At 41.4% G+C, this 57,671-nt stretch carries 50 protein-coding genes (1 of these 50 running past the window's edge); 32 read left to right on the top strand and 18 right to left on the bottom strand.

The features are described 5' to 3' along the window. The 8 genes from dndD to V7K35_RS22070 form a co-directional block, all read left to right on the top strand. A protein-coding gene (gene dndD / locus V7K35_RS22105) for a DNA sulfur modification protein DndD (protein WP_335081639.1) crosses the window boundary here: on the top strand, nt 1-1,009 show its 3' portion. Its footprint begins 977 nt before the window's first position; 1,009 of the gene's 1,986 nt are visible here — the last part of the coding sequence; its start codon lies off the left edge, out of view; the stop codon is at nt 1,007-1,009. A 46-nt stretch (nt 1,010-1,055) separates the two neighbouring features. Next, nucleotides 1,056-1,442 (top strand): DNA sulfur modification protein DndE, encoded by a 387-nt coding sequence (gene dndE, locus V7K35_RS22100; RefSeq protein WP_335081637.1) that lies wholly within the window; start codon nt 1,056-1,058, stop codon nt 1,440-1,442. 94 nt (nt 1,443-1,536) lie between these two features. Further along, on the top strand, nt 1,537-2,994 hold the full coding sequence (locus tag V7K35_RS22095; protein ID WP_335081635.1) for a DNA phosphorothioation-associated putative methyltransferase: 1,458 nt from the start codon (nt 1,537-1,539) through the stop codon (nt 2,992-2,994). 143 nt (nt 2,995-3,137) lie between these two features. Then, nucleotides 3,138-4,415, top strand: coding sequence for an AmpG family muropeptide MFS transporter (locus tag V7K35_RS22090; RefSeq protein ID WP_335081632.1), 1,278 nt, complete (start codon nt 3,138-3,140; stop codon nt 4,413-4,415). Between the two features lie 4 nt (nt 4,416-4,419). Next, nucleotides 4,420-4,827: an ABC transporter permease gene (locus V7K35_RS22085; RefSeq protein ID WP_335081630.1), complete on the top strand. Its 408-nt coding sequence runs from the start codon at nt 4,420-4,422 to the stop codon at nt 4,825-4,827. Nucleotides 4,828-4,932: 105 nt separating this feature from the next. Next, nucleotides 4,933-5,124: a hypothetical protein gene (locus tag V7K35_RS22080; protein ID WP_334795562.1), complete on the top strand. Its 192-nt coding sequence runs from the start codon at nt 4,933-4,935 to the stop codon at nt 5,122-5,124. 131 nt (nt 5,125-5,255) lie between these two features. Beyond that, entirely contained in the window at nt 5,256-5,783 is a 528-nt protein-coding gene (locus V7K35_RS22075; RefSeq protein ID WP_335081629.1) for a GNAT family N-acetyltransferase, read from the top strand. Nucleotides 5,784-5,957: 174 nt separating this feature from the next. After that, nucleotides 5,958-6,716, top strand: a complete 759-nt coding sequence (locus V7K35_RS22070) for a HEAT repeat domain-containing protein (RefSeq protein WP_335081627.1) — start codon at nt 5,958-5,960, stop codon at nt 6,714-6,716. Between the two features lie 116 nt (nt 6,717-6,832). On the opposite strand, the gene V7K35_RS22065 is transcribed toward V7K35_RS22070, so the two are convergent. The 5 genes from V7K35_RS22065 to V7K35_RS22045 form a co-directional block, all read right to left on the bottom strand. Next, the gene (locus tag V7K35_RS22065; RefSeq protein WP_334795559.1) at nt 6,833-7,240 is read right to left on the bottom strand and encodes a phosphomannose isomerase type II C-terminal cupin domain; all 408 of its coding nucleotides are present in this window, start codon (nt 7,238-7,240) and stop codon (nt 6,833-6,835) included. A 170-nt stretch (nt 7,241-7,410) separates the two neighbouring features. Then, nucleotides 7,411-8,754 (bottom strand): PQQ-dependent sugar dehydrogenase, encoded by a 1,344-nt coding sequence (locus V7K35_RS22060; protein ID WP_335081625.1) that lies wholly within the window; start codon nt 8,752-8,754, stop codon nt 7,411-7,413. A 453-nt stretch (nt 8,755-9,207) separates the two neighbouring features. Then, nucleotides 9,208-12,000, bottom strand: coding sequence for a glycoside hydrolase family 10 protein (locus tag V7K35_RS22055; RefSeq protein ID WP_335081623.1), 2,793 nt, complete (start codon nt 11,998-12,000; stop codon nt 9,208-9,210). 97 nt (nt 12,001-12,097) lie between these two features. Then, nucleotides 12,098-13,438 carry a TIGR03279 family radical SAM protein gene (locus V7K35_RS22050; protein ID WP_335081621.1) on the bottom strand — a complete coding sequence of 447 codons (1,341 nt, stop codon included), beginning with the start codon at nt 13,436-13,438 and terminating at the stop codon, nt 12,098-12,100. Between the two features lie 83 nt (nt 13,439-13,521). Further along, nucleotides 13,522-14,439 carry an undecaprenyl-diphosphate phosphatase gene (locus tag V7K35_RS22045; protein ID WP_335081618.1) on the bottom strand — a complete coding sequence of 306 codons (918 nt, stop codon included), beginning with the start codon at nt 14,437-14,439 and terminating at the stop codon, nt 13,522-13,524. A 183-nt stretch (nt 14,440-14,622) separates the two neighbouring features. On the opposite strand from V7K35_RS22045, the gene V7K35_RS22040 reads away from it, so the two are divergent. From V7K35_RS22040 to nadB, 3 genes are all read left to right on the top strand, one after another. Further along, nucleotides 14,623-15,399, top strand: a complete 777-nt coding sequence (locus tag V7K35_RS22040) for a DUF3120 domain-containing protein (protein WP_335081617.1) — start codon at nt 14,623-14,625, stop codon at nt 15,397-15,399. 498 nt (nt 15,400-15,897) lie between these two features. Beyond that, nucleotides 15,898-16,326 carry a photosystem II complex extrinsic protein PsbU gene (gene psbU, locus V7K35_RS22035; RefSeq protein WP_334725336.1) on the top strand — a complete coding sequence of 143 codons (429 nt, stop codon included), beginning with the start codon at nt 15,898-15,900 and terminating at the stop codon, nt 16,324-16,326. Nucleotides 16,327-16,495: 169 nt separating this feature from the next. After that, on the top strand, nt 16,496-18,172 hold the full coding sequence (gene nadB / locus V7K35_RS22030; RefSeq protein ID WP_335081615.1) for an L-aspartate oxidase: 1,677 nt from the start codon (nt 16,496-16,498) through the stop codon (nt 18,170-18,172). A gap of 1,146 nt (nt 18,173-19,318) precedes the next feature. Here the strand turns inward: nadB and V7K35_RS22025 are convergent. The 3 genes from V7K35_RS22025 to btpA all read right to left on the bottom strand — a co-directional run bounded on the left by V7K35_RS22025 (nt 19,319) and on the right by btpA (nt 23,934). Continuing rightward, entirely contained in the window at nt 19,319-21,514 is a 2,196-nt protein-coding gene (locus V7K35_RS22025) for a CHASE2 domain-containing protein (protein WP_335081613.1), read from the bottom strand. Nucleotides 21,515-21,955: 441 nt separating this feature from the next. Then, a complete protein-coding gene (locus V7K35_RS22020; protein WP_335081611.1) occupies nt 21,956-22,945 on the bottom strand; it encodes a vitamin K epoxide reductase family protein in 990 nt (329 codons plus the stop codon). A gap of 140 nt (nt 22,946-23,085) precedes the next feature. Beyond that, nucleotides 23,086-23,934, bottom strand: a complete 849-nt coding sequence (btpA, locus tag V7K35_RS22015) for a photosystem I biogenesis protein BtpA (protein WP_334797729.1) — start codon at nt 23,932-23,934, stop codon at nt 23,086-23,088. Nucleotides 23,935-24,603: 669 nt separating this feature from the next. On the opposite strand from btpA, the gene rimO reads away from it, so the two are divergent. From rimO to V7K35_RS22000, 3 genes are all read left to right on the top strand, one after another. Then, nucleotides 24,604-25,923, top strand: coding sequence for a 30S ribosomal protein S12 methylthiotransferase RimO (rimO, locus tag V7K35_RS22010; RefSeq protein WP_334797727.1), 1,320 nt, complete (start codon nt 24,604-24,606; stop codon nt 25,921-25,923). Between the two features lie 148 nt (nt 25,924-26,071). Beyond that, the gene (locus V7K35_RS22005) at nt 26,072-27,601 is read left to right on the top strand and encodes a DEAD/DEAH box helicase (protein WP_335081609.1); all 1,530 of its coding nucleotides are present in this window, start codon (nt 26,072-26,074) and stop codon (nt 27,599-27,601) included. Nucleotides 27,602-27,790: 189 nt separating this feature from the next. Then, nucleotides 27,791-28,369, top strand: coding sequence for a Uma2 family endonuclease (locus V7K35_RS22000; protein WP_335081607.1), 579 nt, complete (start codon nt 27,791-27,793; stop codon nt 28,367-28,369). Between the two features lie 10 nt (nt 28,370-28,379). Here V7K35_RS22000 and V7K35_RS21995 read toward each other — a convergent pair whose 3' ends face one another. The 4 genes from V7K35_RS21995 to V7K35_RS21980 form a co-directional block, all read right to left on the bottom strand. Then, the gene (locus V7K35_RS21995; RefSeq protein ID WP_335081605.1) at nt 28,380-29,327 is read right to left on the bottom strand and encodes an aldo/keto reductase; all 948 of its coding nucleotides are present in this window, start codon (nt 29,325-29,327) and stop codon (nt 28,380-28,382) included. A 269-nt stretch (nt 29,328-29,596) separates the two neighbouring features. After that, nucleotides 29,597-29,821: a hypothetical protein gene (locus V7K35_RS21990; protein ID WP_322690574.1), complete on the bottom strand. Its 225-nt coding sequence runs from the start codon at nt 29,819-29,821 to the stop codon at nt 29,597-29,599. A 298-nt stretch (nt 29,822-30,119) separates the two neighbouring features. Continuing rightward, complete coding sequence (locus V7K35_RS21985) at nt 30,120-32,273, bottom strand: hypothetical protein (RefSeq protein ID WP_335081603.1); 2,154 nt, start codon at nt 32,271-32,273, stop codon at nt 30,120-30,122. Beyond that, entirely contained in the window at nt 32,270-35,716 is a 3,447-nt protein-coding gene (locus tag V7K35_RS21980) for a hypothetical protein (protein WP_335081601.1), read from the bottom strand. The genes V7K35_RS21985 and V7K35_RS21980 overlap by 4 nt, the downstream gene beginning before the upstream one ends. Before the next feature lie 328 nt (nt 35,717-36,044). Here V7K35_RS21980 and V7K35_RS21975 point away from each other — a divergent pair, with 328 nt between their 5' ends. From V7K35_RS21975 to V7K35_RS21960, 4 genes are all read left to right on the top strand, one after another. Further along, nucleotides 36,045-37,478, top strand: a complete 1,434-nt coding sequence (locus V7K35_RS21975) for a BCD family MFS transporter (protein ID WP_335081599.1) — start codon at nt 36,045-36,047, stop codon at nt 37,476-37,478. A gap of 61 nt (nt 37,479-37,539) precedes the next feature. Continuing rightward, the gene (locus V7K35_RS21970) at nt 37,540-38,346 is read left to right on the top strand and encodes an inositol monophosphatase family protein (protein ID WP_335081597.1); all 807 of its coding nucleotides are present in this window, start codon (nt 37,540-37,542) and stop codon (nt 38,344-38,346) included. A gap of 223 nt (nt 38,347-38,569) precedes the next feature. After that, nucleotides 38,570-39,121: a hypothetical protein gene (locus tag V7K35_RS21965; protein ID WP_335081595.1), complete on the top strand. Its 552-nt coding sequence runs from the start codon at nt 38,570-38,572 to the stop codon at nt 39,119-39,121. 63 nt (nt 39,122-39,184) lie between these two features. Beyond that, a complete protein-coding gene (locus tag V7K35_RS21960) occupies nt 39,185-40,141 on the top strand; it encodes an MDR/zinc-dependent alcohol dehydrogenase-like family protein (protein ID WP_335081593.1) in 957 nt (318 codons plus the stop codon). Between the two features lie 66 nt (nt 40,142-40,207). Here the strand turns inward: V7K35_RS21960 and V7K35_RS21955 are convergent, their stop codons facing one another. The 4 genes from V7K35_RS21955 to petP all read right to left on the bottom strand — a co-directional run bounded on the left by V7K35_RS21955 (nt 40,208) and on the right by petP (nt 43,181). After that, complete coding sequence (locus V7K35_RS21955; protein WP_335081592.1) at nt 40,208-40,495, bottom strand: hypothetical protein; 288 nt, start codon at nt 40,493-40,495, stop codon at nt 40,208-40,210. A 108-nt stretch (nt 40,496-40,603) separates the two neighbouring features. Next, nucleotides 40,604-41,650 carry a chlorophyll synthase ChlG gene (gene chlG / locus V7K35_RS21950; RefSeq protein WP_335081590.1) on the bottom strand — a complete coding sequence of 349 codons (1,047 nt, stop codon included), beginning with the start codon at nt 41,648-41,650 and terminating at the stop codon, nt 40,604-40,606. Between the two features lie 122 nt (nt 41,651-41,772). Further along, a complete protein-coding gene (locus V7K35_RS21945; RefSeq protein WP_335081588.1) occupies nt 41,773-42,873 on the bottom strand; it encodes a Get3/ArsA fold putative tail anchor-mediating ATPase NosAFP in 1,101 nt (366 codons plus the stop codon). A 119-nt stretch (nt 42,874-42,992) separates the two neighbouring features. Beyond that, complete coding sequence (gene petP / locus V7K35_RS21940; protein ID WP_334797705.1) at nt 42,993-43,181, bottom strand: cytochrome b6f subunit PetP; 189 nt, start codon at nt 43,179-43,181, stop codon at nt 42,993-42,995. 184 nt (nt 43,182-43,365) lie between these two features. Between petP and V7K35_RS21935 the strand changes: the two genes are divergently transcribed. The 12 genes from V7K35_RS21935 (at nt 43,366) to rfbD (ending at nt 54,757) form a co-directional block, all read left to right on the top strand. Continuing rightward, nucleotides 43,366-43,524 carry a hypothetical protein gene (locus tag V7K35_RS21935; protein ID WP_335081586.1) on the top strand — a complete coding sequence of 53 codons (159 nt, stop codon included), beginning with the start codon at nt 43,366-43,368 and terminating at the stop codon, nt 43,522-43,524. 52 nt (nt 43,525-43,576) lie between these two features. Further along, entirely contained in the window at nt 43,577-43,783 is a 207-nt protein-coding gene (locus tag V7K35_RS21930) for a hypothetical protein (protein WP_335081584.1), read from the top strand. A gap of 380 nt (nt 43,784-44,163) precedes the next feature. Then, on the top strand, nt 44,164-45,237 hold the full coding sequence (locus tag V7K35_RS21925) for an acyltransferase family protein (RefSeq protein WP_335081582.1): 1,074 nt from the start codon (nt 44,164-44,166) through the stop codon (nt 45,235-45,237). A gap of 426 nt (nt 45,238-45,663) precedes the next feature. Continuing rightward, nucleotides 45,664-46,470: an ABC transporter permease gene (locus V7K35_RS21915; protein ID WP_335081579.1), complete on the top strand. Its 807-nt coding sequence runs from the start codon at nt 45,664-45,666 to the stop codon at nt 46,468-46,470. Further along, nucleotides 46,471-47,196, top strand: coding sequence for an ABC transporter ATP-binding protein (locus tag V7K35_RS21910; RefSeq protein ID WP_334797699.1), 726 nt, complete (start codon nt 46,471-46,473; stop codon nt 47,194-47,196). Nucleotides 47,197-47,330: 134 nt separating this feature from the next. After that, nucleotides 47,331-48,506: a glycosyltransferase gene (locus V7K35_RS21905; RefSeq protein WP_335081577.1), complete on the top strand. Its 1,176-nt coding sequence runs from the start codon at nt 47,331-47,333 to the stop codon at nt 48,504-48,506. A gap of 255 nt (nt 48,507-48,761) precedes the next feature. Further along, nucleotides 48,762-49,733, top strand: a complete 972-nt coding sequence (locus tag V7K35_RS21900; protein WP_335081574.1) for a GDP-mannose 4,6-dehydratase — start codon at nt 48,762-48,764, stop codon at nt 49,731-49,733. Nucleotides 49,734-49,741: 8 nt separating this feature from the next. Further along, complete coding sequence (locus tag V7K35_RS21895; RefSeq protein ID WP_335081572.1) at nt 49,742-50,902, top strand: glycosyltransferase family 4 protein; 1,161 nt, start codon at nt 49,742-49,744, stop codon at nt 50,900-50,902. Then, on the top strand, nt 50,902-51,996 hold the full coding sequence (locus V7K35_RS21890) for a glycosyltransferase family 4 protein (RefSeq protein WP_335081570.1): 1,095 nt from the start codon (nt 50,902-50,904) through the stop codon (nt 51,994-51,996). Before V7K35_RS21895 ends, V7K35_RS21890 begins: the two co-directional genes overlap by 1 nt. Before the next feature lie 99 nt (nt 51,997-52,095). Beyond that, complete coding sequence (locus V7K35_RS21885) at nt 52,096-53,172, top strand: glucose-1-phosphate thymidylyltransferase (RefSeq protein ID WP_335081568.1); 1,077 nt, start codon at nt 52,096-52,098, stop codon at nt 53,170-53,172. Between the two features lie 73 nt (nt 53,173-53,245). Continuing rightward, entirely contained in the window at nt 53,246-53,791 is a 546-nt protein-coding gene (gene rfbC / locus V7K35_RS21880; protein WP_335081566.1) for a dTDP-4-dehydrorhamnose 3,5-epimerase, read from the top strand. Between the two features lie 36 nt (nt 53,792-53,827). Beyond that, the gene (gene rfbD, locus V7K35_RS21875; protein WP_335081564.1) at nt 53,828-54,757 is read left to right on the top strand and encodes a dTDP-4-dehydrorhamnose reductase; all 930 of its coding nucleotides are present in this window, start codon (nt 53,828-53,830) and stop codon (nt 54,755-54,757) included. Here rfbD and V7K35_RS21870 read toward each other — a convergent pair. Then, nucleotides 54,745-55,485, bottom strand: coding sequence for a 2-phosphosulfolactate phosphatase family protein (locus V7K35_RS21870; protein WP_335081562.1), 741 nt, complete (start codon nt 55,483-55,485; stop codon nt 54,745-54,747). The genes rfbD and V7K35_RS21870 overlap by 13 nt on opposite strands. A 624-nt stretch (nt 55,486-56,109) precedes the next feature. Here V7K35_RS21870 and V7K35_RS21865 point away from each other — a divergent pair. Both V7K35_RS21865 and V7K35_RS21860 read left to right on the top strand, forming a co-directional pair. After that, nucleotides 56,110-56,529: a BlaI/MecI/CopY family transcriptional regulator gene (locus tag V7K35_RS21865; protein WP_334797688.1), complete on the top strand. Its 420-nt coding sequence runs from the start codon at nt 56,110-56,112 to the stop codon at nt 56,527-56,529. After that, a complete protein-coding gene (locus tag V7K35_RS21860; protein WP_335081723.1) occupies nt 56,529-57,371 on the top strand; it encodes a M56 family metallopeptidase in 843 nt (280 codons plus the stop codon). The genes V7K35_RS21865 and V7K35_RS21860 overlap by 1 nt, the downstream gene beginning before the upstream one ends. Before the next feature lie 2 nt (nt 57,372-57,373). Here V7K35_RS21860 and V7K35_RS21855 read toward each other — a convergent pair. Then, a partial coding sequence (locus tag V7K35_RS21855; RefSeq protein ID WP_335081560.1) for a hypothetical protein occupies nt 57,374-57,671 on the bottom strand: 298 nt, incomplete at its 5' end.

The raw sequence follows: 57,671 nt of genomic DNA, 5'->3' as shown, positions 1-57,671 counted from the left end.
TAAAGATTTGTTAATTGAACGAGATCAGCGTTTACTTACTTGGCTAAATCAAGTAGAAGTTTCTCTGATACAAGTTGAAAAAATCCAATCATTTTTAATCCAAGATATAGATAATTTATATGCAAAGACTATCCAGATAAAAGTACCTTGGCTATTAGCCGATGATGAGACTTTAACTCAGCTAGATAATCTTATATATCATTTACAAAATTCTAAACTTTCTGCAAAAGAAAAATTAGCTATTCTCAAAAATAAAGAAGAAGAAATTCATACTTTAGAAAGGCAAGTGCAAACAGCAGCAGCACCAGAAGATTATACGAAGCTGCGTCAAGCACTAGAAGCGGCCCAAAATCAAGTTGTTGAAGCTAAAGCAAATTACGAAACAATCCGCCGCCGTTTAGCTGAATTAGAAACTATTATTGCCAAGTCAAAAAAAGAATTAAGTGAATATACAGTAGAAAACATTAAACATAAAAATAGCGAACATATTATTACCTCTGCGGCTAAAGTTCAAAACACACTCAAGATTTTTCGTGAAAAATTAACCCTGCGAAAACTCAATAAATTAGAGGAGGAAGTTAAAAATTGTTTCCTTTATCTCTTGCATAAATCAGACTTGGTGCATCGCATCACCATTGATACTAAGACTTTCAGCCTTTTGCTTTATGATTTAAATGGTAAACCAGTGCCTAAACATCGTTTATCAGCAGGCGAAAAACAACTACTAGCGATCGCCTTCCTCTGGGGTTTAGCAAAAGTCTCTGGACACCGCCTACCAGTAGCCATCGATACACCACTAGGTAGACTAGACTCTTCTCACCGCAGTAACTTAGTTGAACGTTACTTTCCATCCGCCAGTCATCAAGTAATTTTGTTATCTACCGACACTGAGATTGCAAAGAAAGAAGTAGAAACACTGCGAGAAAACGAAGCGATCGCTCGTGAATACCTGCTCAAATACGACTCCTCCACCCGCCAAACAACTATCCAACCAGGATATTTTTGGTAATTCCCTTCTCTTCGCTATGCCTCTACGGTTCGTTAATTAAAAACTTATGGAATCACCAATAGAAAGAATTAAACTCTCCCAAACAGCCAAAGACCAACTTACCAAACTTAAGCGCAGCACAAAAATCGACCAATGGAATATCTTATGCCGTTGGGCGTTTTGTCGTTCCCTCGCAGAATCAACCGCACCCTCCCCCGTCGCAATCCCCCAAGATAGCAACGTCGAAATGAGTTGGCGCGTCTTTGGTGGCGAAATGTCCGATATTTTGCTCCTCGCACTCAAGCAACGCTGTCACAATGACGGCTATCCCACTGATAAAGAAACCCTCGCCACCCAATTCCGCTTACATTTGCATCGTGGTATTGGTTACTTAGCAGGTGATCAAAATATCAAGAAAATTGAAGATTTAATTGAACTGGCGGTTAAAAATTGAAAGAATATTAAGTAATAAGTGTCTTAAATTACGAATTACGTTAGCGTAGCGTTAGCGAGTATTCTAGCGTCATTACGAATTACGAATTATTCTTATGCCTGAAGCGCTAGAAATCGAGCGTCATAGAGCTGCGATCGCTCGCATTGATATATCTCGCCCTGTACGATTGGCTATAGAAGGGTCAATCCTCAATCAAGACACCACTTTTTTTGACTACGGTTGCGGCTACGGTGGCGATGTCCAACGAGTAGGCAACTTAGGTTACACCAGTGCAGGCTGGGATCCTTACTACTATCCCGATGTACCACGTACCGCCGCCGATGTGGTCAATTTGGGTTATGTCCTCAACGTGATTGAAGATTCAGAAGAACGCCGTCAAAGCCTTCGCCAAGCTTGGGAACTCACCGGGAAAGTTTTAATTGTCGCTGCTCAAATACTGATTAACGCTCCCAGCAAAACTCAACTTGCTTACAATGATGGCATTGTGACACGCCGCAATACTTTTCAGAAATATTACGAACAAGAAGAACTCAAAGCTTATATTGATGAAGTCCTAAATGTAGATGCAGTACCGATAGCACTAGGCGTATACTTTGTTTTTCGAGATGAAGCCCAAAAAGAAAGTTACAAAGCTATCCGCTTCTTTTCTACTACTTCTACACCGCGAGTCCGCATCCCTGTTAAGCGGTTTGAAGACTATCAAAAACAGCTGCAACCTTTAATGTCTTTTTTTACCAAGCGCGGTAGATTACCTGTGAAAGGCGAATTGGAAAATGAACAGGAATTACTGAGCGAATTTGGTAACTTCCGCCGCGCCTTTGGTGTAGTTTTGCAAGCTACTGATGAGGCTGAATGGGACGCGATCGCTTATCGTCGTTCTCTGGATATCCAAGTCTATCTCGCCCTCACTCACTTTGATCGACGTCCTGCATGGCAAAAGCTAGCGCCAGAAATGCGGCACGATATCAAAGCCTTTTTTAGTAGTTATGAAGAAGCTTGCCAAGTAGCCGACCAAAAACTTTTCAGCTTAGGCAAATCTGGGCTGATTCAAACTGCGTGCGAAAAAAGCAAAATTGGTAAACATACACGCGGTGCCCTTTACGTCCATGTTTCGACACTTGCTGCACTTGATCCGGTGCTGCGAATTTGTGAAGGTTGCGCTAGCCGCACCATTGGGCGTGTAGATGGAGCCACATTGATAAAATATCACACTGATAAGCCGCAAATATCCTATCTGTCTTACCCGGAATTCGACACCGATCCGCATCCGGCGTTAAAAGCCAGTATCGGTATTGATTTAAAAACCCTCTTCATAACTCATCGAGACTACGAAACTAGGGCAAATCCGCCGATTTTACACCGTAAGGAAACATTTGTTACCAGCAACTACCCACGCTACGAAGAATTTGCTAAACTCACGCAGCAAGAAGATGAATTAGGATTGCTCAAGGACAAAAGCGACATCGGCACTCGTGAAGGTTGGGAAAAATGCCTCGCTGCCCACAAGGTAGAAATCAGGGCACATCAGGTTTATTCAATTAAGGAAAATTAAGGAATAATCACACTGTTAGAGTATTGCTGATATGTATCTTAAATAAAGTAAATCTTAGCAAGTTTGTGTGCTTACACGAAATTAGACAGTAGTTATGGCAAGATAACTGCAATTCAATTAAATAAAAAGGAATCTTCAAGATTGTGGAAGTAAATAAATCGCTGCTACGAATTTTTGGCAGCCCAAAGATGGGAGCTTTGTTATTTCTTGGCTTTTCATCAGGGTTGCCGTTATATTTAACCAGTCAAACATTACAAGCATGGTTGACCAAAGAAGGAATCAGCTTGGCAGCGATCGCTGCTTTTAGTTTAGTAAAGCTCCCCTATTCTTTAAAATTTCTCTGGTCGCCTTTACTAGATAGATTTGTACCGCCTTTTTTGGGACGACGGCGAGGTTGGTTAGTAATTATACAAGTATTATTACTGTTAAGTATAGCTGCAATGGCTCTACAAAACCCATCCCAAGGGCTACAACCTTTAATAATTGCTGCTGTGGCCGTTGCTTTTTTTAGCGCCAGCCAAGACATTTTAGTTGATGCTTACCGCACTGATGTAGTGGAAGTACAAGAAAGAGGTGCGGGAGCATCTATTTACTTATTGGGTTATCGCATTGCGATTCTAGTAACCGGTTACGTTACCCTATTTTTAGCAGACAGAATGCCTTGGCAAGCTGTTTACTTGTTGATGTCGCTGTTGATGCTCGTAGGCGTGGTAAGTTCTATTTTTGCACCAGAACCAGTCCTACGCGATCGCCCGCCTCAGACTTTATCTGCTGCCGTCAAATTACCCTTTATTGAATTTTTTCAGCGTCATGGCTGGCTACAAGCGCTTTTAATCTTGGTATTTATTGTAATCTACAAATTGGGGGATTCTTTACTGAAGAATGTATCCACCCCATTTTTGTTAGATAAAGGCTTACATTTCACTCAAACCGACATCGCATTTCCTGGCGCATTGGGAATTTTCGCCACTATTGTTGGCACCTTGGCAGCAGGAGCAATAATGACCAAAATTGGTGTTAATCGCTCGCTCTGGATATTCGCCATCCTGCAAGCTGTCGGCAACTTGGCTTTCTTTGCGTTGGCCGTAGTAGGTAAAAACTTTTATCTAATGTTAGCTGCTGTTAATATAGAACAATTCTGTGCTGGTCTAGAAACTGCTGCTTTTGTAGCGTTTTTGATGAGTCTTTGTAACCAAAGCTTTTCAGCTACACAGTACGCCTTACTTTCCAGTTTGCAGGCTTTTAGTAGAGATATTCTCACGGCTCCAGCAGGTACATGGGCACAAGCCACCGGCTGGTCTACATTCTTTCTACTGACAGCAATAGCTGCTTTGCCGGGATTACTATTATTGCCATTCTTTGCCCCTTGGAATCAAAAGCCAGTGGTAGTATTATCCAGACCAGGATTTGAGGAAGAATAGATATATGGGGAATCAAGTAGTTATTGCTGTCGGCACATTTATCCTCTTACTCACTGGTTTATTACTTGGCTATGTTCTCTCGCAGTTAGTTTTGGGATTTCTAGCATTTAACCTCCTAACTTTTTTCGGAACACTCAGCCTAATTTTAATTTTTGGTACACTTTATTACGTTTTATTTTGGCAGTTGCGGAGAGAGCAGTCCCGGCCATCAACTATAAATGAAAGGATACCAAACCAGGTAGAGGAGGGTTCATCTGATAGCTATCTCAAAAACAGGCTAATTGCTAAGTTATCCGGTGATACCGTCGCTGCCGAAAGGTTAATTGAACAAGCAAAGGAGACTTATCCTGGGATGCCGGAGAATTGGTACTGCGAAAGAGTTCTTGATGACTTGGAGCGCAATAGCCGATAATCTGTTATTTTTCATGCCCGGAAAATCGCTAAAATAAATCAAGAATACTTCACAAATCTTCAGCTAGGTTCTCATAAAAGTTACGAGCTTGTTTGCAATCTAAATATGGCTATATTTCGTCAGTACATCGCCCCCTTGCTTGCAGTATTAGTATTTTTGTTTGCCCTGGTGGCAGTCAGTGCCCGGATCTTTTTACCTTCTGATATGGCAGCACCTGCACCAATTGAAGAAGTGGGGATAAGTTCTCAACCGACTCCTGCTAATTTGCCACCAGCAGCATATAACTCAGCTAGCTAAGGGACTTCTAATAAAAAAAACATCCTACGCTCCGCGAACGTAGGGGCGCAAGGCCTTGCGCCCCTACAAATGTACAAATAATTTTGGATAATTTATTTTTTGTCAGTCCCTAAGTACAATAAACATCAGCAGTGTCTGAACAACTACTACCGGGGTATATTATTCGCCGTGGCTCGGCTTTGGATCGGGCGTTGCTGCTTAAATTCATGCAGCGAACTTACCAGGATCTTTTTCCCAATGAGGATTTTTCTCACCTAGAACAAACAATTAGACAATACTTTTCTAGTGATACGCCCTTGTGGTGGGTCGATTTTTTGGGTGAGAGAGTGAAGAAAGATCAGGAAGCATCTACCTTGTCCCCTTCATCCCACTCCCCCACTTCCCCTATAGCCTGCCTTTGGGTTGGTAATGCCATAGATCAAGTGCAGGGTAATCGTCATGCTCATATCTTTATCCTCTATGTTGTGCCAGAACATCGGCGGCGAGGTATTGGTACAGCCTTAATGCGATATGTGGAAAATTGGGCTATTCAGAGAGGCGATCGCCAGATTGGATTGCAAGTTTTTCAATCCAACAAACCTGCATTAAATCTTTACAATCAGTTAGGTTATCAAACCCAATCCCTGTGGATGGTAAAATTCCTGAGTGCAGAAAAATAAACTAGAGGATAGCAATAACATGCTTTAGCGTCTGAGTTATAACAATTCTCGTTTGGATAAAACTCAACGAGGGAGAATGGAAAGTGGATAATGACGCAACTAATATATATAAGGCTTTAACTTATTGACACATCGCGTTATGTGTTAATCCCAAAAAGGGATTCAAATGAAATTATGGATGACGAAGACGATCTAAGCCTACTTGATATTGAGCAGGAACTAGAAAGCCCCTTAGATAAAATAGAGCCGCTAACTACCGAATCAGTTGTGGCGAAGCCTGATCCAGAAGTGATACTAGCCCTGCTGACAAATCCCCAGCCCCAGGAACGAATGTTAGCGGCGCGTGCTTTTTCTGATATTGAAGATGCGCGGGCTATCCCCCATCTGATTCGCCTGTTAACTGATACCTGTCCCTTAGTACGGGTGAGTGCAGCTTATGGACTTGGACGCAATCCTAGTTCAGAAGCAGTGAGTCCGTTAATTGCTCAACTAAACAATGATTGGAATGGCTATGTGCGTAAAGGCGTTGTTTGGGCTTTAGGAAACTGTCGCGATCGCCGTTCTTTAGCGCCTCTAGCAGACGCCTTAAGAACTGACATTTCCGCAGTACGTTTGTGGGCTGCTAGCGCCTTAGCACAGATGGCAGAAGTGGGTTATGAAGCAGTTATAGGCGCAATGCCACCATTAATTGAAGCCTTAGTCCAAGATCCCGTGGCAGCAGTGCGGAGTAACAGTGCTTGGGCAATTGGTCAACTGTGCCGCGAACTCCCTTCTAATGTAGTTTATGCCACAGCGATCGATGCCCTAATTGAAGCCTTTGCTGAAGACCAAGATTTGGGAGTCCGGGAAGACGCGAAAGCCTCACTGTTAGGAGTGGGTGATCCCCGTGGCTTGCAGCTGATTGAAACCCTGGAACAAGAAGGGTGGTTTTGATTGGGCATTGGGCAATTCAATTTTGGATAATGGAATTGACAATTTTGGATTAAATTTCAATTCTTTAATCCAAAATCGTTCGACTGAGCGTAGCCAAAGTCTAAAATCTAAAATTATTACTGACCTTCAGCTACAGGTTTGACCAAATTTAAGTCATAAGGACGCTCAGTATCATCTTCACCCAAATACTCACCATTTTGAATTTCCAGAATAACTAGCGGAATATGTCCAGGATTTTCTACTTTATGTAGTGTTGCAGCAGGGACATAAGTTGACTCATTTCGATTCAGTAATATTTCCGCATCGCCACAAGTCACCTTGGCTACACCGGAGACTACAACCCAATGTTCATTGCGGTGATAATGGATTTGTGGTTTAATGCCGTGCCTGGGCTTGATTTCAACACGACTAATTCTATAGGTTTCTCCCTCTTCGATCAGCTCCACCTCACCCCAGTATCGTGTACCTGAATGGGGAGAAAATTCGTTGATATTTGACTGAGTATTATTTTCATTCTGAGCCATAATTAATTTCTCAACTAGATGATTATGAGTATTTTTAAGTAATCTAGCGTAAAGGCAATAAACCTGCGAAGGAAATGGTCACAGCATCTCTATTGATCACAACTGCTCTAAGTTGCCCCAAGATAAGAGATTTTACTCCTGAATTTTTAAATGCGTAAATTTTGAATTGTTTAACTCCCTGTATACTGAATTCTATAAATCCGATTATTGGCTTCTTCTGTTAGTAGTAGACTGCCATCGGGCAACACGAGTAAACCTACAGGTCGTCCCCAAGTGGTTGGTACAGAAGGATTTAGCAAAAATCCTGTGAGAAAATCTTCATAGTAGCCAAGCGATCGCCCTTTAGCATCGAAGGGAACAAATACAATTTTATAACCGGTACCGCGATCGCGGTTCCAAGAACCACGAAAAGCAGCAAAAGCACCGTTGCGGTATTTTTTTGGAAACGTTTGACCATCATAAAACTGCAAACCCAATGCTGCTGAGTGCGCCTGGAACAGCACATCTGGCGTTTGGGTACGGGCTGCTAAATCGGGGCGTTTACTTTTACCATCTGTTTTTTGACGAGGATCAAGGTTGTTTGGCGTCAGGTAGGCATAGGGCCAGCCGTAAAATTTCCCCTTTTGAAGGCGTGTCAGATAGTCTGGAACCAAGTCATCACCGATTCCATCCCGTTCGTTAACAGTGGCGTAAAGCTGCTTAGTGATCGGGTGAAAGTCCAACCCCACAGGATTACGCAAGCCGGAAGCGAAAGTCTGCTGCTGGGAACCATCTAAATTCATTACCTGTATCGAAGCCCGTGGTAGGGGTTCTTCATCCACATTGGTTCCTGAACCAACTGAAACATATAATTTCTTGCCATCAGGCGAGACAACGACATTGCGCGTCCAATGGTTGTTATAACCTTTAGCAGGCAAGTTGGCGATTTTTTTTCCCTTACCTGTAATCTTGTTTTGACCTTGAGTATAGGGAAAACGCATCACAGCGTCTGTGTTTCCTAGAAAAAAGGAATTACCTACAAAAGCCATCCCAAAGGGTCTATTGAGTCCGTTGTCCCTACTAGCAAAGGTTTCTCGAACATCGGCTACGCCGTCACCATTGCTGTCACGCAACAAACGAATCCGATTTTGCTCGGTTTCAGTCACTAGAACATCACCACTGGGGGTTAAAGCTAGCCAGCGTGGGGCATCTAGACCTTCGGCAAAGACGTTAACTGTAAAGCCTGGTGGCACGCGCAGCACCGGATTTTGCGGAATGGGCACAACCTCAGGTCGCTTGGAGGCACTTTCTGTTGCGAAGGGTGCTGGTAGATTCTTCAGATTGATCCGGATGGGTGTGGGTGAAAATGCTTCAGTTCGGACAAGATTTTTTGGCTGTGTAGGATTCTGTGTCAGTCGGGCAGAAGGTACAGATGCTTGCAGCTTGGGATTATCAAAGGAGGCACGAGTCTGGTTACAGGCTACTGCAAAGGTCAGTAAAAAAACTGGCAGCAAGAAACGCCCAAAGAGTTTCATGATTGCAGATACTATATACAATTTTCCTACTCTAGACTTGATACTTAATAATTGTCGCCATTCTAAAGTCCGATTTTTCTTAGTTAGGACTTACACAAAAAACCCCTCAAACTCTCATTCCTCCCTTCGGGTTCGCAGTTGCCTACGGAGGGAAACCCTCCTACAGCGCTGTCTCACCGTGTCGCGCCAGTTGCTTCAAGTCGGGGAACCGCAAGGGCGCACTGGCTTCTCTGTGTCTGGAGTGATTCGTTCTTTCATCACCCGTGCGTAAGTCCTGTTAGTTAATCAACTTACGCAAAAATCGCCAAAAAGCTTAATTTATCGTAGACATGTAGTGGCTTGCCACAGGCTACCGCCATCTCTGCGAGAGGCTTTTGCCAACGCGCAGCGTCTCGTTAGAGAAGAGCGCGAAGAATCGTAGAGGGTGCGTAAGTCCTAAACTTGCCTCTTCTACTAAGGACGCAACTGCACCCGCCGTTCCCCATAGCGCAATAGCCTTTCTATAGTTACAAGCCGATTTTCCCAAACTTTGACTTGATAGGAGTTCGACTTAAGCTCTTGACTCATCACTACCCGAAATTGAGACTGGAACCGAGTTAAAGAGGCTCTCGCCACTATTAACTTATTAGCAGAAGGGGAAACGGCAAGCTGATTTAAAGCACTGCCTAAAACTTCTGCTTGGTTGTTAAAATCTGATATTGTCTGAGCAGTTCTTTGTAATTGGTGATTTTGAAAAACAAATTTCCATTCCCGTTGCAGCGCGGTGTAACGAATGGCGGCAGTTTGAAAAGGCTGGCGGTGAGGAATCGGTTCACTTGTTGTGGATTGAACCTTACCTTGGGTGCTAATAAAGAGTTTTTCTAGCTCGTTGTTAAAATTCTCTGCGGCAAAAAGTGCATAACCACTAACTGGCAAGTCCCTAACCAACTGGAGTTGATCGAATGCTCCAACTGTTGGCAAAGAAAGTAAGCGAATTCCCGGCACTAACAATGTAGCTCCCAATTGTTTAGAGGCGATCCAGGGTTGGGCTAGTCGTTGGAAGCGCGAAGTATCCAGAGCATAAGTCATCGGAACGATTAAATCTACATCTCCCCGCCTTGCCCAAATTTCCCAATTTTGTTGAATTTTCTGAATCCGCTCTAATTCTGGCAGAGGAAATACTGCAACCGACAAAATCAAATTCGGTCGTTTTTGTCGCAACTGCTGTGAAACTTGGGCAACAAAGCTATTAACTTGCTCAGTGCGAAATGTTGTCCACTTTTGCCACAAGTCTGGTTGGCTGGGGGAAATATTTATCGGATCTACACCAGTAAGTTGCTGAAACTGCGCTCTTGCAGCTTTGCCATAGCCGTATGTTCGACCTGCTGATGGATCTTGAAAGGGGTAGCGAATGTAGTCTAGCTGTAGACCATCCACGTCATAGCGAGTAACGATTTCCTCGTACAGCTTGAGTAAGTACTGCCGCACTTCGGGGTTAGCTGGGTCAAAGAATGGCTTAGTCTGACCAACGGGAATCATGTTGCCAAGATTATCGTAGTTTGCCCAATCGGGATGAGCCGCCAGTACTGGCCCTGGATAATCAAGATTAACGTTGATAATCTGATTGTGGCGTTGATTACCAGCAGCAAAAGTCCAAACCCAAGCGTGTAATTCCATGTCTCGCTCATGGGCTAATTTCACCGCATCTGCTAATGGGTCCCATCCACGAATTAATGGGTTTTGCTCTTTTGCCACTTGGCTGGGATAAATGGTATAGCCAGCATTAACAGTTTCAAAGAAAACGGTATTAATCCCAGCTTGGGATAGGCGATCAAAAATCTGGGCTAGTCCCGCCTTGCTACCAGCACGGACAATCGTCCCCCGATCTAACCAAACTGCTCTGATTTCTGGTTGAGCCAGCCTTTGATCAATGGGAAACTGCTGCCACAAAATCGTCTTCGCTACCAGCCACTGCTGACGAGCTAGAGCGTAGTTTTTTTGGGCAATCAATTGGGGTAAGTTTTTGGCAATTACTCTTACCTGTACCAAGGCTTGGTCTTTACTTATGCCTAGTCCCCCCAATTTAGTTGACGCCAATTGTGTCGGCTGCTGTTTGACAGATTGGGGGGTATAGGTATTCAGATGCCTAAAGGATTGCTTGTCGTCAGATATCGCAACACCTTCATTAGCTGCATCAGCTGACACCGCTAAATTAGCGCTTTCCACCCGACCAATTAAATTTTCTAGCTCTTGCTGGAGAGCGATCGCTTCATTGTTATTAATCGGCTCATTGGAGTTAGGTGCAACATCTAGACGCACCGCTTGTTCCAACTGATCAATAGCTTCCGAATTTGAAGGTTTGACTGTAGTCAGCGCTCTAGGTATGGGAGCAGTGGCAGTTTTAGGAGGAGTAGGAGATGACGGAGATGAACTACCCCCCTGCGCCCCTGCCCCTCTGCCCCCTTGCTCCCTTGGCGCAGCCGCCACCGTTGTAGAACAGTTTTGGGAACCTCCTGCTATTTTTTTCATGCGATTTGATGGTGGTAGCGCTGTCAAATAGTGATTGAGAGCAGCTTTTAACCAGGCATTATCTAAGTCGGCTGCTGAGGCTGCATCTGTTCCCCAGCGCCAGCCCAAAAGGGTGGAACGCTCAGTTGTCACTACAGCAGCAGGATTATCTTTGGAATTCCAAACAGCAGCAGATTCAGTGCCCATATCATTAGGAATCACAACGCCGCCGCGGACTTTGCCAAAGAGTTGAGTTTGATTTGCCCATTCAGGGATATTGGTTTTTGTGGGTTTGATCTGTTCTGTGTCACTGAGGCTGAATCCCCAATAACCTCCCAAAAGCGATCGCAATAACTGCCGCACTCCCGGCGCTGATAGACTACCTACGGGGCCACTAGCAATCAAGCGCCCACCTTTACTCATCCATTCTTCGAGAGCGATCGCTTGGGTTGGTGTTAATGTCTCAACATTTGGCAAAAATAATACCCGGCGATCGCCCCAATCTGCCACACTCTTGACATCAGTTAAGGGAATTACACAATATTTCACCCCTATTGCCTGTAAGCGGTCAGTTATCCCTGTCCATTGATTTGCATTTTCTTGGCTATGGACTACGCTCAATATAGGTTCTTCAGTCGCCGCCTTTACTGGCAAAATACTAAAACTATTTAAAATTAAAATATTAAAACTTAAAATGAAGAATCCGGCTTTTTTTATTTGTAAATTAGCCTTCTCATGATACTTTTCCCGATTCTTCACTACTGACTCCTGAATGGATTAGTTATTAGGCATTACTTCTTATTTATCATCTAGCATAACAACAAATTACCTCCGAAAAACAACTGAACTTTGATAACTAAAGCTGAACAGAATTGAAAATACATGTTTTGATTAAATCTTCAACTCCTGCTACTGGAAAAAATTTGGTATTTAGTTGTCCAGCTAATTCCTCAATACTCATATCATCTAAAAACACTAATTCACCATTTTTTAACATGACATTCGGTAGCAAAATTCCATCACCTAAATCCTGCCCTTCTAAATTTAAAAGCAAATCATGGCCAGTTAGTAATCCGGTTACACTGATAGTTTGTCCCCAATAATCACTACATAAAGCACGCATATTGACTTCTAAACCTTCAACAAAATTTAAGCGTTTCAAAATGGGTTGAAATGCTTCTTCTACGGCGTTGCCCACTACCCAAGTGAATTTTCTTTGAGGATATACTTTTGGCGGGAGTAATTCTGCCGCAACGGTGGCAAATTGCTTGAGAAATAATTGAATTGAACCAACTCCGTTATCAATTTGGGGATATTCTTCATATTCAGATTCGCTGGGTAATTCCTCACCTGCAATCAAAAACCACTCATCGGCTAACCAAACAACGCTGGAGGCGAATTTTTGACGAAATTGTCGCGAGAGCGATTGCACTTGGGAAATCACTTCTTGGGCTTTTTCCCTAGTTACGGGTATGAGTTCGTCTTCTGGAGGCCGAAACCGTGTCAACCCTACCGGCACAACTGCCACCGATGCCACCGCAGGCACTTCACCTGTATGAAAGGACGTTAAATCTTTGAGAGTTTGTTCCAGATGTTTGCCATCATTTATACCAGGACAAACAACTACTTGAGCATGAATTTGTAGTCGCCTTTTTTGAAACCATTTGAGTTGTTGCAAAATTTGTCCCGCACGCGGATTTTTTAGCAGTCGAATTCTTACATCAGCCTCTGTAGCGTGAACAGAAACATACAACGGAGACAAGCGCATTTGCTCAATTCGCTGCCATTCTTTTTCTGGCAAATTGGTCAAGGTAAGATAAGAACCGTATAAAAAGCTCAGACGATAATCGTCATCTTTCAAGTACAAGCTGGTGCGCTTACCTGGCGGCTGTTGGTCGATAAAGCAAAATGGACAGCGATTATTGCACTGAATTAAGCCATCAAATAGGGCAGTTTCAAATTCTAGCCCCAAGTCTTGGTCGTAATCTTTTTCAATTTCCAGGCTATGAGTTTTACCAGCAGCGTCTAAAACTTCTAATTCCAAAACTTCATCAGCACACAAAAACTGATAATCAATTAAATCGCGGGGACATGTACCATTGATAGCAACGATCGCATCCCCAGCCTCAAAGCCAATCTCTGCGGCTATTGAGTCTGGAAGAACCCTGGTAATTCTGGCAGGATGAATTGTAGTCATAGGGCATGGGGCATTGTGCATGGGGCATTGGGCATTCATCGTCTGGTTTGGAGAAATCACAAATGATAAATGACCAATGAGTATTAACTATTTTTCAACAATTTAGCCGCGATCGCACTGAGGATTACCGCTCCAAATGCCAAACGATACCAGACAAATATCCATGTGTTCTTAGTTTGAAGATACCGCAACAACCAGGCGATCGAAAAATAAGAAAATGCAAACGCTGATAATGTCCCTACTGCTACCACTAGCAAGTCAATTTTGCCCAGTGCTTCTTTAAAAAATTCATATAAGGTGGCAATAGTCAAGGTGGGAATTCCTAAGAGAAAGGAAAATCTTGCTGCTGTCTGCCTCTCCAGCCCCAGAAATAAGGCGGTTGTTAAAGTTGAGCCAGAACGAGACGCACCCGGTACTAAAGCCAGCATCTGACCTAATCCGATCAGCAGTCCATCTAGAATGGTTATGTCTTTAAAATCTCGCTTGCGACTGCCTAATTTTTCAGATGCACCCAATAAGAGTGCCATGACAATAGAAGCCACAGCTATGGTAGTCATGCTGTTAATCCCGGAATTTTCATTATTTAGTGCCTTCTTCAGCAGAAATCCCCCGACTAGAGCAGGCAAGGTTCCTATTGCTATTCCTACCAATAATCTCCATTCTTCTCGCTGCCAGTCTTTTTCTTGAAAAGCCGCCCAGCCTCCAGTTAAAACTTGAGCAATAATTAATCGAAAATAGATTAAGACGGCAATCACACTGCCAAATTGAATTGTCGCTAGAAAAGCTTTTGACCCCAATTCTTCCCAGTGGAACGCATTGGTGAACACTTGTAGATGAGCAGTACTGCTAATGGGCAGAAATTCTGTAATGCCTTGTACAATCCCCAGAATAAATGCCTCAAGTAGTTGCTGTATCAAGTTAACTTCAGTTGCCGACCCTCCCACCTGTAACAGTTGCCAGAAGAGTAAATTCATCCCGCCCGCTTCTAAGGTTGTCACCATTAACTACACTCCTAAAATGGATGCGTACTTTTACGAATTATCCAACTTTACGTTGTTGTACTCAGTTTTTCCGGGTGACATCCAACCTTGATAAAATTTAGATCCAATCAAAATCCCCCCTATGGGGATTTTTAGATGTGATATCTTAAGTAAGATAAAGTTTAGTAACAAATATTAAAAACTTTGATAAATAATACATTGTCCTCCTACAGTGCTTCTACCTCTTCTATTGATACCGAGTTGGATTTGGCTGATCTTCGACAGAACGGGATCAGGCAATTGGAATCTACACTCTCCTCTCCCTCTCTTTCCTTATCTATTTCTGCCCGACAAACTTGGTTAGTGTTTGCGGCGGCGGTGTTTTTAGTAACAGTGCCAGTATTTATAGAAGCGCCAATAGTGCGATCGCTACCAAGTCTAAGTTTAGCGCTGACAGCATTTTGGGTGTGGCTAAGTTTTACATTAATGTCACGGACTGCAACTTATGTCTGGGGAGATTTGCTCTTAGGATTTAGCTGGAGTTGGTTAGCAGGAGCGATTTACTGGGGCTGGTTACGTTGGGAACCTTTTTGGCATCTGCCAGTAGAATCTATAGGCTTACCGCTTGCTTGCTGGTGTCTGGCAAAGAATTGGGGCAAGGTGGGTAGCTGGTTTTATTTAGGTTCTTTACTCGGTACAGTTTTAACAGATGTATATTTTTATCTAGCAGACTTGATGCCCTATTGGCGGCAAATCATGAGAGTAGATGCAGATGGCGCACCACAAATTTTACAAAATGCCCTAATGCAAGTACAAACACCTTGGGGACAAACTTGGGCGATAATTCTCGCCTTAGTGCTGTTAACAGTCGGGATTTTACCTTTAGGTCGAAATCAAAGACACTGGTATGCCTTTAGCGGCGCAGTTTTAAGCACAATTTTGGTAGACAGCCTATTTTTGTTAGCTGCGATCGCAGCCTAAATATTCAAAAATTGGTTAATATCAAAACCAAAACTTTTTCCAACCCACTATACGGCACATCAAGAATGATGCTGTAGATAATTAATTAGTTAAGAAATATTACATAACAGTTTATCAGCCTCAAGTGTTATTGCTAGGGTTGTCTGTATTAGACATCGGACAGTTTTGTGTCTGCTTGGAAGGTAGAATCAGCCACCCTGAAAAGATTTCGTTTTGCTGGGGATTCTACCGAGATCATTGATATAAGGCTATTACAGCTATGCAGGCACTCTGACCACGATGAAAATTTTTGCCAAAACTACAGTCAAACCCAGTAACAGTAAATATTGTGGATATTAATCCGCTGTATATTAGTTTCTGATGACTGCTGTGTTAATTAAGCTATCAGATTTTGTCCAAAGTCCAATTGTCTTTAGCGCTCTGACTAATGACTAATGACCGCTGACGCCTGTTAACTTAAAACTTTTATTTCTGTTTGATGGAAAGAGGTAGAAAATCGTGAAAGGATTGGTGCGTTTATTAACAGTGTTTAGTTTGTTACTTAGTTGCTGGGGATGGTTGGGAACAACTCAAATAGCCCAAGCTGCTAGTTTCAACAGTTTTGCTTTTCCTCAAGTCCCAGTTCTGGCAATTGAGCGGCAGAATCGGGCAGACGCGAAGCTAGGAACGGAATTTGGTAAAAAAATTGATTTGAACAATACCAACGTCCGAGCTTTTCAACAGTATCCAGGACTTTATCCCACCCTGGCTAAGAAGATCATCACAAATGCTCCCTACCAAAAAGTAGAGGATGTATTGGATCTTCCAGGATTGAGCGATCGCCAAAAAGAAACCCTGCAAGCCAACTTCGATAAATTCACCGTGACAGACCTAGAGCCTGCCTTTAACGAGGGAGACGATCGCTTTAACAACGGCATCTACAGATAACTGCACCTTGCAGTCAATGTAGCAAATAGCAGCCCACTCCTGATTCTAGGGAGTGGGATTATTCTATTAGAGATGACGGGGATGAAGAGGACAAGGTAAAATTTTCTCCCTTGTCCTCCCCCTCTCCCCCTGCTCCCCCTGCTCCCCCCTCTCCCCCTCCCCCATTACCTTGCCTCAGATAGATATTCCTAGCCAATTTGATGTCTTAGTAGTCGGTGCTGGTGCGGCTGGACTATACACAGCGCTGTGTCTACCAGAGTCCTTGCGAGTCGGCTTGATTACCAAAGAAACTGTTGCTTTGTCCGCCAGTGATTGGGCGCAAGGTGGCATTGCCGCAGCCGTTTCCCCGGAAGATTCTCCAACGCTACACATTGAAGATACGATCCGGGCAGGTGCGGGTTTATGCGATCGCACCGCTGTAGAATTTCTCGCCCAGCTTGCCCCTAACTGTATTCAATCTTTAGTTAACTTGGGGGTTGCTTTTGATCGTCATGGTCAAGCCTTGGCTTTAACTTTAGAAGCTGCCCATTCTCGCAACCGCGTTTTGCACGCCGCTGACACTACAGGTAGGGAAGTTACCACTACCCTCACGGCTCAAGTATTACGTCGCCAGAATATTCAAGTCATTCAGCAAGCTTTGGCTTTAAGTTTGTGGATCGAACCCGAAAGTGGGCGCTGTCAGGGAATAAGCCTGTTTTATCAAGGTGAAATCACATGGGTAAGAGCTGGTGCTGTGGTATTGGCAACTGGCGGCGGCGGTCAGGTATTTGCCCAAACCACTAACCCGGCTGTAAGTACGGGTGATGGGGTAGCGATCGCATATCGGGCTGGAGCGATCCTGCGCGATTTGGAATTTGTGCAATTTCACCCCACTGCCCTGACTAAACCTGGTGCCGATCACTTTCTGATTAGCGAAGCTGTACGCGGTGAGGGGGCACACCTTGTGGATGACGAAGGGCGGCGTTTTGCCTTTGACTATCACCCTGCGGGTGAACTCGCACCCAGAGATATAGTCAGTAGAGCAATTTTCAGCCATTTACAACGTACCGCCGTTGATCTGGCGACTGCCCATGTGTGGTTGGATATGCGCCCCATCCCTGCCGACAAGATTCGTCACCGCTTTCCCAACATCATCAAAGTTTGTCAGCATTGGGGCATTGATGTCTTCCATGAACCAATTCCTGTGGCCCCTGCTGCCCATTACTGGATGGGCGGGATTGTCGCGGATCTGATGAATCGCACGAATATTAAGAGTTTGTACGCGGTGGGTGAAACCGCTAGTACCGGGGTGCATGGGGCAAATCGCCTTGCCAGTAATTCCCTGCTGGAATGTATTGTGTTTGGGGCCCAGATGGCTAATATTGAGTTGGAAAATATTGGGCTGCCGTCAGAAACACCAGTGCTGCCATTACGGAAATTTAGTGCTGATGCTAATGAGTGGCACATCCAGCAAGCACAGCTAGAAGCACTCAGGGAAAAGTTACCATGTTTAGTGTGGGAAAGTGCTGGTATTTGTCGGGAGCAATCACGGTTGGAAACTGCGATCGCCACTATTGAATCTTGGCAGCAAGATTTCGCGGCTTTGCATTTAAGTCAATTCTTGCTTGCTTTACGTCCCGCAGAACCAGCTAGTTTTGACTTACCAGATGTTGAACGGCAATTAGGACTTTGGGCAGAAACTCGCAATTTATTAGATGTGGCTGATTTAATTCTCAAAAGTGCTGTTTTTAGAACCGAAAGCCGAGGCGGACACTACCGTTTAGATTATCCTCAACCAGACCCAAATTGGCAAGTTCACACACTTATACAAACACATCATTGGTGGAAATCTCCACTATTGTCTTGATTGAAGTTTTCATAACAGGCGTTTATTTAAAGGCTTTTAATTCCTTATCCTATGGTCGCTGCGCCAAGGACAGGTGATGCTCCTACATCGTTACTACTAGTCCCCCCATGCCCGATAACTCGCTAGCACTATTGCTATCAACGGGTACCGCTACCATGCTGACTGTCGGGACCACCATAATTTGGTGGGATATATATGTCTTTTAAATTTTGAGAATTGACCTTGGGAGCGATTAAAACTTTGCTACTAGTAGTCGGCAAAGTATTAGCACTTGCACTGCTGAAAATACATGTGTAAGTGGCAATTTTAGGTAGTAGGATATAAGCACTTATACACAATATGATAAACTTTGTAATTCTGAAGTTAGTTTTCATAAATTTCAGTAAAATTACTAATTTTTAATTTCAAAACGTATTTTTTATGGTTCATCGTATATTTACTTACTTTTTCGTAAAAAGATTTCAACTTTATTAAATTCTTACAGTTAGTGTACAAGTCATGATGGTATCTACTTGTAATTAAAGATTAATCTGCTGGTATTAAATAGTTTTGATACTCAATTGGTATTCTTAAATATGCTGCTTTTACATCAGTCGAAAGTTAGATATGTTGATGAATCCTATAAGAATTTCGCCTAAATCACTATTTTATTAATAGTATCTTCATATTCATCAGTATAAACACTATGTTTTTAAAAAAACGTAGCTCATAAAAATCCCAGATAATACTTATTTATTTGTATAGTTTGAATTTAATTACAGTAAAGATAAAACAACTAAATTCCCAGATTACAAGAATTTTAAAAACGTTTGAACTATAAAATACTGTAATAAACCGAGTAAATATAAGTAGATTTTTTGAAATTAAAAATGCTTTTAAAATTAAGTTAGTTTCCTAATTACCCTAATTCTTTTGCTACTTACAGCAGATTGCAAGTTAATGAAGTACAAAAATACCCCTCCCTAACTCTCCCCGATAGATTGGGGAGGGAACTAGATTGGGAATTTCCCCCCTTGTAAAGGGGGGATTAAGGGGGGTAAGGATGTACTTCATTTAGATGCAAAATGCTGTATGTTCTTAGGTTTAGTCTTTAGGTAAAAATATTGACTAAACTGAGAAAAGTCTGGAGGCTTGACTCTTGACTAACTAAGCAAACTCGTAGCGATTTTTACCCAGACGCTTGGCACGATACATTGCTGCATCTGCTTGTTTTATCAAAGTTTCACTGTCTTGACTGTTGTATGGATAGACACTAATGCCAATACTGGCAGAGACTCGGATTGTATCGCCGTCTACAACAATTGGCTTGATAATACTGCTTAAAATTTTTTCAGCGACTTTAGCAGCTATTTGGACATTAGGAATTGCCCGTAAAATTACAGTAAATTCATCGCCACCCAAACGAGAAACTGTATCACTAGCGCGTAAAGAGTTGCTAAGTCGTTCAGCGATAGTCATTAGCAAGCGATCGCCTGTCTCATGCCCCAGAGTATCATTGACTTGCTTAAAGCCATCTAAATCAATAAACAACACTCCTAGCAACAAGTTGTCGTGTTGCGCCCCATGTAATAACTCGTAAAGTTGTTCGGCAAAAAATTTGCGATTGGATAGACCAGTGAGGGGATCGTGATATGCTAAATAACGCAAACTGTGTTCGTTGAGTTTTAATTCATCGTTAGAGCGGGATAGTTCATCAGCAGTACGCTTGAGATGTTCCTCCATGAGCTTGCGCTGAGTAATATCTCGGATCACCCCAACTAAAAATAAATTGCCAGCTGCATCTTTGTGGAGCGATCGCTTAGTGGCAATTTGATGAGTCTGACCATCTGCATTTGTAAATTCTTCTTCATGCTCTTGGGGTTGCTGAGTCTGGAAAACAAGATCATCCTGTTCTCGAAACACATCGGCTTCATGTTTAGGGAAAAAATCATAGTCTGACTTTTCAATTAACAACTTATTCGGATAACCGATAAATCGACAATACGCCTCATTTAAAACAATCCACTTATGTTGTTCATTTTTCACAAAAATTGGATCAGAAATTGTGTTGATTACATGATACAAAAATTCTTTAGAACGTTTCCACTCTTCCTGCATGTGGGCAATATTACTGGTCATCCAAATAGCTGAACTGCCAAAGCTAAATAGTGAGGGAATAATCGGTATCCACCAACCATACAAGAAAGCAAGGTACGCACTCAAGGTTAATATAAAACAAGAAACTAAGATACTGAGCAGGCTTCTAGTTGCGTGTCGTATCCGCCATGTCGTCACAGCTCCCAGATAAGACCAGATAAAAATCCACAAGCATTCCACTAAGTCAGGCCAGACTTTGAGTAAGGGTCGTCCTTGCAGAGCAGCGGAGATTAACTCACTAATAAAATAAGCTTGTAGTTGAATACCAGGTATAGACTTTGCCGTACCCATCAGACTGCTGGAGTAGGGAATAAATACAAAATCTTGAAGACTGGATGCAGTGGAGCCAATGAGTATAATCCGATCTTTAATTAAGTTTTCTTCGACTTTATCTGCCAGTACATCTTTCATCGATACCTGGCGAAAACTATCAAATTCTCCACATGAACTTTGACATTTAGGTTTGGGAAAATTGGTCAAAATTTGGTAGCCTTTATCATTAGCTCTTACATAAGCACCATCATTAGTCTGAAAACGAGTAAATACTGCCTTACCCAATTGCAAATACTCAGGGTTGCTTTTTGCTTTACTAGGAGTAATATTTTCTGACTTTAAATACAATAAAGCCAACTTCAAGGCAAAACTTTCGTGTGCCTGATTATCAACGTGCCAATACAACAAACTGCGACGGACTTTAACATCAGAGTCAAGCAGCACGTTGTTAAAACCCACTTGATTCTGATTTAATCCCAGTGGAGGTAAAACACTAACGTTTTTGTCATTTGCTAGTTGTTCAATACCAATCAAGTTGGGCATTGACTTATAAGCATTAGGCAGTTCTTGATTAACAGGCTTTACTGGCAAATTTCGGTAGATATCTAAGCCAATAGCACGGGGTTTGTGGACGTTTAATTTTTGCAACAGCTGGGCAATATTTGTATCTGGAATCGGCCAACCTACTTCGTTTAAATAAGCCTCATCAATCACTACGATAGTAATACGCTCTTCTGGCGATTCATATGGACGTAAGCGAAAAAATTGATCCAAAGCTGCCAACTCCAAAGATTGCAATAATCCGATGGAGTGCAAAAGCAGGACACAGACTGCAACGGTGGCGGCAGTAATTAACTCCCTGTGTCCTTGACGAAGCGATTGTTTCAGTCCAAAGATTAACTTCACACAATGCTTGCCTAGCTGCTGATTCATTCCCATTACCTAGTAGTCTGTCAAGAACTAATTGACGGATAGAGGCGCTAATGTTAATAACAATACTTTTCAAACAACCTCTAAGCTCGACTTTATCCATTTTTTGAAAACACCAACGCTGAAGGTGAAACCTTTGTGGGACAGTAGTTTTACTTTATGAAGTTCAACGATAACTAGTGACATGGAAAAGGTTTGTGCTAAAAAGCTAGGGTTTTTGCCGGATAAAGAAAACTTAGGTGCTCATTTTGGATAAAGTCGAGCTAAGGTGTTTACGGATAAAAGCCGCTGGAAAATTGGGAAAAAGCGTATTGGACAACACCTCTTGTCTATTACCAAAAATAAAAAAGCCAACTGGAAACAAACTTTGCTGTATTCATCCAGTTGACTATGGGGTGCGAACTACACGGTACCGCTAGGTCGGTGCAGGCTTCCTCAAGGCAATTACTTGAAATACTTGAAGTTACGGGGGCCTGTGTAACCAGAAACTTTCGCCAGTTCCTCTAAGTTTTGGACTGCGCTATACCTTGTACCATTGATGATCCAAGTGGGGAAGCCTTCAATTTTTGCAGCTTTACACTCGTCCGCTATCACGTTTGGATTATTGGCAGAAGCACACTCAACCTTAGCAATTTCCTTGTAAGCTTCTTTGCCAAAGATCAGCTTTTGTTCGTGGCAATGGGGACACCACCAAGCAACATATTCTTTAGCACCGATGTTTGTCAAGTGACGCGCCAGCTGAATTTCTGCTTCACCAGAAGTAGTGGTAATTTCCCAACCAACTCCAGGTTTAGGTTCCTTCTTGTTGGGATCAAAAGAAATTTTTACGGGTTGTCCAGAAGTTGATTCAACTTGGTTATCAGCTACTGGATTCACGCCAGCATAGACGCCTAAAGTCCCAATCAGCGTTACCATCCCCACAATAATGGCGGTAAAGAAGATTTGCCCAATATCCTCCCAAGTCCGACCGATAATTGTCAGTACCAAAAGACTAAGAGAAAACAAAGCTGAACCGATACAGTAAAGACAAGTTGCTTTGATTTGAAATGCCAGCAGGTACATTAAGTAACCACTAAAGACAGACATAGCGATCGCTCCAGCCAGCAGCAGCAACCAGGTCAAGTTTTCTAAATTTGAGCGCGGCTGTTTATTTTGCTCTCGGTTAACTGCCAAGGGAGCTAAAGCCAGTACTACCATACTGGTGTATGCCAAAAACCCAAATAAGGCTAATGGCTGACCAAAAACTGTTGCCCAAGCACTGGAAAGCACATCATTACAGCCTTTGACACCAGCCTGTGCCACACAAGCTGCACTGTTTCCTGTTAACTTTTCTATGGTGAGATAACCTGTTGTCAGGGCACCACATCCAGCGATCGCGGCAATCAATGGCCGCGACCATCTATGAATCCAAGGAGTAGAACGGCGGCGAATCATAAACTGCTATTGGGGATTGAAGATTGGTAAAAGTTAGAGTTAAGAGTTAAGAGTGAGGAGTAAAAAGTTAAGAATAAGGAGTTAGGAACAATTAATTTAAAACTCATAACTCATAACTCCTAACTCTCTTTCGCCACTCGCTAAGAATGTAACTTCACTTGTTCTGCTGATTTGCTTTCACCTTTGGAGTTCCAATTGCGACGTGCAGCTTCCACAAATTGGCTGACGCGAATTGGGTCTATTGGTTGCTCTATGCGTCCGTGACGTTTCAGGGAACTGGAAACTATTACACCATCTGCTGACTGCATCAATGTATCAATATTTTCCCAATTGGCCCCACTACCGATAAACACTGGCGTGCCAGCTGCTGCATCACAAGCTAGTTCCAAATCTTCTAAGTTAGGAGGGCTACCAGTAGCCCAGCCTGACAAAATCACCCCGTCTGCTAAACCCCTTTCAATGGTGTCTTTCACAGCGACTGTGAGATTTGGAGAACTCAAAGGACGGGCGTGCTTTACCAACACATCGGCCAGGATTTTAACATCAGAGCCTAACTCCCGTCGATAGCGGAGTAGCTGATAGGCTTCTCCCTCAATTAATCCCTGGTCGGTTGCCATCACCCCTGTGAGAACGTTGACACGGATAAATTGCGCTTGTACACAGCTAGCGATCGCCATTGCACTTTTGGCGTCGTTTCGCAAAACATTTAAGCCTATAGGCAAAGGCACCAAATTTTGTATCCGCTGCACCACAATGGTCATGGCACTCACGACCACTGGATCAACTTGGTTCTTGGTAAACGGCGCATCGAAAAAATTCTCCACGATCAGTCCGTCAACCCCTCCGCTTGCCAGGGCTGCGGCTTCTTGTTCGGCGCGGTCAATCACCGTTTTTAGGCTACCTCCCCAACGAGGTGAGGTCGGCAGTGGTAGTAGGTGAACCACGCCAATAATCGGTGAGCGAGTTTTAAATAGTTGATATAAGTCCACGTCTTTAATCCGCCTCGCAAAGTCCAGAGTCCACAATTTTTTGACTATTGACTATATGACCCTTGACTCTTGACTTCTCATTAACTAGTCAAATGTGTTTTATGATAGTCGGTTTCCTGCCTCCTTCCTCAGATGGAAATTGGCATCAAACCTCCCATAAGATATGTTAAGATAAAACTTGGCTACAAGAGGAGTTTGCCACTCACTAGACGCGAGGCAGCTTTCCGTGGTTTAGGCGTCTCGTCCGCGCACTGTCGTAGGACTTGCCAATCGCCAGGGTAGTATTACTGCTTTATAGGCGTAGTCGCTTTCGTCGATTTCCCTGAGGGTAGCGACTTCTCACAACAAGCCCTTTGGGCGGCTTCCCGATGGGTAGGTTAACAACGCACACGCTGCGGTAATGTAAAATACCAATAGGCGAATTGTTAAAAAAGATTACGAGTGTCAAATGTACCCAAAGACACTTCAATTTACCCTGGGGAACAGATTGATAGGAATATCATAACATGACCTCTATTTTTATTTATTGATAGGGTTATGAGTCCACAGACAGTTACTGACAGTGGGAATTTGCCCCTGCACTGTTTTCATGAGGATGCTGATAGCAAAAAAGCGAAGTTAGCACTGGAATGTTTGACTACAAGAAAAAAATGAAGATTTTTTCAAAATATGGGTGAAAAGCCAACAATTGCCATTTCTCACTTGGGCTGCGAGAAAAATCGAATTGATACAGAACACATGCTGGGAATGCTCGTAGAAGCAGGCTACGGTGTAGATACAAATGAAGAATTAGCAGATTACGTTATTGTTAATACCTGTAGTTTTATAGAAGCAGCGAGACTTGAATCTGTCAGAACTTTGGTAGAACTGGCAGAGGCAAATAAAAAAATTGTAATTACTGGCTGTATGGCGCAACACTTCCAAGAACAACTTTTGGAGGAGTTGCCCGAAGCAGTAGCGGTGGTGGGCACAGGCGATTATCACAAAATTGTAAATGTAATTGAGCGTGTTGAACTTGGCGAGCGGGTCAAACAGGTTAGTATCGAACCAACCTACATTGCTGACGAAACTACACCGCGCTATCGCACGACAACCGAAGGCGTAGCTTACCTGCGGGTTGCAGAAGGATGTGATTATCGTTGTGCATTTTGTATAATTCCTCATCTTCGAGGAAACCAGCGATCGCGTACTATTGAATCTATAGTCGCCGAAGCGGAGCAGTTAGTTAGTCAAGGGGTAAAGGAAATTATTCTGATTTCCCAAATCACCACTAATTACGGTTTGGATATTTACGGTAAGCCAAAGTTAGCCGAATTACTTCGGGCTTTGGGGAAAGTAGATATACCGTGGATCAGAATGCATTACGCTTATCCCACGGGACTGACCCCAGATGTGATAGCGGCTATCCAAGAAACACCCAACGTCTTGCCTTACCTGGATTTGCCCTTGCAGCATTCTCATCCAGAGATTCTCCGCGCCATGAACCGTCCTTGGCAAGGACGGGTAAATGATGGGATTATAGATCGCATCAAAACGGCGCTACCAACAGCCGTACTGCGGACAACATTTATTGTTGGTTTCCCAGGAGAAACAAGCGAGAATTTTGAGCATCTACTAGAGTTCGTCCAGCGGCATGAATTCGACCATGTTGGTGTCTTCACCTTTTCCTCAGAGGAAGGAACCCCAGCTTACAAGTTACCAAATCAGTTGCCCCAATTGGTGATGGACGAGCGCCGATACCAACTTATGGAACTCCAGCAACCGATTTCTCAAAAGAAAAATCAACAGGAAGTAGGCAAAATCGTTGATGTCCTGATTGAGCAAGAAAATCCTGAAAGTGGTGAATTAATCGGTCGTTCAGGTAGATTTTCCCCAGAGGTTGATGGTCTGGTGTATGTCAAAGGCCAGGCAAAGTTAGGAACCATCGTGCCAATAGCGATTCACCACGCTGATACATACGACCTCTATGGTCAAGTAGTCAATAACTAAATTGTCATTTGTCTTTTGTTAAATGACCCTTAAGGTTCGCCCTTCTGGTGAGATATTTCCTCATGGGGGTTTTCCCTAAGATTCCGCTGGCTGACTAATGACTAAATGACTAATCCAAAAATCCTTAGAAAAAATTTAGGACGAATTAATGACTCTTTCATTTCAAGAATTAGGCATTTCCCAAGAACGTGTCGAACAACTAGAAAAAATCGGTTTTACCGAACCAACTAACATTCAAGTGCAAGCAATTCCCCAATTGCTAGCTGGTCGTGATGTGGTAGGTCAATCTCAAACTGGAACAGGCAAAACAGCAGCATTTTCACTGCCAATTTTAGAGCGGCTAGATATTAATCAAAAAGCCGTACAAGCCATAGTTTTAACGCCAACTCGTGAATTAGCAATGCAAGTTCACGATGCGATCGCTCAGTTCATCGGCGATGAAGGATTGCGAGTGTTAGCAATCTACGGTGGTCAATCAATTGACCGCCAAATGTTACAACTCAGACGTGGTGTTCACATGGTTGTGGGCACTCCAGGACGGGTGATCGATTTGCTTGATCGTGGCTGTTTAAAGCTCGATCAAGTCAAGTGGTTTGTGTTGGATGAAGCTGATGAAATGTTGAGCATGGGCTTTATTGATGATGTAATAAAAATCCTCTCTCAAGCGCCCGTCGAACGCCAAACAGCTTTATTCTCGGCAACAATGCCACCATCGATTCGGATGTTGGTGAACAAGTTCTTGCGATCGCCTGCAACTGTCACCGTTGAGCAGCCAAAAGCCGCTCCCAACAAGATTAATCAGGTAGCTTATCTGATCCCCCGTCACTGGACAAAAGCCAAAGCTTTACAGCCGATTCTGGAAATGGAAGATCCAGAAACAGCTTTAATCTTTGTCCGCACCAGACGCACCGCCGCAGAACTCACTAGTCAGTTACAAGGCGCTGGTCACAGTGTAGATGAATACCACGGTGACTTGTCCCAACAAGCGCGGGAACGGTTATTGAGCCGCTTCCGTAACCGTCAAGTCCGCTGGGTGGTAGCAACTGATATTGCCGCCCGAGGGTTAGATGTCGATCAACTCTCTCACGTAATCAACTACGACTTACCCGATAGCGTAGAAACCTACGTCCATCGCATTGGTCGTACTGGTCGTGCTGGTAAAGAAGGAACAGCAATTTCTTTAGTACAACCATTTGAGCGGCGTAAACAGCAAACATTTGAACGTCATAACCGCCAAAATTGGCAAGTGCTAACGATTCCCACACGGGCACAGATTGAAGCGCGACACATCCTGAAATTACAAGAACAGGTGCGGGAAGCTTTGACAGGTGAGCGTTTGGCTTCATTCTTGCCGATTGTCAGCGAACTGATTGAAGAATACGATGCTCAAGCGATCGCCGCAGCGGCATTGCAAATCGCTTACGATCAAACTCGTCCCGCTTGGTTGAGTTCAGACGTGGAAATTCCCCAAGAGGAATCTTCTGCTCCCAAACCCAGACTCGGCAAGCGTCGTGAATCTTCCAGCGATCGCCCTCGTTCTGCATGGAAATCAGATAGCAGCAATGGTGAAGAAAGACATTCTTCTCCCAAGCCAAAACTGCGGACAAGTGGGCAGGATTCTTCTGCATCCCCTAGTAAAAAGATAGGTTCACCTACAGCTAGGGAATCAGCTTCTTAGTCAAGAGTTAAAAGTTAATCAATTTTGGATTTTAGATTTTTTCTTCAATCCAAAATCCAAATCTAAAATTGGAGAGTTGAGAGTTAAAAGTCAAGATTTTGACTTTGGCTCTTGACTTTTTGGCTTTTTGGGTAACTTTTTCTACCCCTTTGTAAGAAGATGAATTAAAGATGCATTCTTCCTGGTCTTATGTTCACTATCCCAGACTTAGAGCAACTACAAGCAGAGCATCCAGAATGGCAGATGGAGCTAGTAGACGGAAATATAGTTCTTATGGGTCCATCAGATTATGAGTCAGAGGAGATAGGTGCTGAGTTAACTAGATTACTCGGCAACTGGGTGCGCCCACAGCGTCTAGGACGGGTAACGGGTTCTAGCGCGGGTTTCATTTTGCCTACACTAGAAACTGAAAACGGGAAAGAAGCTGATAACGAAAAACGAAATCTCCGCGCTCCTGATGTATCTTTTGTTCGGGCTGATCGACTGAAAACAAGCAAGCGCGACTTTGTGGAACTCGTACCTGACTTGATGGTAGAGATAAAATCTAAGTCAGACCGGATCAAACCATTAGTAGAAAAGATTCAGTTATTCTTACAACTCGGATCTACGGTTGGTATCCTCATTGATCCTGACAAATTGACGCTCACAGTTTATCAACTCAACCAAGAACCAATAGTTTTGCAGGACAACGACAAACTGACACTACCAGACTTATTACCAGGTTGGGAGCTAGTAGTGTCAGAAATTTGGCCTCCTGTGTTTGAGTAGTTCAAAAATATTACAGCCAAGGACGACTAACTAGTTCTAATTCTCCAATTTCATCGTCGCTCAATCTCCAGCCCAAAGCACCAGCATTCTGCCGCACCTGTTCGGCTGTCTTCACCCCAGCAATCGGAATAACGTTCCCCTGAGCAATTAACCAGTTGAGAGCAACTTGGGCAGGGGTGCGATCGTATTTTTCCCCGAAGTTGCGTAGCAAAGATATGACTGGGGCAATTTTTTGCAGACCTTCTTTCTTAAATCGTGGGTCTATTTTCCTCGCACCAGTAGGGGTTTCAGCACTATCAATACTGTACTTGCCTGTGAGTAATCCTTGTGCTAGAGGACTATAAGCCAAGATAGTCACACCCAAATCACGCGCAGTTGCCATAATACCTTTGCTTTCAATTTGGCGACTGAGTAAAGAATAACGGACTTGGTTCACAGCCAAAGGCACTCCACGGGCTGCCAATATTTGATGCACGTCTCGCATTTGCTCTGCTGAGTAATTACTCACACCAACTGCGGCAATTCTACCCCGCTTCACTTCATCCGCTAGGGCATTCATCAAAGTTTCTTGGCTTAAAAAGAAAGCAAAAGGCCAATGCACTTGGTACAGAGCAATTCTATCCAGTTGTAGGCGTTTGAGACTCTCTGTTAAAGCATCAGAGACGGATTGGGCTGTAAATCGCCACGGTACAGGGCCAAATTTTGTGGCTATTTGCACAGGTTGTTGTGTCTGTTGCAGAAATTGTCCCAAAAATTTCTCGCTTTTTCCCATTCCGTAGATTTCGGCAGTATCAAAGAAGGTAACACCAGCCTCTAAGGCTGCTGTAAAAGCTTCTTGTAACTGTTCTGGGCCATAGCGATCGCCATAATTCCAAAATAGTTTATCACCCCAAGCCCAAGTGCCTATGCACAAAGGTGTAACAACTGGGCGATTTTGCCCCAATGTGATGTTTTCCACGGTTGCAAAATTTAGTTTATTTACATTTCTTTACTTTTATAGTGTATCGTTACAGATTAAGGTTGGGTGTGGGGAAGTTGATGTGGTATTTAAGAGAGTGCGATCGCTACCATTTACTCACAACTATTGATTGTGGGTAGGCGTAGCCCGTCATAGATATCGCAGTTTGCATAAAAATTTACAAATTACACCTGACAATATATCTATTCTCAGAATTAAGGGAGGTTCTTAGCCTCCCTTTTATAATAGTTGAGTGTATTTACTTGTATTTATGAATTAGATGATTTATCCTGCTTGGCTTTTTTGATTAATTCCATGTAGACATTAATCTCACTGATTTCTACGTCATGCTCAACTCTGGTTACTTTCCATTTCTCCTTTTTTAAGTAAACTTCCTCTCCTACTCTGGGAGTAAATTGGAGATCGTAGAATTTTTTTAGAAAATCTTTTTGATTTTCTTCCCATAATATTACTTTGGCTGGTTCTTTGCTCATTGCTTATGCCTTTTTGATTACTAAATGAAGCTAAGTAGTTGGATGACATACATACGGCAAGTTTATCTTACTAATTCAATGAAATAGCGTAGTTAAAACCACATTTTAATATTGATATTTTATGTGGTTTGATTGCGTCCGATAAAGTTACAGGGCAATGCGAGAACTTTAGTAAATTTTACTATTGGGTATATTTGAAAACATTTCTCCGTGTGTTGGGGTTAGAAAAATAAGTAAAATCCGTCAAACTAACGTCAAACTAAGAGTTATTGCCGTTGATCAATACTGATTAATACAGTCATTTAGCAACACCAAAATTTTTATACTCCCTAATATACTTAAATGGAAAAGGGATTACGGTACTTTGCCCTGTGCGGACAAAATCAACATCCATAGTTTCAAGGAGTTGTCTGAATATCAGTTTTGAGTCATCCACCGCCACGATTTTACGAAGATGACAGGCATCTTTGAAAGAGAATTGCACCTTTTCTTTTCGGTCTCCAACAAAGTAATAAGCTTCTTTTTCGGTTTCACCAAAATATTTTATGTTAAGAGAAGCGTCGAATAAATCTTCTTTGCTCTGGTTATCCTGGGGGAACTTCAATCGAATTTGATATTGGTCGAGAAGGTAATCTCTAAAACGAGTAGCCTCACTTGTACTACTGATATCAATATCCTTGTCTCCTATCTTCCTTGTTGTTCCCAAATACTGTGCGATTAAAGACTTAAAATCTCCTTTCGATATAGGTTGGCTACCAATTTTTATAAGTTCCAATGATAATAATTTAAATTTTTCAATATCAAGGTCAGATAGTTCTTGTAAAAATTCTTCAACTATATCAGCTAACTCATTTCCATTTCGCTTGTTTTCGGGAAGTTCAGTTTCGATTTCCCTAAGAATAGCTTCAATTTTAGAAAGGTGAGGAATACTGATTTCATCGGTTATAAATATCTGATTTATCTCACCAGCATCAGAAACAACAAGGCCTTCTAATGTCTCGATTTTATCTCCAGAGCTATCCTCTGTCATGAATTTTCTATATTTATCAAACTTTTGCCAGTTAAATAATATATCTTGACCATCTATTTCGTAAAATTCAAAATTACCATTTGGTTGAATTTCCATAAAAATTACGTGGTCTGTATCTTCATCCCAAGCAGCAAAAGTCCAAATTCCTTTTAGTTGAAGTTTACCCCAATCAAACAAGTTCAATGTTCGAGAGCTAATATCACGCTTTATAAGCTGTTCCTTTATAATTGTTTTAACAATAGGCTTAGAAACATTTTTAGTTGATTCAATTGTCAGATGTTGCCGCTGAAATTTATCTATTGAAGGGAGGTATTCGTCCTTTTGCCCGCTTTTTTCATAAAATTCGGCATCATGTATAATTCTAAAATTTAGAGTGTTTTCTTTATCACGTTTACCGACGGTGATTAGTTTTTCATCAGTGATATAAGGAAGAAGAAATTCTTTCAGTGTAATTACTAAATTAGTAGAATCTTCATCATTAACTCTATCAACTATATGTATTGCCTGACCATCTAGTTTTGAGTGAAGTTGTTTTGGACTTTTAAGCAAAGTATTTTTGAGTTCAATGCTGCGATCAATTTCAAGAGTGGAAAAATTAACACTCATGTATTCAGATAGATATTCTTGAATACTATTGAAAACTTGAAACAAAATACCTGCTCGGCTTTTCTCAAATTTCTCTATACTTTCAAACTCAAGAAAATTAGTATGAAGCTTTTTACCTTGTTTACCGCATTGTATGTAAGACCTTGTAGGATCTGTATCTTTACCATCAGATGGAAGCCTTCTTCTCAGAGTTCCTGTGCCACTATGGAACACATATTCAGGTCTTTTAAGAATTTTTTTTAATTCTGCTGTGCCTTTATATTCTTTTAATATGGAAACCTTTTTTCGATAAGAGGCTACACTAACTTTCAATAAGAATTCATTTTTTTGACTCTCATCACGACTAAGAGTTATTTCAGCAACGCCAATCGCATCATAAAGCTTGTTTGTCAATGGAGGAGCTTTAAGTAATGCTCCAGTCAGATTTGAGAAATGTAGATGTTTAAATTTAGATCGTGATGAACCTAGAGAGTTAATTAACAAACGGGCAAGTGTTACTTCACATATACATTCATCATTTCCAGTATAAACAGCCTGGGGTTTTACCTCAATTGCAGATACACTAGCAAATTTAGGATCAGTTCTAAGTTTTTGAAGTAATGCGTAAGTATCATTCGATTTTTTATCAAACATAGCATAGGCATATTGAGCATATCCAACGGACATGGCTTTATAATCTTCGCCTATAATGCAATCCAGTTCTTCTGCTCCCCACCATTTGCTATTTTTGTCTCGTTTGAAACGGATAAAAACAAAATCTCTTTCAATAGCATCAATATGAAAATTTATCTTTAGTCTATTTGTAAGAATGCTCATGTTAAAAATTCATTCACAAGAAATTTAAGCGCTAAATTATCGATTTTATCATTTTTACAGAGATAGGGAACTTCTATAATTTTTCCGCCAAATGATGGAATCGGTTGAAAGGGAGTGTTGGAAGAACCAAGAATGTTGATAACAAAAACCCTTTCTGCTCCAACAATCGCCATTTTTTCACAGATTTTATCAATTATTTCATCAGCTTTTACTGCAACCCGATCATTCCATAGCTTGAAGTCTATATAGATATTTTGCTCTGTTTTAAAGTCAAAGAGTTCAAATTCATTTACATTCAGTTCTAGTAAGGGAATATTTAAAAGGTTTTGAAAAATATGTTTCCCACATACTTCGCCTAATGCCCCTTTATAAATATTGTTGAACATGGGAGGGGTCAACATTAGTTGAGATTTAGGAAATGTTGTTGCCCAGCCAGAATCAGTGAACAATTTCTGAAAACTATCGATTTTCATCAACTCAGAAAGACGGGCAGTTCGTTCGCTCACTTCTTTAGTTTCTCTTTTTCCGTAGTCATCAGAAAAGAAAACTTCGATATCATCATAGTCATTTTCATGCGAAAAATAATATGAATCGGCAGGTTTTGGCAAATGCAGGTAAATATTATTCCAGTTAATATTGCATTCTGACTCTTTTGTAATACCTGGTTGATAAAGAACTTGTTCTCTTAGTTCTTGCCACTTTTTAACGCTCTGTTTTGTCCACGGCGTACTCAGTTGGCGACGTATGTAAACAGCAGTTTGATTGCTTTTATGGGATGCACGGTTTTGTGCTTCTATTAAATCTTCAGATCGGTTAGTCGATTCACCTGCTGATTCAAGGAGAGCAGTATATTCACGAATAGGAATTACATCTTCTGGTAGAGAAAACCCGATTAAATGTTTTCGGATAGAAGTGTCAGCAAGAATATGAATTGTTGGAGCCTTCATATTGGTACGACATATTCGACCTAGTGCCTGAATAATGATTTTATTTAAGTAACGTGAATAAGCATTTGTATTGTATAGGCTGATGAAGTCTTCAGCCTTTCGTCTAGGCTTATATCTTCCTATATATCTATGAAAAGCTTCATCTAGCTTGCTCTTAAACTGGTTTAGTGATAAATCTCCATTCTCGCGAATAAATTCCAATTGAAAAATATATTTTATAAATTCATCATCATTTATATTGTTCCCAAATATATTAACAAGAATATTTGTTGGGTTATCTAAATATATCCCGTTAATATCCATGTTTGAATGCCTGGGAAAGCTATTAATATGTATTGGTTCTAGACCAGAAGGAACCGGAAATTGTAAATTTTGTCCAACTCCAATTGTTTGGTATGCAGAAATAATAAATCGGCGTTTATTATCTTTTAGCTCATTGAGCAGTTTTTCTTTATTTTCTTCAAAGTTATTTCCACTAAGTACAAAGAATGTATCAGCCACGGAACCTTCAATAGTATTTTGATGGCTATCCAATAAAAATTCCGCATATTTATGCAATATATGCAGGTCGAACTTTGGGTCGGAAGGCTTTGGTAATTTACTAAAAAGACAAAGGAACGCATGACAATCAGGATTATCCAAAAAATATTTCCATGCTGTTAAAGCTCTTACATAACGGCAAAATGAAAATTCAATACTCTCCTCATCATCATTAGTAATTGTATGGCGAAGAGTATTCCATAAATCCTGGGCTACTTCTCGATCATTGAAAAGTTCTTCAAACTGTTTGATTGCTTCTTTTTGTGTATCTGTCCCAATAAATCTAGTTTTTATAGAGACTTGATTATATCCTTGAGTCGCTTCGTTATATGCGTTTTTAAGTTTAATAAGAGCATCATCTTTAATACGTATAAATGAATCTCCCAAACGAGATTTCAGATACTTAAGATCATAATTGCCAATGTTTGTATAAAGCCCAGCAGTAGCTGAAATACCGACTACCAAAGCTTTTGAGCAAACTCCAGCCAAAAATAATTCGGGTGTACGGCTGAAGTTGAACATATATATTTTTGATAATGTATCATGCTCATCACTATCGACGATATCATAGTAACGAAACCCCCTATCATAAAAAGTCTGATTTTGGATTGTTCCTTGATAGGGTTGCAAGCCATACGGCAAATCATCTTCAAGAATTTTACGGGTTAAAAATTCGACATCTTTAAGGTGAAAATTATTAAGAACTGTCTGAATAGCTAATTTAATGGGAAAAGTTTCTTGTCCGCCTTTATCTTCCTCTTTTAAACGACGATAGTTATTGGCTAAATACTTAATTCCTATCTGAAAATATGATAAATAGCCAGTAATGCTACTCAGCAATTCTTGTATGTCAATACCCGTATTTTTATCTTTAATATTAAAAGCATTAATCCAATTTGTACGGCTATTTATATCTCCAATCATCTCTACGCGTTGATTTCGATCCAATACATTATGAAATTTATAATCATAAAAAAGAAAGTTTCTTTCATTAGTTGAAAAATTCTCATGAGATTTACAGATATGCTGTAATTGATATTTTTTGAATATATAATTTGCTTTCTCTCGTAATGATTCAATCTGTTCTCGTAGAGATAGCCAGTTTTTACCTGAAGATTGCTGCTTTCGCCATTTTGATTCTTGTAAAAGTACTTCAGGGCATTCGGTTTGCATCAGATGATTATGAATATTTAAGAATAAATCAATAAGATCCACTCGATTTCTTAACCCAGATTGAATAATATTTTTTAGTACAGCTTCTTTGGTAGTATCAAACTCATCAATAAAAATAAGTGATTTATTAATGAACCGCTCAGAGAAGTAATATGATGGTTCGATAAGTGTTGTGTTTTGAGCAACGAACTTATCTATACTAAGAAATAAAATAGTTTTATCATCTGTAAATACTGCGGGATAAAGTTCTCCAATCCATTGGTAATCTTGATTGTTTTTTACTGCTGACAGACGGGCTTTTTTCGTTTTAAAATTTTCTGACAATGTTCTTTTAATAATGTCTCGGAATGCTGGCTCAAGATTTCTACGAATATCTGTTTTAATGTTTTCCTTAAAATCGCTAGGTAATTGCTCATTTTCGAGCATTTCTATATATTTTTTTAGTTGTAAATATATTTTATTTTTAAATTTATCAGGAATTTGTTGGTCAATGTTTAGTAAGTTTTTGATAACAGGGTCGACATTAGAATCAATAAAAAGAACATATTTTTCAAAATCTTCCTCATTTCCATTGGCGATAAAATGTTTTTTTAGTTCGTCGATGGGTAGGTTTTTCTTGAGGTTCGTAATAAACAGAATTTTTCTCTTTTGCTTGGCAAATTCCTTGTAATTAGAAGATAGAAACTTTAGAACAATGTATGTTTTACCCGACCCAGTTGCCATACTTAGAAGAAGCAGCCCAAGATTATCTTTTTTACAGTATTGGTTTAATATTTCTTCCATATACCTGATAAATTTAATAAAGTTGAAAAAAGTTGGATGTAAATGCTACATATAAATAGTGATCGCCAACTATGACACTAGTATTAGCGATAAAAGACAGGGGTAAGCAACTATCTCAGTTAGCCTCTATTAATGCTCAATCACGTTTAATCTAGTTATGGTTGCACAACAAGCCCTGAATAACCAAAAAGTTTTATGTACGTTATGCTGCGGTGTCTACTGCCAAACCCAAAAATTGATGCCCCGAAATTAGTAGTTTTTTGGAATATTGAACAGTTTATATTTAATTAAAGAGACTATATTCCATAAACTGTACAAAAAAGTAGCTATGGCAAGCGGTGAAATATTTGATACCGAAAAAAAATCTTTATCTGTGCCAAGGGTAAACCTGCTGACCATGTTTCGGCTGGGTTTATTTCAAATGGGGTTGAGCATGATGTCCATTTTGACTCTGGGCGTACTCAACAGACTCATGATTCAAGAAATAGCAATTCCGGCAACGCTGGTATCAGTAGTTCTAGCACTGCCCTTATTTGTTGCTCCTTCCCGTGTCTGGTTCGGACAGATATCGGATGCCAAGCCGTTATGGGGATACCACCGCACAGCTTATGTTTGGGTAGGCGCGGCAATATTTGCGATCGCAGCATTTTTAGCTATACAAGTAATGTGGCAGCTCAATCTTGCCGCAAGTAGTGCAGGTGGTTGGGTATGGACAACCCAAACAATCGGCTGGACAGCACTTTTGGCTTTAGTTTTCGCTATATATGGTCTAGGAATTTCTGCTAGTGGTACTGCCTTTGCTGCTTTGTTGGTGGATATATCTGAAGAAGATAACCGTTCCAAAGTAGTCGGCGTAGTTTGGTCGATGCTAATGGTGGGGATTATTGTCGGGGCAATTATCAGTGGCAGCTTGCTAAAACAGCTAACGCCAGAAGCAACCGTAGAAACCTTACAAGGAGCGGTCAACAGGTTATTTTTTATCGTCCCAGCAATTGTATTTGGTTTAGCGATCGCAGCGACATTGGGCGTAGAAAAAAAGTACTCCCAATACTCAACTCGTTCCACACTGGTGAACCGGGAAGACAGTATTACTCTAGGCAATGCTTGGAAAATATTGACAGCTAGCCCACAAACAGGTATATTTTTCACCTTTTTATTGGTGATGACTATCAGTTTGTTTATGCAAGACCCGATTTTGGAACCTTATGCCGGTCAAGTGTTTAAAATGCCCCTAGCGGAAAGTACCAAATTAAATATTTTTTACGGAACGGGTCTACTGATTGCCTACGGGGTTACTGGCTTTTACATTATACCGCGTTTGGGTAAGCGTAGAACTGCACGTCTAGGCTGTATGTTGGTAGCATTCTGTTCAATATTGCTAGGTATATCAGGATTCACAGCTAATGCAGCAGTTCTCAAACTAGGGTTGGTATTGTTCGGTTTAGCCACAGGTTTCTTAACTACAGCAGCAATTAGCTTGATGTTGGATCTCACCGCAGCCGAAGCCGCAGGTACATTTATTGGGGCATGGGGATTAGCGCAGTCCCTCTCTAGAGGTGTGGCGGTGGTAATCGGAGGTACAGTTTTGGATATTGGACGCAGGCTGCTACCAAGCCTAGAACTAGCTTATGGACTGGTATTTGCCCTAGAAGCCGTGGGAATGGTGCTGTCGATTTGGTTTCTGAATCGGGTAAACGTCACAGAATTTCAAACCAGTACAAAGCTGGCGATCGCTTCGGTTTTAGAAAGCGATTTAGATTAAACTAGAAACTTAAACCAACCCGAATCTTAGATCAGGGGAGTCTTTGCGCGAGAATTAATCAATGAGTGATTTTTGGACAACAATTCTTGATTTTGCCCAAATTACCACTACCAGAGTGGGCAAGCAGCTAATGCAAGATTTTGGGCAAGTACAGGCTGACCAAAAAGCTGATGGTAGTTTGGTGACGCAAGCAGATAAATGGACAGATCAGGAAATTCGGGATGCAATCGCTTCTAATTTCTCTGGTTACGGCATTTTGAGCGAAGAGAGCGATCAGTCATTCCCCGGTACGGAGTGGTGCTGGGTAATTGACCCTTTAGATGGTACAACCAACTTCACACGCGGCATTCCCATCTGGACAATTTCTCTGGGTTTACTGTATCAAGGCACACCCATTTTTGGGTATGTTTACGCGCCAACCTTGAATCAAGCTTTTCATGGTTTCTGGGCAGGTTCATCTGGTTTAGCAACGCCAACAGGAGCATTTCTCAATCACCACCCCATCCACACGAGTGCTGATAGTCCCAGCAACAATCACTTTTTTAACCTTTGTTCTCGTAGCACCGCAGTGATCAAAAACGGCTTTCCCTGCAAAATTCGGATGTTGGGTGTTGCTAGCTATAACTTTTTGACGGTTGCGACTGGAGCAACATTAGGTGGTATTGAGGCGACACCAAAAGTTTGGGACTTAGCAGGGGCTTGGGTAATTGTCCAGGCTGCTGGTGGGGTTTGGTTATCGCTCAATTCTGAGCCGTTTCCTTTATCACCAGGAGAAGATTATAGCGATCGCTCTTTTCCTACCCTTGTTGTCAGTCGTCCCGAATTAGTTCCGGTATTTCAACCTTTTCTAGATGATGTAAAAATTTAACTAGTCCGCCGCCGCTCTTGTACCTGCAAAGAGTGATTTTGTCAACCAGCCTGTTGAGCAGCGACATACCCGACATTAAAGTTAACAAAGCCCTAGTCAGACAAAGAATTGAGTATAAATAAAACTGGTAATAATTCTGATTTTAGTGCAATACCAGTGTAGTTACTAATTTAAGTACCGTTGTGACTTCCATCACACTGCTTGATTTAGTATAAATAATTTTATGTTGTCTAATTTAGATTTAATTCGAGAGTTTGTGCAAAACTCTATCCAGAAAAAAGAAGTTTTGTTGTCAAATCCTTCTTTGACAGCGCAAACAGTGTACAAGACTAACCAACTGACACTAAAAGCTGAAGGTGTGATTGCCACCGTCCAACTATCTAACCCACTATCTGAATTCTGGATTTCTCCAAAATCATCCCATTGGGAATTGATAAATCAGGCATTAGCAGAATATAGTTATCTCCTTAAAGGAAAAGTAGATAGTCGGGGTTTCTATCAGTATCAATACTGCGAAGCTCCCAAAGGCTATGAGATGCACTGTACTAAATCTGTGCTTCTATGGCGAGCTTGGTGGAAATATCGCAAGTATACTTTAAGACCAGGGATTCCGTTAGAACTTCTGATCAGGACACGAGAATCATGGTATCCAATTAGAGATTTAATCATTAGCGACGGACTTCTTTATATCAAAACTTTAGGAAGCGAGATAGCACTTGACTCAGATGACCTGGTTACTTGGTTAAGTAAAATTAATGTAAGTTCCCAAAATTAAAGAAATATCTAAGTAAGTAGGCGTGAATAATTAAAAATTTGTAGTAAAAGGACGTGAAGAAAAATGAAAGGACTTTGGCTGGAAAACAAGCAGTTGCAATTACGCACGGATATTGCCATTCCTGAACCACCACAGGGAGAAGCCTTGGTACGCGTCTTGCGTGCGGGTATCTGTAATACTGACCTGGAACTACTCAAAGGCTACTATCCTTATAGTGGTATTTTAGGTCATGAATTTGTCGGCGTCGTCGAACAAGGACCAGAACACTTAGTTAACCAACGTGTGGTTGGAGAAATCAACGCTGTGTGTGGGCATTGTCGGTTTTGTCGCAGCGGACAACCAACTCACTGCGAAAATCGCACAGTTTTGGGTATTGTCAACCGTCACGGAGCTTTTAGTGAATATCTCTGTTTGCCGGTGGAGAACCTGCATCCGGTACCTGAGAATGTCCCAACAGAAGTAGCAACATTTACTGAACCTTTAGCAGCAGCTTTGGAAATTCAGCAGCAAGTGCCGTTGCGTCCAAATGATCGGGTGCTAGTGGTTGGAGACGGCAAACTAGGGCAGTTAGTAGCCCAGACACTAGCCCTAACTGGGTGTGAAATCTTAGCTGTGGGGCGTCATCGAGATAAACTGGCTAACTTAGAGGCCCGGGGGATCAAAACGAGTCTAGCCGACGCTGTTACAGATAGATATTTCGATCTCTCAGTAGAATGTACCGGCAACCCAGAAGGATTTGCGATCGCCCGTCGCGCCCTCCGCCCCCGTGGTACACTAGTGCTTAAAAGTACTTATTCTGGCAACCTCAGCCTTGATGCTTCTTCTTTAGTAGTGGATGAAATCACTCTCATTGGCTCCCGTTGTGGTCCCTTTGCTCCAGCGCTCCAGTTACTAGCCACAGGACAAGTTGACGTGCAACCCCTGATTCATGCCACCTACCCCCTGATTGAAGGGCTTGCGGCTTTTGAACACGCTCAGAGTCGAGGTGTTTTAAAAGTTTTGTTAGAGATTGGTCAATAGTTAGAAGTTGGGATAATTCACCCTTTCCTCGTCTGCCTTATTTTCCTATTCCCCACTTTCCACTCCCTAGTACAGATAAGGATTCGTCTTTGGTAGATAGTCCAAACAATGGATTGCTTCTTCTGTATTGGCAATAGATGGGCGTACAGTACATTTGAGACGGTAATTGTCGGTAAAAAATTGACAACCAGTACAAGGAATTTGATGCATTTGCTTGGCTGTATTTAGACTATCTCGCGCCGCCGTCCAGAGACTCAAAACAACGAGAATACTTACAGTCCAAGCAACGACAAAGCAAATCGGGATTAAAAAAGGTTGAATCCCATGAATGAGGAAAGATATCAATTGAAACACAGTATGTCCTGATACAAATTAGGAGTTAGAAGTATATTAACTTCTAACCGAGGCGGAGCGTCTCCCGCTTTGCTCCTAATTCATAACTTCTCACTATAGAGGTATAAGCTAAACGCCAGCATGACCGAGCGCTAAACCAGTGACCAGCATTCCCAGAACAAGGAACGGTTGGGCACTGGCTTGATACTTAACATCATTCTTCACAGGATCGCGCAGGAAATACATATCCTGTAAGGTGATTTGTGGGATGATTAACAGTACTAATATTGCTGCATACAAATTCTCATGAATGGTGACGAGATAAGCTGCAATCAATCCTTGAAATACATCAATCGTCACTACACAAATCCAAGCCGCAGTGGTGATGCCAAACATTACGGGTAGTGAATTTAATCCTAGCTGGCGATCGCCTTCTACACTCTTAAAATCATTGACAATGGCAATACCCAATCCAGCCAAGCTGTAGAACATTGTCAAAATCACAATTGTAGAATTGAGATCACCAAACAAAGCGTGTCCTGTAGACCAAGGTAAGGTGATATAGCTTGCACCCAAGGCGTAGCTGCCTAGCCAGCCGTTTTGCTTGAGTTTCAGGGGAGGTGCAGAATAAATGTAGGCGATCAAAGAACCGATGACCGCGATCGCTGTAATTGTCGGGAATTCATGACCAGACCACACATCTAGCACAAATGCCAAACTAATGCCCGCAATCAGTAATACCCAAATCTGAATAATTACCTGGGGTAGGGGAATTGCGCCAGAAGGAATAGGGCGATAGGGTTCATTGATGGCATCGATTTCGCGATCGTAGTAATCATTGAGGATTTGGGTGTAACCTGTCATCAATGGCCCAGCCAGCAGCATACAGGTTGCTACCTTCAGCACATTTTCCAGTGTCCAAGTATAGTTACCCGAAGAAGCCGCACCACAGACTACACCCCAAATTAGGGGAATCCAGGTAATCGGCTTCATTAGCTGTAAACGAATTTTCCAAATTGAAGTTTCCCCAGACGCTGCACCTTTCATCCCCAGTAGCTGCCTAGTTTTCGCACTGCGCGAGGCAGATGTGAGCGCTTGCTCATTGAGATTATTTGCCCCGGAGTCTAGTGCCTCAGATGGGTTGGGGTCTGGGGTAATGGGAGTTGATTCTGACATAAGGTTTATTAATGAGTTAGAAGTTAGAAGTTAGGAGTTATGAATTATTGGTTAGAAGTTAGAAGTTATAAATTATTTTTATTCCTAACTCTTCACTTTTAACTCCTAACTTTGTTCTTAACTTAAAACGAAATTATCAAATAATTATTCTGAAACTTTGCTCCAGCAACAAGTCTGCCACTCAGAGCCGGGGGGAGGGGAATATTGCGTCGCTGATCTCCTGCTTCTACAGTGACTTCTGGGCCATATTGGGTGAGCTTGACCTGTTTTTTGTCAAAACCTGGTAAGAATAAGCGTACTTGACGATTGGGGATGTCTATCTCAATTGGTTTGGGAGCCTGTAACGCTTGTGCTTCAAAGTTGGGTAGCGCGTCTATCAGTGGTTGCCAGTCACCTGTTGATGAGTCGGGAACGACGCTCACAGGTAAGGGGATAAATTCCTCTAACAGGTTAACATTTGTCTCAGTAGACAGAAGCAGAACACCACCGACAGTTAAACCGATTTGTTGAGCACTACCCCACAAATAACGAGCATTTGCTACCTCAATGGGGTCTTCTGTGGTCACTAAGAAAGCAGCGAGACGCTTGGGGTCAGTAAGAGCGGCTCTCCCCTTTTCTAAGAAATTATTGACTTGATTCGTGGGACCTGCAAAGTTATCTGCTGTCCAATTGACATTGAAGAAGCTGCTAATCAGGGGTTGAATCAAGGGCGATTCAGTAATCGTTTTCCCCAAATCAGAGTTGAGAAATAATTGCCGAAATCGGCGGACATACCAACTTAGAGATTCTGGCAAACCCAACATTCGCAACGTTAATGAGTCACCCGTGCCATAGTAGACGATCGCATCATATTTGCCACTGGCATCATATTCGCGGATAGCATTCAGGGCCAGGGCGCTGTCCATACCTGGCAATACTACCAGTTCTTGACCAAAAACGTCTTTGAAGATGGGCGTGCGGAGGTATTGCGCCTCAAGTTTCTTCACTTCGTCCCAGTTGCGTTCTAGCAGTACAGATGCTTGAAACTGGACTGCTTGCAAATTGGGAGCGATTTCTTGTGGATCGGCAGCAATGGGAGTACCCAGCAGGATTGGTAATGCTGGTTCCGGATGTCCTGCTAGAAGCACGCGCTTGCCTTGACTTGCCAATAATTTGGCGGCGGCGATCGCAATTTTGGTACGAGCGGTGCCGCCTTTGCCCAAAAATGTCAATATTAGAGCCATTATTTGATTCCTATTTTCACCGCCGATCTTTTCAACTCCAACTTAGCACTCAACAAAGACTCTCAACCTGTGCTTTTAACTTCCGAGTCCAAAATAAACCCCGCTTTGAATTCTTTTTACTAGACAGGTTTGATTTCATCTTCAAAAAACCAAGTGGAAGAATTGTCGTCAAACAACACCACTACACCGATACCACCATCGGTGACTTTGTAGCCTTGGATGGTACCCACTTGTCCTAGTTTTTTTACAATGGGGGGAGAAACGCGATCGCGTAAACGAAAGACTTTAACCTTTTGTCCGATTTCCATGCCTGATTAGAATGCAATAAACCTTCGTCTCAGTGTAGCGGAATCCGTGACCTGCTCTCACAAATTCAGGGGAAATGAGAGAATCATAACTCCTAACTCCTCTACAGACGCGATTAATCGCGTCTCTCCTAACTTCTGGACTAACAGCTTAAAATTAAATCAACAACCAAGCAGGTAGATACCCATGTTTGTCACAGCGCAACAGCTAGAACAGCAGATGCCCGATGCAACTCGGTTGTTAAGTGATGAGCCAGAGATGGAAACTTCGTTGCACTACATGCAGCTACTGCTGCTAGTAACTTCCCTTGAGTGGCTGTGGAATTTGTGGGTTTGGAATTGGTAGGTAACAAGTATCAAAAATTACATTAGATACATAAGAATGGTGTTGGAGCGATGTGCTTGAGCTGTATCTAGGCGTAGAAGGAGGTAAATTGCGCTACTTTACACCCGATGGTAATTTAGTTCCAACACCAGAGGAAGCTGCTATTGCAGCGCAACAGGCATCTGAGGCACAATTGCGATTGGAACAAGAACAGCTGCGATCGCAACGATTGGCGGAACATTTGCGATCGCTAGGATTTAATCCAGATAGTTTGAGTTAAGCATCAAAAGTAGTAGTCATGTATAGGAGTAATCCGCCCCTCCGCGCCAAGAAACCATCCCAACTTCTGAACCTGACTAGTTCATAGATAGTTAGGATTGGCTGTTAATATTTTTACGAATTAAATCGTAATTTTTCTTCTGCTATCTAAAATATTTTGACCAAAAAAATTATTTGTTATATAAATATTTCTTTACTAAATAATTCTTTATATTTTTTCTTTTATTTTAGGAGAAAAATAATACTTTTATTTTTATTATATGGTATCTTTATAGCCTGATAAACATTTTGTTGGGCTACTCTATAAACATCATTTTCATAATAATAACTGCTGCGGTTTTAGTAAGCTTATCAAGGATTGTTCCAAATCTTTAAATTTTCATGCAAAAAAGAGTTATTGTTTTAGATTATTTGCGCGGTATAGCTGCTGTAACTGTTGTTTTTGGGCATTTTCTTTTAGCGACTAAAGTGCAAAATATTAGTTCTTATAGTATTTTGTATAATTTCAGCGAATTTCTAACTTTCAAGCTGTACTGGGACTATCCATTTATTGCAGTCCATGTGTTTTTTTTAATTTCAGGCTTTGTAGTTCCGAAATCATACGAAAATGATGGTTCTGTTCAAAAGTTTTTTATCAAACGGATTTTTAGAATTTACCCTTCATACATTATTGCGTTGATTGCAACAACATTAATTACTAATTTATTTACAAGAGAACCTTTTATTGGGACTAAACAATTTATTGTAAATCTCTTCTTTTTACAAGATTTATTAGATTATAAGACGATTCTTCCTGTTGCTTGGACTCTTTTAATTGAATGGAAATTCTATTTCTTAGTGCCTATTTTGAGTTTATCAAAAAGCAGCAGTATCTTCACTTATTTTGCCTGTTCAACTTTTGTTTTTTCGTGGTGTCTGATTCCTATCGATTTCATTCATTATATAGATACCAAAATTCATATATTAGCAGTTTTGTGCAATATTCTAACTGATCAGTCTCCGCATTTGTTGATTGTTTTACTTGGAACTGTATTGGCGAAAGGTTATCTGGAACTCTGGTCTAGTAAAACAACGACTATTGTTTCTTTAATCACTATTAGTGCAATCTTATTTGGATTTTTCAGGTTGTATCTTAAGTACGAACCTTCTGATGTTAGCTGGATTCATTTAAATAGCTTTATTTGGGCATTTTGTATCTTCAATTTTGCTTATGCTCTGCGAGCAAAGATACCTTATATATCTTTTTTAAAGTGGCTTGGAGATATTAGTTATGCTCTTTATATTATCCATCTGACTTTGGGTAAGTATGTGTTAAATTTTATAATTAATTACATACCCAACTATCCGATAAGCGCGGTTTGCATAACGTTGTGCTTCTGCTTGGTTGTTTCCCATTTTATGCATCTTCTGATTGAAATAAGATTTATCCGCTATGCAAAAAAGCTGACTAGCTGATGAATGTAAATATTTATAAAGCAATCCGAAATATTCCTGATAAATATTGAAGACAAAGTATCATTAGCAACTAAATATAAGATGCAGTTATGTGGATGCATTAGCGTAAAGCCTACGGCATAGCTTCGCTTACCGCGCAGCGTTCCTCAGGAAAGCTCACCGTACCCTTACAGGGAAGCAAGCTACGCGTAGCGTCTCAAAGACAAGCTATCGCTAGAAAAGTTTATCAAAAATAGTTAAGACAAGCGTGAACTCCAACGAGCAATGGCAGCCAAGATGTTGCTCTGTGGATATAAACATGAAGCAATTATACCACTCCTTGTAGATTTAAAATCAGCTTTTAGTGGTAAGCTAATATGTCGAAGTGCGCTCCAATAGTATAAAATGCGCGAATAACTTGCCTGTTGTGTGTGGTGGTTTTTGAAGATGAGACTTTCGCTTAAAACTAATTCAACCTGGTTACAAGTGCAGCGTTATTGGGAATTACTGCACGTTTTGGTATCGCGGAATCTCAAAGTACGTTATCGGGGGTCGTTTTTAGGTGTATATTGGTCACTGTTAAACCCATTGATCATGACAGGTCTGTATACCGCGATTTTTGGGGCTACCTTCGCATCATATTACGACAATTCCATACTGAATTACATGTTGGCAGCGTTAACGGGACTGGTAGTAATCAATTTTTTCTCAGCTTCTACGTCCCAAGCTCTAAGTAGTGTAGTGGCAAATGGCTCACTGTTAAACAAGATTCGTTTGCCAGTAAGTATTTTTCCAGTGTCAATGATTGCAGCAAATGTATTTCAGTTTGCGGTTGGGACATTACCGTTACTGGCAGTAATGACTTTGGTCAATACTAGGAGTTTAGTGAATTTGTTAGCGCTATTTTTTCCCTTTCTGGCGTTAGTTTTAGTTTCTATGGGAGTCGGATTTCTAATGAGCGCTTTATATGTGTTTTTTAGAGATTTACCTTATTTCTATGAGTTAGTTGCATTTATGATTTGGATTGGTAGTCCTGTATTTTATCCATCTGCTATTGTTCCACCCCAGGTAAAGCCGTTTTTAAGGTTAAACCCGTTAGCACCCATTATTGAAAGTCTGCGTCAGATTACATTATCAGGAACGCCACCGGACTTGAGTTTAATTTTGGGTGCCTTGCTCAGTGGCATCATTATTTTATCAATCGGATGGACTTGTTTTCAACTGTGGCGACATCAATTCATGGATTTACTGTAAATGGAAGTAATTCGTCTGGACAAAGTTTCGCTGTGGCGACGAACTCAAGAAGAGTTTTCTTATGACCTCAAAAAAACATTACTATCTGTTTTAGAGGGAAAATATCGCAAACCTGTAAAAAAAATAGTCCTAGATAAGATTGATTTGGTAGTCGAAAGAGGAGAAAAAATAGGTATTATTGGAGCAAATGGTTCTGGGAAATCAACGTTATTGAAAATAATTTCAGGGATTCTTCAGCCAACTACTGGATTAGCACGAGTTCGCGGCAAAATTGCACCGTTGATTGAGCTAGGAGCAGGATTTGATCCAGAAATTTCTGTAACAGACAATATTATGCTTTATGGAGTGCTACTGGGGTTTTCTAGGGCAGAAATGAGAGAAAGAGCATATTCTATTTTAGAGTTTGCAGAACTGCATGATTATGCATTAGTTCCAGTAAAGGGTTTATCTTCAGGTATGGTAGCACGATTAGGCTTTGCTATTGCTACTGATGTACAGCCAGACATTTTGATTTTGGATGAAGTACTATCAGTTGGAGATGAAAGTTTTAAAAATAAATGTAAGCGAAGAATAGAAAATCTTTGGAATGCAAATGCAACTGTATTGGTAGTATCCCACGATTTAAATTTTATAGAGCAGGGTTGTAAAAAAGTTATTTGGTTAGATAAAGGGGTAATTAGATTTATTGGAAATGGATATGATGCTATCAAACTTTATTTGAATTAATTTGGATCAAATGTAAGCTAAAATTTAAATATTAATAATCCCGATGTTGACAACTATCTAAGTTATGTTAAAAGCTGAATGTTTTATAAAATAAAGTTTATTAACTGCTGATTGAAATTAAAGGAGATAAACAAATGAAAATTGCTCAAATTAGTAGTTGGAATGTTCCTTGTGGTATTGCTGGGTATACTAAAGGGTTAGTTAGTGGAATTTTAGAGAATGGTATTACCTGTACAGTACTACCAATTGAAGAACAAAAACTGAAGTACATGACTCAAGAGGAAATTAAAGAATATTTCCAATTGTATAGTAGGCAATTAATTGACTATGATATCATTCATATTCAACATGAATTTAGTTTCTTCGCTGGTTCTTATGGTTTGAATGGCTCAATTACTAATTTTCATACTTTTTTGAAAGAAATACTAAATCTAAATAAAAAAGTATTTGTTACGTTTCATTCAGAACCAAATTTTTTATTAGAATCTTATCCTAGTTTAGCTGGTTTTGGCAAGAAAATTTTTAAGAAATTACAGTGGAAATATTACATATCTTCTTTATTTAATTTAAAAAATAAACTACATGCCATTGTTCACACTAAAAAAACGCGTCGAATTTTCATAGATAGTGGCTTTGCAAAAAACTCCGTTCACATTATTAAGCAGGGAGTTCCATCTTCACATAATCTATATAAGATAAACAATCTGGATAAAATTGCTTTAAAAAAGAAATTAGGGTTTCCTGATGACGCTATTATTCTTTCAATGTTTGGATTTATATCTACTTATAAAGGTTATAAAACAGCATTAGAAGCACTAAAAACTTTGCCGAAAAATTATTACTTGGTAATTACAGGAACTTCTCACCCCAATTCTACTGATCTTGCTCTGGATGGAATAGTTAAATTTATTAATAGATACCAAAGAATGAGTAGCCGTATAAAGCTAACAGGATATTTAGAATTTGAAGATTTGCGTAGTTATTATAATATAACTGATTTTTGCTTGGCTCCATATGAACCTAATACAGTATTGTCGTCCTCAGCTGCTCTAACTTGGGCTTTATCATCAGGCAAACCTGTTATTGCTAGTAAAATCGCCTCTTTTGAAGAATTGAATGAGGAAGCTAACTGTCTACATTTGTTTACACCAGGTGCTGCTGGAGAATTAGCTTATACAATTCAAAATTTAACTTTATCTAGTGAGCTAAATCAGCAGTTAGTTGCTAACGGCTTAATTTACTGTGAAGCCAACCAATGGGCTAATATCGCCAAAAAACATTTAGAAATATACGAGGAAGGAAAACTTTAGTTAACCTTTATAGGCAGACAGTCTCCCAATTATTTATTCACCTTTTTTTTAGTACTATTTTATTTTTTAACTTATTGTTTGAGTTAATATAAACTTTGTTTTAGGAAATTTACAGGAACTATACTTAGCTTTGAAAAGGGTAAATTTATGTATGACCATAATTTTTTATACAGAGATATATCCTATTTTTGGGTAATCTAAAAATTTTATGTCACTTAACTAAATTTTTTAATTATTGTGATTTATTCAAAATCTATGATCAAAAAAGCTTTAATCACGGGACTAACTGGACAAGATGGCTCCTACCTCGCTGAACTACTCCTAGAAAAAAGATACCAAGTATACGGCTTAGTTCGCCGTTCCAGCACCAGTAACCTAGAGCGTATTACTCACCTTTCAGGCAATATTCAAATTGTATCTGGTGACCTTCTTGATCAATCTTCCTTGATGGATGTAATTGCAGAATCACAACCTGATGAAATCTATAACCTTGCTTCTCAAAGCTACGTCCCCCTTTCTTGGACTCAACCAGCCCTTACTGCTGAATACACCGCCCTTGGTGTCTCCCGTCTGTTAGAATCCATCCGTCGCTGCAAACCTGATGCCAGATTTTACCAAGCATCCAGTAGTGAGGTTTTTGGTCAACCTGACGAATCGCCCCAAACTGAACGCACCGCCTTCCGTCCTCGTAACCCCTACGGTGTTGCCAAAGCTTACGCCCACTGGATGACCATTAACTATCGGCAAAAATACAATCTTTATACCTGCTGCGGTATTACCTACACTCACGAATCCCCTCGACGCGGTACAGAATTTGTATTTCGCAAAATTACACACACAGCTGCTCAAATTAAACTGGGTCTGGCAAATGAACTAAAATTAGGCAACCTAGATGCTCGTCGTGACTGGTGCTACGCCAAGGATGCTGTTTACGCTATGTGGCTGATGTTACAGCAAGAAAAACCCTATGACTACATCATCGCCAGCGGTGAAACTCACTCTGTCAAAGAACTTGTTGAGTGTGCTTTCAAAAGCGTTGGTCTAAACTGGCAAGATTATGTCTCAATTGACCCCGCATTTTATCGCCCTGATGAACCAGTACAGTTAATTGGTTCCATTGATAAAATTAAGACTGAGTTAGGTTGGCAGCCTGAGCATTCCTTTGAACAATTGGTCGAGTTAATGGTTGATTATGATCTAAAAAAATTGAGTAACGGCAAAGCTTAAATATTCTGATGCTAAAAATTGTAGTTGATGCCACCCCAGTGGAGCCAAAACCAAGTGGGGTTGGCTTTTATGTTGCTAATTTAATATGCGCTCTTAATGCACTACAAAAAGAGGAAAATTTTCAGTTAGGAGTAGTCTATCAACCAGGTTTAAAGAAGTGGCTTCGGGGTGACTTCAGTTTTCCTGAATCCCTGAAACATTATTCTCAACAGTATCTTTTACCTTTACCTGTAAGAATTTCAGATTTATTATTAGCTTTAGCCTTTAAACCTAGTTTATCTTACTTTGAAAAATATTTAGGTTTCCCAGACATAGTTCATGGCACTAACTATTCAGTGTATCCATGTACAAAAAGTTTAAAGGTAATGAATATATATGATTTAACTTTTATTAAATATCCTAACTATATAGATTCAGTTGTCAAAAAGTATACAAAAAAAGTTAGACGTTGCTTGCAGTGGACAGACTTAGTTTTAACAATTTCAGAAAGTTCTAAAAAAGATATTGTTGAGCATTTGCAGGTAGACCCAAAAAAAGTCTATGTCACCCCTCTAGCTAGTCGCTACTATCCTGATTACTTATCTGCACAAACTACTGAGGAGCTAGAAAAACTAGTTAACTATGATTTTTCTCAACCATATTTACTTTTTATTAGTACAATAGAACCAAGAAAAAATATTACTACAATAATTTCGGCATTTAATTTTTTAAAAGAGCAATATAAAATTCCACACCAATTAATATTAATTGGTAAGAAAGGATGGAATTACGAGCCAGTATTTGCAGCTATTGAAAATTCACCTTGGGCAAACCAAATTCATCATCTTAATTACTTATCTAATGAATTAGTTGCATTATTTTACTCAAAAGCTGATGTCTTCGTATATCCATCTCACTATGAAGGGTTCGGTTTACCCGTATTGGAAGCAATGACTCTCGGTGCTGCTGTGATCAGTTCCAATACTTCCTCTATTCCAGAAGTTACAGGAGATGCAGCTATTCTAATTGACCCTAATAACCCTATCCAACTAGCGGAAGCCATACTGAAAGTAGTCAGTGATTCCCAGTTACGCCAAGAATTAATTAATAAAGGGAAAGCCAGAGCAAAATTATTTTCCTGGGAAAGAACGGCACAAGAAACATTAAACGCTTATAGAACCATTCTTTAATGAAAATAGTGGATAATACCTCTGCTAAACAATTAATTATTAACTTATCTATTCTATTGTCTCAACCAACAGGTATAGGTAACTATGCCCAAAACCTTTTTCCTTATTTAAAATCTTTCCAACCCACTCTATTAGTAGCGCGAAAATATCCCGATTTCGACTGCTATCCAATCCCGTCAAACTTAACCCCAGACCACGGTACAATAGGTCATTTTAACCGCCTGCTTTGGACACAATTTCAACTCCCGCAAATATATAAAAACCTCAAATCGAGTCTCTTATTCTCCCCGCTACCGGAAGCACCCCTTTATACTGACTGTCGTTTTGTCGTCACGTCTTTTGACATGATACCGTTGCGCTTTCCTAAACGCTTTTCACCACTCACACCCTACCACCGCTACTACACTCCCGAAGTTCTTAAGCAAGCACAACACATTATTTGCATCTCCCAGACTACGGCTCAGGATATCACCAACTTTTACGGAATTCCTGCAAACAAAATTACCTCTATCCCCCTTGCTTACGATCGCACTCACTTTTGCCCCCTGAACCTCCCTAAGCGCAACTACTTTCTCTACATTGGTCGCCAAGACCCTTACAAAAATATACAGCGACTGATCACTGCTTTTGCTGTGTTACCTAATAGCAAGGATTATGAATTGTGGTTAGTAGGGCCAAGCGATCGCCGTTATACCCCAACTTTAACAGCGCAAGTTGCAGAACTAGGTATAACTAATCAAGTGAAATTCTTAGACTATGTTCCTTATAGCGAATTACCAAAAATTATCAATGAAGCGATCGCTCTCGTTTTCCCCAGTCTCTGGGAAGGTTTTGGTTTACCTGTTCTGGAAGCAATGGCTTGTGGTACTCCCGTCATTACCTCCAATCTCTCCTCCTTACCAGAAGTAGCTGGTGATGCGGCGATTCTGATCAATCCCTACAACACCGGAGAAATTACAGAAGCGATGCAGGCGATTGCAACTGATTTGGAGTTGCGATCACGCCTTTCTAGCCAAGGGATCACTCACTCTCAACAATTTAGTTGGGAAAAAACAGGAAAAGCAACCGTTGAAGTTTTATCCCGCTACTTATAAAAGATAAACTAACGCCAGAATGTTAGATGTCAGGATTTGGGATTTTGTCCAGATTTCAGATTATCTTGACTAATGACTTACAACTAATCCCCAATCCTGATGAAAGCACTAATTCTCTCTGGTGGTAAAGGTACACGCCTACGTCCCCTCACCTACAGCGGAGCAAAACAACTTGTACCAGTTGCTAATAAACCTGTTTTATGGTACGGCATTGAAGAAATGGTTGCTGCTGGTATTACTGATATTGGCATCATCATCAGCCCGGAAACTGGGGCAGAAGTCCAAGCGAAAACCGGAAATGGAGAATACTTTGGAGCGAACATCACCTACATCATACAAGACCAGCCACTTGGACTTGCTCACGCCGTCCAAATCGCCCGTCCGTTTTTAGGTGATTCTCCCTTTGTTATGTACTTGGGCGATAACCTGATTCAACTGGGTGAGTTAAGTTACTTTCTGCAACAATTTAGCCAACAACAGCCAGATGCTTTGATTCTCTTGCGTTCAGTTGCCAATCCTAGCGCCTTTGGTGTGGCTCAGATAGATGATACAGGACGGGTATTACAGTTAATTGAAAAACCCAAAGTTCCTCCTTCAAATCTGGCATTGGTAGGAGTTTATTTCTTTTCTCACCTCATTTATGATGCGATCGCCAATATCCAACCTTCCACCAGAGGCGAACTAGAAATCACTGATGCAATTCAATACCTAATTAATCAGAAAAAGCAGGTTGTAGCCCACAATCTCCAGGGCTGGTGGTTAGATACTGGTAAAAAAGATGACTTATTAGAAGCTAACCGATTGATTCTCGACACCTATCTGATAGCATCAGTTGTCGGCGAAATTGATGCCCAAAGTCAGATTATTGGACGAGTCCAAATCGGTGCAAAATCTAAAGTAATTAACTGCACAATTCGGGGGCCAGTAATCATTGGTAACAATTGTTATTTAGAAAACTGCTTTATTGGGCCTTATAGTAGCATTGCTAATAATGCGATACTCGTTGACACTGATTTAGAACACAGTGTGATTTTAGAAGGTGCTAAAATTGCTGGAATTCATCAGCGCATTATTGATAGTGTGATTGGGCAACGCGCACAATTGACTCTTGCACCTCGTCGCCCCAAAGCCTTGCGATTTCTAATTGGCGATGACTGTAAAATTGAACTAACGTAATTTACTTGTAAAAAACAATAAAAGTATTATCACTGCGCTACCCTTGCATCATTACGAATTACAAATTATTTTAATGAACATTGTACATAGCAAAATTATCGAAGTTATACAACTTGAACCCCAAGTATTTGCAGACGATCGCGGTTTCTTTTTTGAAGCCTATAACCACCAAAAATTTGCTCAACAGACAGGTAGTGTTGTCAACTTCGTCCAAGATAACCACTCTTACTCTAAGCAAAACGTCCTGCGTGGGCTGCACTACCAAATCCAACAACCCCAAGGTAAACTCATTCGTTGTGTTGTCGGTACTATCTTTGACGTAGCCGTAGATATTAGAAAAAGTTCAGCTACCTTTGGAAAGTGGGTAGCTTATGAACTCAGTGCTGAAAACAAACGCCTAATGTGGATACCACCAGGCTTTGCTCATGGCTTTCTCGTACTTTCAGAAATAGCTGAAGTTCTCTACAAAACTACAGATTACTACGCACCCCAAGGCGATCGCACCATCTTATGGAACGATCCAGATTTAGCTATAAATTGGCCTCTGAATGCGCCACCGATTTTATCAGCTAAAGACCAAGCCGGGAAACCTTTTAAAACTGCTGAAATATTTGATTAAGCTTGATGATTGCATTAGGTTCGAGAACTAATTAGGATGAGTAAATCAATTTTACTGATTGGTAGCAACGGTCAAGTGGGTAAGGAACTGCAACAAATCCTCTCATCCTCCGGCAATATTATCTCAGTGGCACGCCCAACAGTAGACCTTGCCCAACCTGATACTCTGTGCAGCGTTATCAGATCCAATCAACCGCAAATCATCATTAACGCCGCTGCTTATACTGCTGTGGACAAAGCAGAAAGCGAACCTGAACTTGCTACCGCTACTAATGCGATCGCACCCCTAATTATTGCTCAAGAAACCCAAAAGTTAGGAGCTTTGCTAATTCATATTTCCACCGATTATGTTTTTGATGGTAATGGGTATCGCCCTTACTTGGAAACCGATGCAACTAATCCCTTGAGTGTCTATGGTAAAACCAAACTTGCTGGAGAAGAAGCAATTCGGGAAACTTGCGCCCATTACCTCATCCTCCGCACTGCTTGGGTTTATGGAATTTTTGGCAAAAATAATTTTGTCAAAACCATGCTGCGACTAGGTGCAGAACGCCAAGAACTTCGTGTTGTTGCCGATCAAATTGGTAGCCCGACTTGGGCGCAAGATATAGCCACAGTCATAGCCCAGATGATTCCCCAGTTAACCCCAGAAATTAGCGAGACTTATCACTACACTAATAGCGGCGTTGCTAGCTGGTATGATTTTGCCGTTGCCATTTTTGAAGAAGCCCAACAGCTAGGCTTCCCTTTAAAAGTTGAACGTATTGTCCCGATTACAACTGCGGAATATCCGACACCAGCCCGTCGCCCTGCTTATTCCGTCCTTGCTTGTGGGAAAATTTCAGCAATTATAGAAACACATCCCCCCCATTGGCGAGAAAGACTTCGACAAATGCTTACAGATTTGAAAATTGGGCATTGGGCATTGGTTATTCCCCTTATCTCCCTCATCCCCTATCTTTTTTGACTTTTTAAAACTCCCGTCTCTTGTTGTATGGGTAAGACATCTAAAACATCAGTTTGGGAACAATATTTTAAATCTTCTTGACAGTCAAGACGCAACAATCGTTGACCGTGACTAGCTTGGTGAAGTAATCCCAATAAGTTATCTTGCCACTGAGAGTAAAGAGCGATCGCACTAATTACTTCATCATTACCAGCTAATTCCTCCAGTGACAACGTGGTTTGCTCTAAAAGACTATGAGCGATCGCACCTGCACAAACTGTATCCTCTAAAGAAAAACTGCCTTCCCAACCAGAACCGACAATCCAGACTGTCTCTGGTTGCTTTCTTTTGAGAAATTGCACCACCGCCGCCCGGTTAATCAAGGCTGCTGCTAATAGATTTGGGGAGTCTTGCACCCGTTGTAAAGCACGGGTGCCATTGGTGGTACTGATAAACAACCGCCGCCCCTGCACCAATTCTGGTGTGCAGTCGAGGGGAGAGTTACCCAACTCAAAGCCAGGTACTTTCGCGCCGCCGCGTTCTCCAGCCCGCAGACGTTTTTCCGGGGGCCATTTTTCGCTAACTTCAATTAACTGATCTAAATCGCTGAATACTTGTACAGCTTCGCCTCCAGCTGCCAAAACTGTCGCAATTGTGCTAGTGGCTCGCAAGACATCGACTGCGATCGCACATTCTGGCGCTTCACCCGTTGGAGTCAATTCAGGAGTGTGGTATACGAATAGCTTCACGCGCTGGATACACCTGGTTTAATACTACTGCCGCAAATAATATTCTACCTAGTTGGTGTCACTTAACTATAGTCACAATTGCTCCTGGAGCATTTTTTACCATCAAAATGCACGATGCATGACATTTTATACATAAATGGATGTGGTAAGTAGGGAAGAAATCTGACTTTTCAGGTCATCTGGAAAACCTCACTTCTATTTCTCTCTCCTAAAAGGAGGAGCCACTGCGGTGGACGGGTTCCCCGGCATAAAGGAGCCAGCGCTGTGGGCGGGTTTCCCGACTTGAGGCGACTGGCGTCAGAGACTTTGAATTTTCCCCCTTTCCGCGTCGGGAAGGGGGTTAGGGGGTTAGGTTTTTCGTGGGCTTTGCCAGATGACCAGGGTTTTAAATAAATCTTAAGAGTCCCTAATCTCTAACTCAAAAAGCCCACTTTTATGCTTTTAGACTTTCAGACTTGCTGCACTATCTTGTAATCTAAAACAAGAACACACCTTCTAAAAGGGGAAAAAGTTACAGCTTCAAGGTTACAGCGCAAAGGAACGGATATTCACTCATTCCCCACTCCCCATTCCCCCTTATCCCCAGAGGGGGCCCCACCTTCCCCACTCCCCATCAAAATCGCTATGGCACCTTTACCCGATTACCGTCCTAAACAACTATCTTTAGGCCCGTTAGAAGCGGAAATTTTAAATATCATCTGGGAATTTGGTTCAGTCACAGTCAAGGATGTACACGATCGCATTCTGGCTGATCCCAACCGCGAATTAGCTTATACTTCTGTAACTACCGTCTTACGTCGCCTCACTGATAAAGGTTGGCTGGCGTGCGACAAGAAAGAGCGAGCATTCTATTGGCGACCATTATTGAGCAAGCAACAAGCAGATGTGATCAAAGCTCACGAGCAGTTACAGCGATTTTTAGCGGTGGGAAACCCTGATGTTGTTGCTGCCTTTGCTGATAGTCTGGATGAAGCAGCTAGTGAGCAAATAGCAGCGATCGCCAAACGTATTCAATCTGCACGCCAAGCCAGGGAGGAAAAATGATGCATCTAATAATGATTTTGAATGCTTTGGCAGTTGCCTGGTGGTTAAGATCCTCTTGGAATCAACACCAAGGCAGTTGGAGTCTGCGGTGGCAGCGATCGCTATTTTTGTTTGTCTTCCCCCCCTTGCTAATTTTCATGACTGCGATCGCCGTGCTGTTCATGGGGCCCCAAGGAGAAATGGGCGGGATGTACACAGGCTCCGTCAGCTATCTAGTGGCATTAATTTATATGGCATTTTTTGCCATTTTATGTATTAAACTTGCCTTCCAAGGTTGGCAGTCTGTGGAATCTGCTCGTAACTGTCCTGTGGTGAATTTGGGGGATAAACGAGCCAGGTTACTGCAAACAGGCGCGTTGTTTGCGGGTCAAATTGGTTTTTGGCAACCAGAATTAGTGATTAGCCAAGGATTAGTGCAAACTCTCTCACCGGCTCATTTAGAAAGCGTCTTAGCCCATGAGCAAGGGCATCACTATTATAGGGATACATTCTGGTTTTTTTGGCTGGGTTGGGTGCGTTCCTGCACTGCATGGTTGCCGAATACAGAGCCTTTGTGGGAAGAACTGTTAGCTTTGCGTGAACTCCGTGCCGATAGTTATGCAGCATTGCAGGTAGACCCTCTGGTGTTAGCGGAATCACTTTTATTAGTAGTTAGTACCAGCCCAGTATTATCGGAAATTTGCTGTGCTGCATTAGGTTCCTCTGCTGTAGGCGATCGCTTAGAACAGAGAATAGAAGCCCTATTAGCGCCACCAGAACCAATCCAAGAACCTCAATTGCAGTCCTGGCATGGTTTTCTTTTGGCGTTATTGCCTCTAGTAGCTGTGATATTTCATAGTTAAGTTTAATTTAAAAAGCTACTACAGCACGAAGCTGCGACGGTAGCGACATCCGTCATCCCTGTAGCGACATCCGTCATCCCTGTAGCCACATCCGTCATCCCTGTAGCAACATCCGTCATCCCTGTAGCAACATCCGTCATCCCTGTAGCGACATCCGTCATCCTTGTAGCGACATCCGTCATCTCTGTAGCGACATCCGTCATCCCTGTAGCGACATCCGTCATCCCTGTAGCGACATCCGTCATCCCTGTAGCGACATCCGTCATCCCTGTAGCGACATCCGTCATCCCTGTAGCGACA

This window comes from Nostoc sp., from assembly GCF_036917275.1.
GTDB lineage: Bacteria > Cyanobacteriota > Cyanobacteriia > Cyanobacteriales > Nostocaceae > Nostoc.
The sequence above is the reverse complement of the archived record's forward strand: the minus strand, read 5'-3'. Positions and strand labels throughout refer to the sequence as shown.

Excerpts from the sequence above, each read along its gene's own strand:
- dndE (WP_335081637.1), top strand. The coding sequence starts at position 1,056 with ATGGAATCACCAATAGAAAGAATTAAACTCTCCCAAACAGCCAAAGAC.
- V7K35_RS22095 (WP_335081635.1), top strand. The coding sequence starts at position 1,537 with ATGCCTGAAGCGCTAGAAATCGAGCGTCATAGAGCTGCGATCGCTCGC.
- V7K35_RS22085 (WP_335081630.1), top strand. The coding sequence starts at position 4,420 with ATGGGGAATCAAGTAGTTATTGCTGTCGGCACATTTATCCTCTTACTC.
- V7K35_RS22080 (WP_334795562.1), top strand. The coding sequence starts at position 4,933 with ATGGCTATATTTCGTCAGTACATCGCCCCCTTGCTTGCAGTATTAGTA.
- V7K35_RS22070 (WP_335081627.1), top strand. The coding sequence starts at position 5,958 with ATGGATGACGAAGACGATCTAAGCCTACTTGATATTGAGCAGGAACTA.
- V7K35_RS22065 (WP_334795559.1), bottom strand. The coding sequence starts at position 7,240 with ATGGCTCAGAATGAAAATAATACTCAGTCAAATATCAACGAATTTTCT.
- V7K35_RS22060 (WP_335081625.1), bottom strand. The coding sequence starts at position 8,754 with ATGAAACTCTTTGGGCGTTTCTTGCTGCCAGTTTTTTTACTGACCTTT.
- V7K35_RS22050 (WP_335081621.1), bottom strand. The coding sequence starts at position 13,438 with ATGACTACAATTCATCCTGCCAGAATTACCAGGGTTCTTCCAGACTCA.
- V7K35_RS22045 (WP_335081618.1), bottom strand. The coding sequence starts at position 14,439 with ATGGTGACAACCTTAGAAGCGGGCGGGATGAATTTACTCTTCTGGCAA.
- V7K35_RS22025 (WP_335081613.1), bottom strand. The coding sequence starts at position 21,514 with ATGAATCAGCAGCTAGGCAAGCATTGTGTGAAGTTAATCTTTGGACTG.
- V7K35_RS22020 (WP_335081611.1), bottom strand. The coding sequence starts at position 22,945 with ATGATTCGCCGCCGTTCTACTCCTTGGATTCATAGATGGTCGCGGCCA.
- rimO (WP_334797727.1), top strand. The coding sequence starts at position 24,604 with ATGGGTGAAAAGCCAACAATTGCCATTTCTCACTTGGGCTGCGAGAAA.
- V7K35_RS22005 (WP_335081609.1), top strand. The coding sequence starts at position 26,072 with ATGACTCTTTCATTTCAAGAATTAGGCATTTCCCAAGAACGTGTCGAA.
- V7K35_RS22000 (WP_335081607.1), top strand. The coding sequence starts at position 27,791 with ATGTTCACTATCCCAGACTTAGAGCAACTACAAGCAGAGCATCCAGAA.
- V7K35_RS21990 (WP_322690574.1), bottom strand. The coding sequence starts at position 29,821 with ATGAGCAAAGAACCAGCCAAAGTAATATTATGGGAAGAAAATCAAAAA.
- V7K35_RS21985 (WP_335081603.1), bottom strand. The coding sequence starts at position 32,273 with ATGAGCATTCTTACAAATAGACTAAAGATAAATTTTCATATTGATGCT.
- V7K35_RS21980 (WP_335081601.1), bottom strand. The coding sequence starts at position 35,716 with ATGGAAGAAATATTAAACCAATACTGTAAAAAAGATAATCTTGGGCTG.
- V7K35_RS21975 (WP_335081599.1), top strand. The coding sequence starts at position 36,045 with ATGGCAAGCGGTGAAATATTTGATACCGAAAAAAAATCTTTATCTGTG.
- V7K35_RS21970 (WP_335081597.1), top strand. The coding sequence starts at position 37,540 with ATGAGTGATTTTTGGACAACAATTCTTGATTTTGCCCAAATTACCACT.
- V7K35_RS21965 (WP_335081595.1), top strand. The coding sequence starts at position 38,570 with ATGTTGTCTAATTTAGATTTAATTCGAGAGTTTGTGCAAAACTCTATC.
- V7K35_RS21960 (WP_335081593.1), top strand. The coding sequence starts at position 39,185 with ATGAAAGGACTTTGGCTGGAAAACAAGCAGTTGCAATTACGCACGGAT.
- chlG (WP_335081590.1), bottom strand. The coding sequence starts at position 41,650 with ATGTCAGAATCAACTCCCATTACCCCAGACCCCAACCCATCTGAGGCA.
- V7K35_RS21945 (WP_335081588.1), bottom strand. The coding sequence starts at position 42,873 with ATGGCTCTAATATTGACATTTTTGGGCAAAGGCGGCACCGCTCGTACC.
- petP (WP_334797705.1), bottom strand. The coding sequence starts at position 43,181 with ATGGAAATCGGACAAAAGGTTAAAGTCTTTCGTTTACGCGATCGCGTT.
- V7K35_RS21935 (WP_335081586.1), top strand. The coding sequence starts at position 43,366 with ATGTTTGTCACAGCGCAACAGCTAGAACAGCAGATGCCCGATGCAACT.
- V7K35_RS21925 (WP_335081582.1), top strand. The coding sequence starts at position 44,164 with ATGCAAAAAAGAGTTATTGTTTTAGATTATTTGCGCGGTATAGCTGCT.
- V7K35_RS21915 (WP_335081579.1), top strand. The coding sequence starts at position 45,664 with ATGAGACTTTCGCTTAAAACTAATTCAACCTGGTTACAAGTGCAGCGT.
- V7K35_RS21910 (WP_334797699.1), top strand. The coding sequence starts at position 46,471 with ATGGAAGTAATTCGTCTGGACAAAGTTTCGCTGTGGCGACGAACTCAA.
- V7K35_RS21905 (WP_335081577.1), top strand. The coding sequence starts at position 47,331 with ATGAAAATTGCTCAAATTAGTAGTTGGAATGTTCCTTGTGGTATTGCT.
- V7K35_RS21900 (WP_335081574.1), top strand. The coding sequence starts at position 48,762 with ATGATCAAAAAAGCTTTAATCACGGGACTAACTGGACAAGATGGCTCC.
- V7K35_RS21895 (WP_335081572.1), top strand. The coding sequence starts at position 49,742 with ATGCTAAAAATTGTAGTTGATGCCACCCCAGTGGAGCCAAAACCAAGT.
- V7K35_RS21890 (WP_335081570.1), top strand. The coding sequence starts at position 50,902 with ATGAAAATAGTGGATAATACCTCTGCTAAACAATTAATTATTAACTTA.
- V7K35_RS21885 (WP_335081568.1), top strand. The coding sequence starts at position 52,096 with ATGAAAGCACTAATTCTCTCTGGTGGTAAAGGTACACGCCTACGTCCC.
- rfbC (WP_335081566.1), top strand. The coding sequence starts at position 53,246 with ATGAACATTGTACATAGCAAAATTATCGAAGTTATACAACTTGAACCC.
- rfbD (WP_335081564.1), top strand. The coding sequence starts at position 53,828 with ATGAGTAAATCAATTTTACTGATTGGTAGCAACGGTCAAGTGGGTAAG.
- V7K35_RS21865 (WP_334797688.1), top strand. The coding sequence starts at position 56,110 with ATGGCACCTTTACCCGATTACCGTCCTAAACAACTATCTTTAGGCCCG.
- V7K35_RS21860 (WP_335081723.1), top strand. The coding sequence starts at position 56,529 with ATGCATCTAATAATGATTTTGAATGCTTTGGCAGTTGCCTGGTGGTTA.